Below are 54,012 nucleotides of genomic sequence, written 5' to 3' on the forward strand. Positions count from 1 at the left end.
ACGGCGCCGTCTTCGCCGGCTGCCACCACGCGACCTGCGGCGGAGGAGCGCAGCGCTGGCCGGAACTCCGGGGGATGTACGAGCCAAAACGGACCCCGAAGCGGGAGAAAAAAGAACAAGAGGAGAAGCCAACCCCTCCCCCGATCCCTGACGAGTACCGCGAGCGTGCCCTTGAGATCCTCCGGACCGGCGACCCCCTCGCCTTCCTGCTCGATACGTTCAACAGGAGCCATGTTGGGGACCGCACCGTCGCGGAGTGCCTCGTGATGTCCCTTGCCTCCCAGTCGGTCGAGAACACGAACGGCCTCCATGTCTCCATCTCCGGCAACTCCGGGAAGGGGAAGAGCCACGCCTGCACGACGATGCTCCGGCAGATCCCGGAAGAGTACCGCCTCGCCGGCACGGTCTCCGACAAGGCCCTCTATTATAACGACGGCATTCAGCCGGGCACCGCCTTCCTCTTTGATGACGTCTCGCTCTCCGACGACCTTCAGGAGGTCCTCAAATCCGCGACCGCGAACTTCCGCGAGCAGATTGAGCACCAGACAGTCACCCCGGACCGCAAACTCCAGATCTGCCGCATTCCGGAACGGTGTGTCTGGTGGCTCGCGAAGGTCGAGGATGCCGGCGACGACCAGGTGATGAACCGGATGCTGACGGTCTGGATCGACGACTCGGCGGAGCAGGACGCACGGGTGCTTCGACACATAAAGGAGGTGGAAGCCCGAGAGGGCGCCGGCGATGAGCAGGAGAACAACGACCTCCTCACCGCCAGGGCGATCTGGACGATCCTTAAGGAGGAGATGCTCCATGTCTCGGTCCCCTACGCGAGAAGCATCCAGTTCTCAAACGCCGGCAACCGCCGCAACCCGGGCATCCTCTTTGACCTGATCAAGTGCCACGCCCTCCTCTTCCGGTTCCAGCGGGAGAAATCCGCAAGCGGGATCCGGGCAAACCGGGATGATTTTTTTGCGGCGGCCCGGGTCTATGCGGCCATCAACGGTGAGGCCGGCGGCCAGGAGACGAAGCTGACGAAGAACGAGGCCGCAGCGCTCTCGACGGTGGCCATGATGGGTTGGGAGCAGTTCACAGCCCGGATGCTCCAGGAGGCGCTCGGGCTATCGTACCAGCAGACCTACCGGATCCTCCACGGCTATGTGAGCCGTGGGACAACCTACTCGGGCCTCCTCGCGAAGTGCCCGGCGATCAGCTACGTTGATGCGCTGTTCACCGAGGATAATTGCGGCTATACCGTGCGGCGGCGAGAGAACCTCTTCTCGTTCGATCTTGAGGTCTACCGGCAGTGGGCACGCGGGGCAGAGGTATGGCTCGATGATGGCGGGGACCAGGATGGTGATCCCGGCCCCGATGACTCTTTCAGCATTACAGCAGGTTTACAGCAGAATTTCAGCAGATGCTGTAAGGATCACTCTCCTCAAAACGGTGCTGAATCAGGGAATACTGGTACAGAGAGAGACGCATCTCTCTCTACTGATCATAATATACAGCAAAAGAGGAACCCACATAGTTCGATCGATCTTCGGGTCTCTGAGGGTGTGCATGTGTGTGAACCCCGGAATGCTGTAACCACAGCCCCGATAACGCCGGATACATCCACAAATGGGAATTCCCTGCGTTTTATCCGGCCGTTCGATTTCAGCACACTCCGTAAACCGCTGAAAACTACTGAAAGTGGAGGGGGATTGCTGAAAGCAAGTGCGGGGGGAACCGTGCCCCTGCCCGGGGTGCTGGTCCCCCCGATGTTTGAACGGACAAAGGTGGAACTCGGCCGGTGCGATGTCTGCGGGGAGAGGAAGGCGGTCTACCGCTCGCAGGAGGCGCGGACAACGATCTGTGAGGGGTGCTACTCGCGGCTGGTCCGGGAGTGGAACAGAGGGGAGGGGGTGCGGTGATCCCCGGCACCCCCTCCTCCCGAAACCTCCAGAACCCGCTCCACCTCCCCGAACCTAAAACCGGCGCCTTTAAGGCAACCAGCAGGGATAACAACCTCTATCGAGAGGCGGTTAGATGGTCAGGTTCCTGCACACAGCCGATTGGCAGATCGGCATGAAAGCGGCCCATGCCGGGGAAAAAGCGAAAGTTGTCAGGCAAAAGAGGTTTGATGCGGCCAGCCGTATCGTTGAACTCGCAGAAGAGAAGGACGTCGACTTCGTGCTCCTCGCCGGCGATACATTTGAGCATCACAACGTGGATAACGCCGCCGTGAAGCGGACGGTCGACACCCTCAACCGGCTCGGCCCAACACCCGTCTATCTCCTGCCAGGCAACCACGACCCCCTGGTGCCGGGGGGCGTCTGGGATAGGGATGCCTGGGAACGGATCGGCTCCCACGTCACCCTGCTTCGCGAGCCACAGGAGTACTGTTTCGACGACGACGTCGCCCTCTACGCATGCCCGCTCGCCCAGAAGCAGAGCAGCCTTGACCCGACCGCCTGGATCCCACGCCGCGAGGACGGAGACGACCGGATCCGCATCGGTGTCGCGCACGGGTCCCTCAACATCCTGCCGGGTACCATGAACTTCCCTATAGCCGGCGATCGCCCGGAGCAGAGCGGGCTTGACTACCTTGCGCTCGGGGACTGGCATAGCCATCTGACTTCCGGGCGAGCGGTATACCCGGGCACGATGGAGCCCACCGGTTTCAGCGAAAAGGACTCCGGTAACGTGCTCATCGTCGAGATCGAAGAAGCACATGCGGAACCACAGATCGAGGCCTGTCCTGTCAACTCCCTGACATGGGTCAATACCGCCCCGGAGATTAGCACGGTAGACGATGTCGAGATGCTCGATAGAACCATACGAGGTCTGGGGCCGCTGACGTCGCTCCTCCTCAAAGTCTCCCCGGACCTCAGCGGGTGTACCGACGGCAAAGCCCTGGAACGCCTGGAGACGCTGCGGGAAGAACTCAGGGAGAGCGTCTTCTTCTTGGAGTGGACCGACCCCATTCGCCTGCCCATCATTGGCGAAGGATCGGACCAGATCCCGGATGGGATACTCAGCCAGGTGGACGAGACCCTTGCCACCATCCTTGACGGCCGCATCCCAGGAGGATCCGGGCACCAGTTCGCAGACCGCGACCCGGGGGTCGTCCTGGCTGCGCGGATGCTCCTGCATCGCATTGCCGGGGGGCGATCGGCATGATCGTCGAAGAGATCACTATCCGGAACTGGCGCAGTTACCGCGAGCCGCACACGTTCCGGTTTGATGAGGGGTTCAACCTCCTCGTCGGCCGCAACGAGGCCGGGAAATCGACCCTGTTTGAGGCATTCACCCGGGTCCTCTTCGACCGGCACACCTCTGCAGCCGAGAAGATCCGGCAGATCCAGCCGCTGGAAAGCTCGCTTGCCCCCGAGGCAACGATCATCTTCCGGGTGAACGGCGATCGATACAGAGTCCGGAAACGGTTCCTGCAAGATCCTGCTGCTGAATTTTCCGTCTGCCGGGGTAACCGTTGGGAGCTCAAGCATGAGGGAGACGCAGCGGACGGTGCAGTGCGGGAGATCTTACGGGGAGAGATCCCCGGGCGGGCGTCACAACCAGAGCACCGGGGACTCTGCCAGGCGCTCTGGTACCTCCAGGGCGACGCCCCTCTCCCGGAAAAGGCATGGGCAGAAGGCGTGAAAGAGGGACTGTCGGGATTCGTCTCCCTGGTTGCGAGATCCCCGGAGGAAGACCGGATTCTTCAGCGGATTGAAGAGGGGTATAAGATATCCTATACGCCGACCGGCAAGGTAAAGTCGGGAAGCCTGCCTGATCTCTTCCAGAAGAAGATCCCGGAACTTGAGAGAGAACTGCAGGCACTCCATGGGCGCGCCCGGGGCGTGGAAGATCTTCGATTAGAACTGGAAGACCTTGCCGAACAGCAGCGGTTGAAGGCCGAAGCGCTAAAAGCCGCCCGCACCGAAGTCGCTGCTCTTCAACACAAACTCGAAGAGGGGGCCGCTCTCGAGGAGGAGAAGAGGCAGAAGGAAGAGATTGTGCGGCAGGCCGAAGCGAACAAAAAGAAAGTCGCAAGCGATCGTGGCGCGATAGACAACCGTATAAGAAAGATCGAAGAGGGCAACAAGACTCTCGCAGAGAAACAGCGTGAGGCAGATGATCTCCAGGCTGAAGTCCGCATGGAGCAGCGAGCGGCTGAGAAACATCACGAAACCTGGAAGGAGACCCATGAGCCCGTGCTGCGGCAGGTGGAGACGGAACTTGCCACCCTCCAGGCGATAGAGCGGACCCGGCGGCTCGAAGAGCAGGCGAAGAGTGTTCGGGAACAGATCGAGAGTATTCAGGCCGCTGAGACAGAACTCCAGCATCAGGAGCATGAACTCTCTGCAACGCCCCTGCCGACGAAGAAGGATCTCGAAACGTACCGGGAGCAGAAACTGCAACTTGCCACCCTCCGCGGCCAGATTGAGCAGGCGGCCATCCGTATCGGGTTTGATCTGCAGGTAGAGAACGCATCGATCACCGCAGACCCGGAGGCCGAACATCTCACTGAGGATGGTGAGTATCTCGTTCTTGGTCCGACAACGTTCGCTATCGGGGACCTTGGGACGATCCACGTGCGGGGTGGCGGCTCATCGCTCGAAGACCTGCAGGCAAAGGCACAATCTCTTACGGCCGCATTTGCGTCGGTTTTTGAACGGTTCGGCGTGACGGAGGAGCAGGAACTCTATGATCTCCAGCAGCGCCGTCAGGACCTTGAGCGTGAGATCAAACAACTCAAGAAGGCCCTTAGAGACCTCACTCCCGAAGAAGGGCTTGAGCAGCTTAAAGCAGATGTTGTCCGGATCCAGCAGATGATCACAAACGAGAAGAGCAAGAACAACGTGGCGCCTCCAGAATGGCAACACCTATCAGACGATGTTATCCGGGAGATGTCTGAAGGCCGCACAGCGACGAAGAAGGAACTTACAAAAGCCATTGAGCATGAGCAGCAAAAAGAGGCTGAGGCCCGGACTGCCCATGATGAGGCGCTCCAGAAAGCGCAAGTTGCATCCAACCGCCTGGTAGAACTCCGGACACAGGTGAGAGGGCTGGAGCATCAAAATGCCGATGTATTGAAGTCATACGGCACCTACGAGCACCTGCAGGAGACGCTCGCGAACGAGACCGCGGCATTTGAGCAGGCACGTGAGGATCTTGCAGTCATCCTTGCTGAGTATAAGATCCGGGTCGAAGAACCGAGGGCGCAGTATGAGGATGCTCTGGGCATTATCCGGGATCTTGAAGAGCAGATGCAGTCCGTCCGGGAGAAGATCATAGATAGAAAAGCCCGGATCGAGGCAGCGGTTGCCGAGGACTTCTACTCGAGGATTGGAGATCTGGAAGCGTCGCTCATAGTCGCGAAGCGCAGCCTCGACCAGGTCACCCGGCAGGCCGAAGCCGTAAAACTCCTGCGCGATATGGTGCAGGTGTTCAAGAAAGAGCAGACCACGGCACTCTCCGGCCCGGTAGCAGATCAGGTGAACCGCTGGCTTGTGCAGCTTACCGACGGGTCGTACGATTCGGTCAGGATGGATGAGAACATCTTCCCGGTTGGGGTGTCAAACCCGCAGTATAACGACGCATTACCGCTGGATTGCCTGAGTTATGGGACCCGCGAACAGGTTATCGTCCTCCTGCGCCTTGCGATGGGCGCCCTCTTGAGCAAAGACGAGCGGAACCTTGTCGTCATCGACGACCGGCTGGTGAACGCCGATCCCGTCCGGATGCGACGTCTCTGTCAGATCCTTGAGGAGGTGGCGGCGAACCATTGTCAGGTCGTCGTCGCCACCTGTAACGACACGCCGTATGCCGGGGTCCGGGGGAAGGCGATTCCGGTGCCGGGGACGGGAAGGATGGAGTGACGAGGTGTTATGACCGGAGACTATTCTCCACCACAGATGGGACTCTCCGGGACGCCTATCGCCGGGCGAGTGAGGCAGGGCGCCCGGGTTCGCTGGCCAGAGTTGTGGCCGTTCTGCGCCTCAGAGGATGCCCCCAGGATGTAATCAGGCACGATTCAAAATATCTAAGTTAAGCGGCATCAGATCCTACATTTCATGGGATTTCTCGATAAGTTATCAAAGACCCTCGATATCTGGATGTCAGGTGAAGAAGAGGAGGACAAAAATTATCATAAGGGGGTGGATTTCGAGGAATATATCGCCGGCCTCTTCACCCGGCGATCAGACTACTTTGCTATAAATGACTGGACGCGGGACAATTATGATAAGAGCAAGGGCATCTATGTAGAATCCAATACCAATCCGGATCTTGTTATCCGCTATAAGCCGACGAACGAGAAGTTTGCCATCGAATGTAAATACCGTTCAGGATTTTACAGGAGCCAGAAGGTCGCTGGTCCCGTCGTGAAATGGGCGTCCCCCGACCAGATTCGGCGGTATAATGCCTATTCAAAGTCGAATCAGATCCCGGTTTTTGTGGTGATCGGTGTCAGGGGCAGTCCGAAAAACCCGGAGATTATGTTCTGTATCCCACTTGAAGAGGCAAAATATCCGGAGATCTTTCCGAGTATTCTTGATAAATACGAACGAGACCCAAAAAAGACCTTCTTCTGGCGGGACGGGGTGTTGAAGTAACCATCCCTCACCCCCCACCGAGCACCCTCACCAGCACCGCCACCACCCCGCCCACGACCCCCGGCCCCGGCGCTCACCATTGAAACTCCCCACCAGCCCCTTAGTCCCTGGCTTATATCCCCTGCCGGGCCAGAACCCTGACCACCCCCGGCAAAGCCCTCCAGCCCCGAACCCGGCTGCAGGTCCCCCGCCGGCCATGGCTGGATGCGGGGTTCAGGGCGGGCTGCTCCAGCGGGAGGGGAGTCGGCGGCGGAGGCCCCGCACGAGCGAGAGGTACTCGTCGGGATGATCGACGCGACCGACCGGCAGATCGATCGGCTGATCTACGACCTCTATGGGCTCACGGCGGAGGAGATCGCGGTTGTGGAGGGGGCGGCCTGATGCGATGAAACCGTTCCGCAGATGGACTGTTACCGGTTCGACGGTGAGCCGCGAAGGGAGTGTGCCGGAAGAAACGTCGTTGTCGGGATGGTGAATACTCGCCGGCACACCCCTGCGGCTGGCAACCCGGGGGAAAAGCGTTATCCTGATCGGCGGGTAACAGGAGTATGATACATGCTTACGGCTGACGGCATCCTCGGTGCGCTGGCGGAACACCGCGAACGGATCAGGAGCCTGGGCGTCCGGCGGATCGGGGTCTTCGGGTCGTTTGCCCGGGGCGAAGAGCGTGAAGAGAGCGATATCGATATCCTCATCGAGTTCAAGGAAGGGGGGCGTTCCTTTGACACGTACATGGACCTCAAGTTCTTCCTCGAAGATCTCTTCGGGAGGAGAGTCGATCTCGTCGACCGCGATGCCATAAAGCCGGCTCTCGCACCGCACATCCTCCGGAGCGTCAGGTATGTCCCGGGAATATAACCTCTATCTCCGTGATATCCTTGAGGCTATCGGGAGAATTAACCGATACACCCGGGGAATGGACTACGAGGAGTTCCTGGCAAACGACCTGGTGCAGGACGGAGTCATCCGCAACCTCATGGTCATCGGTGAGGCCGTCAAACTCATTCCCGAACCGCTGAAATGCGAACATGCCGATATTTCCTGGAGAAAGATTGCAGGAATGCGCGACATCCTCATTCACGCATATTTCGGGATCCATAACGAGATTGTGTGGGACGTTATTAGAAACAAGATCCCGGAACTACAGGCTGCAGTCAGGCAGATGCTTGATGACGAGGCCGCCTGATCACCCTCTGCCGTGGTTTGGTACCCGGAAATGGCTTGCCCCGCCGACGTCACCCGCCACGACCACATGGTCGCTTGCGCATCCTGCCGGGATGGGTTGGAGAAGTAGTGTCAGGTCCGAAAGCCGCCGCGCCTCCCGGCCTCTTCCCCTCACCCGGTGAGTTCGACCTCGCCTGCCGCTGTGGACGTCCCTCATCGCGGAGCCGGTCTTTCCCCTCGACGCCGCTTGACATATCCTCCCTCAACCCTCCATCATCTATATCCCCGTATACCGTCATACACTGGGGTATGCCCCAGACCACCACCATCAAGATCGATACACAGCTCAAACACCGCCTCAATACGCTCAAACGGCATCCCCGCGAGACCTACAGTGATGTAATCCGGCGCCTGACCGAGATGGCCATCGATACGGAGCCGCTCTCTGAAGAGACGCTTGGCCGGATCAAAGAAGCCGTGGCGGATTTCCAGGCGGGACGATATGTAACCGAAGAAGAGATGGATAAAACCCTGGGCCTGTAATGTATGCCCTTATCTACTCTCCCGGTGCGCAAAAAGACTTCGCCGGACTCCCCCGGGACGTGGCGGTGAGAATCCATACATCCCTCAAAAGCATCAAGACGGATCCCTACAACCGCGTTAAGAAACTCGAAGGATCGCTTGCCGTCCCCCTCTACTCGTACAAAGTCGGCCAATACCGCTGCATCCTGACAATCGAAGACAACAAAGTGGTGATATTCGTCATCGAGATCGGGCACCGGAAGAACATCTATCGGAAGTACTGATCCCCTGGTTCGGAGCCTTCCAGTACCGACGACCCGGTGAAGGCCCCTCACCCCCACGCCTGAGCACCCTCACAATCACCGCCACCACCCCGCCGGCCCCGGCGCTCACTGTCGAAACCCGCCGCTCCGCCCGCCGCCGCTCCGCCCGCCACCCCTCCAGCACCCGGAACCGGGCCTCAAACGCCTCGCCCTGCGCCTCCATTCTCTGGAGCGCCCGGCAAATCCGCTTCACGTCCCGGTTCGTCTCGTACATGAGTTCCCGGGCGGTCTTCTCGCCCGTCATCCAGGTAACCTTCCTCGAGGATGATAGAACGGGGAAGGAAAAAAGCCTGACCGGAAGGGCTATTCCGGGGCATTCCGGGCGCAAAAAAAGCTTACCAGCCGCCCATCAGTCCCGTGAGCCGCCGTCTCTCCAGGAACGGGCCTCCCCGGCACTCTCCGCGCCGGCGAGTGCGGAGCGTCACGATCTCCTCCCTGAGTGCGGGGATGTCACGGTCCACAAACCCCCAGATCTCATCGGGATCCACGCGGAAGTATGCATAAACCAGGATGTTCCGAAGACCGATCACCTGTTTCCACGGAACGCCGGGAGAAGCGCTTCACAGACCCGGGGGAAGACGTGCGGCTGCCTCACCGATGATCTGGAGGTGGTGGATCATCCAGACCTGCACCAGTTCATCCCGCATGAACGTCTCGCGGCCTCGAACGGCATACCGCTCATCTCCTCGATTGCCTCAAGGATATCGAGGAGCCGATCGTTTCCGTCCCTCAGAGCGGAACCATCTCCTCAAGGATCCTCTGCCGGTACCGCTCCTTGAGCGCTTTTTCCGTCACCACATCCACCCGGCACCCGAGATCCTCTTCCAGGTCCTGGATGAGCGCGATATGGTCGAGGAGACTCCTGCCCTGTTCCATCTCCACCAGAAGGTCAAGATCGCTCTCCGGCCCCTCCTCGCCCCGGGCAACCGACCCGAAGACCCGCAGGTTCGTCGCGCCGTGCCGCCGGGCTATCGCAAGGATCCTGGACCGCTTTTCCCGGATCAACTCCATGGTGACAGGCATACCTCTTCAATACGTTCCATCGGGAGCCGGCGATATAAACCTGCCTCCCGGCGGTCCTTCCGCCGGAGCGGTCGCCTGATAGCCCATGCCGGTCACGCTCGCCCCGCTCAAGGCATACAGGTCCTCTGCTGACCGGGGGAGGGGAGCAGAGGAGGCGCTCGATCTCCGCCCCACCCTCAATCACGGGTGGGTCAACGACCGCCGACGAGATCCGGCCGGCTCTCCCGGCGAACGACACCCTCCGGCGGGAGGGGTTTGCCGGGACCGATGCCGGCCTCGCCCGTGGAGATGAGAACTGCACCCTGCACATCGCAAACGCCCGGCGGGCGGACCACCCGTTCGGATCCCGGCACGGCCCTCTTCATAGGAAGGGGCGCGAGGCCCGAAAAACCCATAGGGGAGGAAAAGCGGACCGGCCCCTCCCCCGCCCGCGGATCGCAAGCCGCGCATACAAGCGCTGGCGTCGCTTCGCCGGCGACGGACCCTGATTCGCGAGGAACAGGATCCGGCGCTTTCAGGAACCACCAGAAAGGAGAAAAGGGCCCCCGGGGGCAACAGAGTGAGAGGTTGTGCCTAATCGTACTCGCGCCACGTCTTCCCGCAGGCGGTGCAGCGGAAGAACCTGACCTCGCTCTCATCTGCCGCCCGCAGCTGCCGCAGCCACCAGTATGCCGTCGTGCACTCGCAGTCGGGGCACTTGACGGCCGCGGTCGGGAGGGTCGCTACCTTATCCTCTTCGTCGACGATGACGATCTCTTTTGTCACACGTTTGTCTGTCTTCTTCAATCGGTCGAGGTCGTTGATATCCCTGATATAACCGCACTTTTTGCACTTCAACTGACCACCGGACGATATCATCAGGCCTTTGCACTGTGGACAGAACATCATTATTACAAGTGGGGCACCGACCAAAATTAATCCTTGGTCGGCCGGGCGGCCGGGACTGCACAGACACCGATGCAACCGGATCGGGCGCACAAATGCTTTATTGCCGGATACGCCGAAAAGTAAAGGATGAAGGATTACCTGGTGCTCGTCTCCTGCATCTGCTTTCTCGTCTTCCTTGTCCCGGGACGGTTCCGGAAGTACTTCGCCATCGGCGGGTGGGCAAGCATCGTCGGATACCTCTTCCTCGAGCTCCCCTACTACTTCTCCATCAACAATTTCATGTACCCGGCGCTCGCCCTCCTCTCGGTCCCCTTCCTCGCCATCACCGTAAAACACCTGCTCCGCGGCGATCCCCGGGTGATGCAGCTCTCGACGATAGCAGCCGTGGCGTTCCTGATCTACGCCCCCTTCGGCTACATACCGGCGCTCGGGGACTGGCTGATTACCGCAGTCGCCGACCAGACCTCCGCCGTCCTCGCGGCGGCCGGGTACCCCGTGAACTTCAGCGCCTGGAACACGATGGAGCGCAACGGTTTCCAGACCGAGATCATCCTCGCCTGCACCGGGATCCAGAGCATCGCGATCATGCTCGGGGTCGCCTGGGGCGTGCCGTCGACGGCGAGACAGAAACTCGCCGGCTTTCTCCTGGTCCTCCCGACGATCTACATCCTGAACATCGTGCGCAACGTCTTCGTCATCACGGCATACACCGAGCAGTGGTTCCCCTACCTCCCCGCGATTGCCGGCAACGGCGAGTTCGGGTACGAGAGTTTCTTCTGGGCGCACAACGTCATGGCCGAACTCGGGGCGCTCGCCTTCCTCGTGATCCTCGCCTACGTCCTCTTTACGATCCTCCCCGAACTCGGCACCCTCGCCGACAGCCTCTACCGGCTCTACCGCGGTGAGGCGGAACGGATCCTCCGGCCGAAGGCCGGAGAATCCGGCCTGCAGCCGTAAGGGCGGGAGCGCGACCGCCGCCACGGCCCGCTCCTGTGCCGGGGGAAGATCCGGGCCCGGCACCACCCCCCCGGGGTCTCAACAACGCCCGATCCTCCGGGACCGATCCCCTCCCCGCGAGCGCGCGAGCCGCCGGGGCGGGGAGGTGTGACGCGGTGCCGCTTCCCGGTTGACGGCGCAGAGTCCGCGTCGAGAGAAGAGACGGGAAGGCAGCCTCCCCTCAGGAGTACTGCCGGTAGAGGTAGACGATCCGCTGGACCGCAGAGAGGTTCGTGCAGACCGCGATCAGGAGGACCGCAACCCAGATGTAGCCGGTCACGCCGCCGAGCACCAGCGCGAGGACCGTCTCCGGCCTGCCGAAGAAACCGACCCCCTCGAGGGGATCCTCGATCTTCCCGGCGATCCTCTCGCTGTAACCGATCTCCGCGTACGTGACCGGTTTGATGAAGGTGTTGATCAGCGACCCGGCAAGCGCGAGGCCGACGACACCGAAGTCGGCGACCGGCGGGACGTTCACGAGGTGGCTGACGATGGGGATACCGGAGAACCCCACGCCGAGGATGACCGCCGCATCGACGTATTTGTCCGCGACCCAGTCGAAGACGGCCCCGAACCTGCTCTCCGTGTGGTTCTTCCGGGCGACGTTCCCGTCCACCAGGTCAAGGATCGCCGAGACGACCAGCAGCAGGCTGCCCGCGAGAAAATACCGCTGGGTAAAGGCGAGTGCGCACGAGAAGCCGAAGAGCACGGAGAGCACCGAAACCTGGTTTGGCGTAACGCCCAGGCGTATGAAAAACGACGCGACCGGCTCTGTATATTTGATGAATTTCGGCCGCAACGAGGTTATATTCATCGCATAATTTATCAGCCCGAGAAGGGTTTAACCTTTGCTCCGCCGGGCGGGGCCGCACCACCGCACCGGGAACGCTGCATTCGGTCCGGAATCACCAGATTCTTAAACGCTCCCGCCAGATAGATCAGGGAGAAGGAGATCCAATGGCAGATCACGACAGGCCGCATGTGCTCATGATGTCAGAGATCACCGTCGACGGGAAGCTCACCCTGCGGCGCGGGGCATCCAGCAAGATCCTCATGAAGTACATGGCGCCCGAGACCGAGATCCTCCTTCACCGGACCCGGGCGGAGTGCGACGCCATCATGGTCGGAGCAAACACCATCAGGATCGACAACTCCTTCCTGACGGTCCGGTTGGTGGAGGGTAAAAGCCCGCTGCGCGTCATCCCGAGCAACCGGGGGGATATCCCGCCGGATGCAAACATCCTCGGGCCGGATGCCCGGACGGTCATCGCCGTCAGCGGGGCGGCACCGGCGGAGAAGGTCGCCCGGCTCCGGGAGAGCGGCGTCGACGTCGTTGTGGCGGGAGAAGACCAGGTCGACCTGCCGGAACTGATGCGGATCCTGAAGGCGGACTACAACGTCTCGCGGATGATGATCGAGGGCGGCCCCACCCTGAACTGGTCCATGCTGAACCACCGCCTCGTGGACGAGATACGCCTGATCCACCTGCCGTTCATCGTCGGCGGCGCCGACACCCCGTCCCTTGTCGGCGGCATGCACATCGAGACCGAGAACGATATGATCCGGCTCTCCCTCAAACGCCACTACATGTGCGGGAGCAACCTCGTCACCGAGTGGGACGTCCTCTACGACGGGCGCTTGCGGGGCTGAGGGACACACTACAGGGCAAATCCTTTTTTCGCGCGCCGGGCCGCCGTCAGACCATCATATAGGGGTCCGCCTTCACCGTCAGATCATCGCGTAGGGGTCCGCCTTCATATACTCCCGGCAGACCGTCGTCGCGTAGTGGCCGGGAGGGAGCGTAAACCGGAGCCGGACGCTCGCGTCCAGGACGTCCGTCTCAACCCCGGCAGAGAGCGCGATCGGCCGTGCGACCCCGGCAAACGCCGTCTCCACGAACCGGGAGGCGCGCGCGAAGTCTCCGGCGCCGATGCCGCGGCTCCGCATCAGCTCCTGCATGATCTCGTCCATCCGGCCATGCGGCGTCACCGGTTCGGACCCCGGGATGAATATGGCGATCCCGCACCGGCCGCGCCGGATATGGAGGAGGGCTGCCTGCCGGTTCCGGGCCGTGACGGTATCCTCCCGGCCGTCATGGAAGAGCAACCGGTCGCCGACCTCGGGTTCAAAGAGCGGGATGCCGGCGTCGATGCGGGAGGAGAGCGCGCAGTTGAAGAGATGCGACTGGAACGCGCTCACGAGAAGCGAGAGGAGCTTTGGGGGGAGCACCCGGAGCGCACCGGCGTAGTCGCCGGGGTTCGCGACGAGGTGGTTTGCCATCGCCCGCTCGTAGGTCATCCGGATAGGGAGACCGGCAAGCGCCGCCCCCGCATCCCGGGTCTCGGCAAAGTGCGACCTCGCCCGCTGCGCCTCTTCCGGCTCCCGCGGGTATGCAAGACCGATGTACGCAACCACGGCGCCTTCGTAATCCCCTTTGAGGATCTTCTCGCCGACGATGTGGGTGACCGGCCGGACGACGCCGAACCGCTGCAGCCCATAGTAGTTCGGCACCCCGGCAGACACAACCTCCGTGACCGCCCGCACCCGTCCGGCAAGGTCCCCGGGCACGCAGTCGCGGACGACGATGTCGAACCGGTTCCCCTCAAGGCCCCCGAGGACGAGCGGGTGCTGCGACAGCCCGACGACCTCGAGCGATATATCCTTGAGGTGCACCCGTCCGGCCTCCTCGGGGGAAACGCCGTAGATCGATATGAACTGGGTGGTCACCGCGTTCTTGTCCTTGGTCCCCGCCCAGGCTATCCGCCGATGGCTGATGCCGAGCCGTTTTGCAATCTCTCTCACCGCCCGCTGGAGTTCCCAGTTCGTCTTGGTGAGCCGGCAGATCAGGTACGGCCCGTCGGGATCGCTGATCGGGAGCGGGAGTTCTTCGACGACGAAATCTTCGGGGCTTGAGCGGAGCCGACCGCCGATACCGGGGGTGACGGACGCGTAATAGCGCATCCCGAGCTCCTCTTCGAGGGGATAGGGTGAGGGCATCATAGCAGGGGGAGATCGCCGGTGATCCGGTCGAGGTCTTCGGCGCGTGCAGGCCCGAGACCGAGCGCCGTCACGGTCCCCGGCGGTATCTCGGTCATCCCGGCGTCCTGGATGATGGACGCGGGGATGCCCGCCCGTTCTGCGATCGTCTTGAGTTCAAAGAGCTGCCGCTCGTTTGCGGCCTTCAGCACGACCTTCTTCTGCCCCTCGTCGAGCCAGGCCTTCCTCGCGAGTTTATCGGCCTTCTCGTAGGCCCCTATGGCCGCGTGGGCGGCCTGCGCACACTTCTTGCCGCAGCTCATCCTGACGTCGGCACGCACGATCAGGCACTGCTTCCATTTGAACTCCCGTATCTCAGGCATCTCCTACTACCTGGGGCATGATCCATCAAATACGCAGCTATGGGGGCGGAGGCCAAAAGAGGTCACTGGCGTTCCTCCCGCCTGTCCTCGCGCCGCACCTGCCGGGGCGGCAGAAGAGCGCGTTGCACCGCCCGTGCGGGAGATCTTCTCTCGGCGCACCTGCCGGGGCAAAAGGCGGAGGAGCGCCAGCCCGCCGGAGATCGTGCCGGGGCGCCCGGATATCCGGGCCCGATCCCCGGACAGTATCGGATTTCGTTTGACGACACCGGCCCATTTTCCTGGGAAAGACTTTTATAGGCCCGCTTTTCCGGGAAACTTATTTATAGGCCGCCGCCCATAACACTCCATCGAACGAGGTGATTTTTATGGTAAACCGCGAACAGTTACTTGCCGAATCCCGGCAGGAGATCTATGACAGCATTCCAAAGATTGCGGTCGGCGTCGCCATCGCATTCCTCATATGGCTCTTTGGCGTGCTCATCTTCCTGCCACTTGCAACGATGCTCGGGAACCCGTTCCTCTTCGGCCTGATCGGTCTTGACAGCCTGATCTCAGGGATAATCCTCGTCGCGCTCGTGATCATCGTCCTCGGTATCTTCGGGGAGGTCCTCGACGTCGCCGAGGCGGTCGCGGGGTATGCTGCCGCGGCATATTCACGAGGCGAGACGCCTGACGAGAAGGTGGAGCGTTACCGGCTGGCATTCCGGGGGATCGCGTACGTGCTCCTCGCCGTCGTCGCGTTCCTGTTCTTCCTGCCGTTCATCGCAGGAATCTTCCCGGTCCTTGCAGGCATAGTCCTGGTCATCCTGGTCCTCTGGGCGATCTTCGTCCTCTTCCGGACCGGCAGGCTCTTTTCCGGGGAGATCGAGCGGTGGGCCGCGGAGTTCGCCCGGAAGGTCGAGTCAGAGCGGCAGGATATGGCCTTAAAGGAGCAGCAGGCACAATACCGCGAAGAGTAGACCCATGAGGAAACTATCGGTCTACCTCATTTTTGTGGCGATATGGGTCCTCGGCGCCGTGGCAGTTGCCGTATATCCCGGCCTCATGGCCCCGGCCGCCGGGGCGCTCATGCTCCCCCTCGATGAAACGGTCGCACTCTTCCTCTCCGCGATGGTCGTGCTGACCATGATCTTTCTCGCCCTCATCGGCCTTGAAACGGGCCGGTTCGTGGCGGAGTATCTCGGGTAGGCGGGGCGACCGACCCCGCCGACCGTGCCCATTTCATTTATACCCGCCGGGTCCTATTATTCGAGGGAAAGGGATCGCCGGCCGGCCGGGATCCCATGTATGCGAGGCATGGTAGTCTGACCTGGGATGTTGTTGTTGTGGGCGCAGGCCCCGCCGGGAGTGCCGCCGCGCGGGCGTGCGCGAAGGAGGGGCTTACGACGCTCTGTATCGAGGAGCACGGCACGATCGGCTACCCGGTGCAGTGCGCGGGACTGCTCTCCGCGTCCGCGTTCGCCGAATGCGGCGTTTCAAGGCGTTCGGTCCAGAACGAGGTGAGCGGGGCCCGGATGGTCTCGGACCTCGGGGGGGAACTCCTCTTTGATGCACGGACCACAAAGGCCTACGTCGTGGACCGGTGCCTTCTCGACCGGGAGATGGCGGAGAATGCCGCCGATGCCGGAGCAGAGTTCCGCTTAAAGATCAGCGCCTCGGGCATCAGGGGGTCCACCCTCCTGACCCGGGGAGTCCGCGGGCGCGAGGAGATCCCCTTCCGCCTTCTCATCGCCGCCGACGGGCCACGGAGTTCCGTCGCCCGGATGCTCGGCCTCCGGCGCCCGGCGACCTACCTCGCCGGGGTGCAGGCGGACGTGCCATGTGCGGTGGACCCGCGCTACGTCGAGCTGCACCCCAACGCCTCGCCCGACTTTTTCGGGTGGGTGATCCCGGTCTCGGCGACCCGGGCACGCATCGGGCTCTGCGCGAGAGAGGGGGCAAAGGACCACTTCGAGCGGTTCATCGCCCGCTACGGGGGGAACTCGCTCCACCTCGCGAGCGGCGTCATCCCGCTCGGGGTTATGCCGCAGACCTACGGCCGCCGTGCGCTCGTTGTCGGCGACGCGGCCGGGTTTGCCAAACCCACGTCGGGAGGCGGCGTCTACACCGGCGTCCGGTCGGCAAAGCACGCGGCCGCGGTCGCGGCGGCCTGCGTGGCGCGCGGAACGTTCGATGACGAGAGCCTCCGGGACTACGAGCGGCGCTGGAAGGAAGACTTCGGGAGAGAACTCGATATCGGCATGAAAGCGCTTCGTATGCGGCAGAAGATGACGCCGCAGGAGATCGACCGTCTCTGCCGGGCCTTAAACGACCCGGACATCATCGAGACGATCGTGGAGCACGGCGATATGGACCGGCCGGGCACCCTGATCCGTAAACTCGCCCTGAAACCCCGATTGGCCAGGGTGATGGGCATACTTTTCGCATCAGGAGTACGTCAGATTCTTACGGGTCAAGAGAACCCTCACTCTGGGTAATACATTTATACCAATACGTATTACAACTCATCAGGGTGTGTCATGCATATACCTGATGCGTTTATACCGATGGGACAGGCCCTGATCTACTGGATCATCGCCCTCATCTTCATCGCTCTCGCCCTGCGGTGGGCGCGGCGGTCAATGGTGGAAGAGAAGGTGCCGCTGGTCGCCGTGCTTGCGGCAGGAATCTTTGCCATCCAGGCGCTGAACATCCCCATCCCCTGGGGAACAAGCGGCCACATGGTCGGGGCGGCGCTCGCGGCGATCGTCCTCGGCTCGCCGTACGCGGGAATCTTCGTCCTGACGCTGGTGCTCCTCGTGCAGGGCGTCATATTCGGCGACGGCGGGATCACCGTCATGGGCGCGAACATCATCAACATGGGCGTCGTCGGCGGGTTTGTCGGCTACTACGGCTACACCGCCGTCATGGGCGTCGCGAAGAACTCGTATGCCGCCGCGTTCATCGCCGGGTGGGCGTCGCTCTTCATATCCGCGATCCTCTGTGCGGTCGAACTCGCGATCGCCGGCACGTTCCCGCTGGATCTCGGCCTCACCTTCATGGGGGGGTACCATGCCGTCATCGGCCTCATCGAAGGCGGGATCACCGCGGTTGCCCTCTACCTGATCGCGTCGGCGCGGCCCGACATCCTTGAGCGTCCAGCGGGGGTGACCGCATAATGGAGAAGAACCAGTTTATCATGATCGGTATCGCGGTCGCCCTCGTGATCGCCGTTGCCGCACCGTTCCTTGCGTCCGGAAATCCCGACGGTCTCGAGAGCGCGTTCTTCAGCATCCACGGTGCAAAAGACTTCCAGGGTGACGAACTCGACGAAGACGCCGCGAGCGCCGCGGAGGAGAAGGTAGTCGCCATTACCGGGAACGACTTCGCGTTTGAGGCGCCCCTGCCCGACTACAGCATCGCCGGTATGGATAAGCCCGGCGAGGTGCTTGCCATCGTCGTCGGCACGCTCCTCATGCTGGTCCTGGTCTACGGCGTTGCCCGGGTGACTGCACGGCCCGATAATTAGATACCCGACAAACTCCCACTTTTTGCTATCATGCACCTGGTCGAGACCCGGAATCTCACCCATATCTACCGCGGCAACCTTCCCGCCCTCGACGGCGTGAACTTCATCGCAGAGAGGAAATCCCGCATCGCCGTCATCGGGCCGAACGGGGCCGGTAAAAGCACGCTTTTTAAGCACTTCAACGGCATCCTCCATCCCACGTCCGGCGAGGTCCTGGTCCGGGGCGAGCCGATCACGAAGGAGAACGTCCGCGAGGTGCGCAAGCTCGTGGGGATCGTCTTCCAGAACCCCGACGACCAGATCTTCTCCCCCACCGTGGAGCAGGACGTCGCGTTCGGCCCGACCAACCTCGGGCTCGACGAGGCGACGGTCGCCCACCGTGTCGGGGAGGCGCTCGCCCTCCTCGGGATCGAGGACCTGCGCGAGCGCGTGCCGCACCACCTCTCGGGCGGCGAGAAGAAACGGGTCGCCATCGCGGGCATCCTCGCAATGGAGCCGCAGGTGCTGGTGCTCGACGAGCCGACCGCCGGGCTCGACCCCCAGGGCGTCGCCGACCTTGTTGCGTTCGTCAACCGGCTGCCCGAGGAATACGGCATGACGGTGATCTTCTCGACCCACCAGGTCGACCTCGTCGCGGAGGTGGCGGACTATATCTACGTGATGGACCATGGCAGGATTGCGGCCACCGGGACAGTCGAGGAGATCTTCACCCGGCCGGAGCTGCTCGCGAGGACCAGGCTCGACGTACCGGTCATACCGAAACTGATCCGGTCGCTGCAGGAGAACGGTGTCGCCATCGATATGGCCTACACCTACGACGGCGCGAAGAAGTCGTTCCTCGATGCCTACGCGAGAAGAGCATGATCGACGACCTCTACTCCATCGAGAAGTCGGCCTACCGCGACAGCGTCATCCACCGGCTGGATGCAAGGGTCAAGCTCCTTGTCGCCCTCGCCGGGATCGTCGCGATCGTGGCGATGCCGTACTCGACGAAGATCTACGAACTTGGCGCCGTGCTCTTTGCCTTCTTCCTCGTCCTCTGGGCCTGTTCGCGTCTCTCACCGGCGGTCTACCTCCGGCGGCTCGCGCTCATCCTGCCGTTTGGCATCTTCCTCATCGGGTTCCAGGTCTTCGTGAAGAACCCCTACTACGAGGTCTTCCACCCGGTTACCACCCTGCCGTTCGGGATCGAGATCTACGCGGAGTCGGTGGAGTTCGCCTCGATCCTCCTGGTGAAGTTCATCGTCAGCATATCGTTCATCATCCTGCTCTCGTCGACGACGAAGATGCAGGATCTCCTGGAGGCGTCGGGGAGGCTCGGCCTGCCGCGGGAGTTCACCCTCCCGCTCGGCATGATGATCCGCTACATCTTCGTCTTTGCCGATATGTTCAGCAAGATCCGGTCCGCGATGGCGACCCGGTGCTTTGATCCCCTCGACCGTACCCTCCCCTACCGCTACCGGCTCTGCCAGCTCGGCTACACGGTCGGCATGATCTTCATCCGGTCCTACGAGCAGGGCGAGCGCACCTACACGAGCATGCTCTGCCGGGGCTACGGGGCGAACGCCTGCCTGCACATCGGGAAAAAACCCCTCAGCGCCGGAGAGGTCTCCTTCTTTGCCGGTGCGCTCACCCTCATCGCGCTTTCTGCGGTCCTGATCTACCTGCACCCGTAATACGTGCGATCTCGTTTCGGAACACTGCTGCCGGGAAGGGAGATCCCGGCAACACCTGCTGCACCGATTCCGGATCATCGGACGTTGGTCGATCCCCGTCCCCCACTCCCGGTGGGGGGCACCCGCATAAATCGCTCTCCGGCATCCTCCACCCCGCCCGCGTCGGGCGTGCGCTCCTCCCTGCCCTCCCCTATCTCCAACTCCCAGAATTCCGTATTTCTCATCGACCTCACCCCACCCGCGCCTTCGGCGCTCCTCCCCCGCCCCTGGGGGCGGGGGCAGTGCGTGGCGATACCAGGTGGAAAGCCGTGGTCCGGGAAGCGGCGTTGACGGCGGTTTCCCGGGGAACAGGGGAGAGCAAGCCCGGGCCTGGTTCTTCCCCGGCCCTATCCCCGGACACTGGGCCGTGGTGGATATCGCCATGGGGGGAAGGGGCGGTGGACAGCCGTATTCGGGAGCGGCGTTGACGGCGGTTCCCCGGAGGGAGGCCGGGGAAGGGATAGCCCGGAGCCGGTTCTTTCCCGAGCCGGCGCAACAGCCGGGGTAGGGGGTTCTGGCCGGAAAGTTACCCGTCGCCCCGGAACAGCCTCTGCTTCTGGTCGGCCACTTCCTCATCGGTGAGGATACCTTCATCCCGCAGCCGGGCAAGCCGTTCGAGGAGATCGACGACCTCCTCCGGCGACCGGGGGCGATCGGCGTCCCCGCCGCTCCTCTGGATCTCGGCGAGGAAGGCCGAGGAGAGGACGCCGGCCGGGAGGGCGAAGATCCCGATGCCGAGGAGCGCGATAATCCCGCCGAGTGCCTTGCCAAGGGGGGTAACCGGGAAGACGTCCCCGTAGCCCACGGTTGAGAGTGTGGCGACGGCCCACCACATGGCGATGGGAATGTTTGCGAAGTCGTCAGGCTGCACCTCATGCTCGGCAAAGAACATCAGGCTCGACGTGATGACGATCAGGAGCACGAGGATGAATACGAGGACCCCGATGACGTGCATCTGCGCCTTCAGAACCCGGCCGAGCATCTTCACGGCGTATGAGTATCTGCCGATCTTCAGGACCCGGAAGACCCGGAGCAACCGGAGCGCCCTCATCGACCGCATGTCGAGCGGGATGAACATCGGCAGGAAGAACGGCAGTATCGCCAGGAGGTCGATGATCGCAAGAGGTGTCGCGGCATACCTGAGCCGGCCGAGAACGGGATGCGCGTAGTGCGGGTTTACGGTGCAGGTCCAGAGGCGGAGGAGGTATTCGACGGTGAAGACTGCGACGGAGAAGAGATCGAATGCCCAAAAGAGGGTTGCGTAAGGGACAAACAACCCCTCGACCGATTCGAGGATCACGACGATGACGTTTGCCACGATCAGCGCCATAATGCAGGCGTCGACAATTCGGCCCGCCCCGGGCTTTTCCGGGTCCGCCTCGATGAGATGATAGATCTTTTCCTTGATCCGGCGGTGCATGATACCATCTGAATGCAAAATGCTCTCTAAAAATGGGCAGCAATGCTATTAAAATTCAGGGGACGGCGGGTGGAGCGGGGGAACGGGTCCGCACTCCTTCGGGATGCCTGCCGCCGGCGGATGGGCGCGTAAAAACGGATCGTTCATATCGCCCGGCGGTGCATAGGGTAGGTATGCCCGCACAGAGCCAGTTCGGCAGAGGGTTTGTCGTCAACCTGACGCTGCTCTCACGGCACTTCGGCCTGCCCCCCGAGAAAGCCTTCTTTGGCGTTGCGGATCACCTCAACGACCTCATCGTCCCGGAGCAGTTCCGGGGAACCGAGATCGAGGAACTGGTTGAACGCCTCCGCAAGATGGTGATCTGGCACCAGCCGGGCGTCCTGGACAAGGAGGACGCGGCAGAGATCAAGCGGCTCCTCAACCGGATCGCGATCGCGGTCGATACGCGTCTCGGCATAGCCGGCCCCGATGCAGGGAAGTACGACTGACGGGAGCGCCCACCCTCTTCTGCAGGGGCGGCATGCCCCGTCCCGGAACCGGCCGGGAGGGATCCCCCGTCCTCACCGGTCCGGTTCGCCCGGAGACTGCACCGTCTCCGGATCGGCCGAAATGAAGAGATTCTCCAAAGCCATACACTATAAGTGGTTATACAACCAATATATACTGTGAGTTTTGCTGCGATTCAGGACGCCGCTCGTTCAGCGGAGGTCATAAATGACTGATACCTACGATGCTTCCCACATCACGGTACTTGAGGGCTTACGGCCCGTGCGGGAACGCCCCGCCATGTACATCGGCAGCACGGAGGCCCGGGGATTACACCACCTGGTCTACGAGGTTGTGGACAACGCCGTAGACGAGGCTCTTGCCGGGTTCTGCGACCTGATACAGGTCGTCATCAACCGTGACGGCTCGGTCACGGTCGAAGATAACGGGCGTGGTATCCCCGTCGATATGATGCCCCAGTACGGCAAGAGCGCACTTGAGATCGTCCTCACCGTTCTTCACGCCGGCGGAAAATTCGACAAAAACACCTACCAGGTCTCCGGCGGCCTGCACGGCGTCGGCGTCTCGGTCGTCAACGCCCTTGCAAGCTGGCTCGACGCGACGGTCTTTCGGGACGGCAACGTCTATACGATGCAGTTCCGGCAGGGCCAGGTAGCAAAGCCGCTCACGAGCCGCCCGGAGACCGAGCACGAGATGAAGGCCCGGTACGAGGAGCGGTACGGCACCCGGCCGGGGCAGCCGCTCGACCCCGGGCGCCTCCAGGGAACCCGGATAACGTTCCAGCCCGACCGGTCGATCTTTGAGACCGTCGAGTTCGACTACGACGTGCTGGACCACCGGCTCCGCGAACTCGCATACCTCAACAGCGGCCTTACGATCGCCCTCCGGGACGACCGCACCGGCGATGCGGTCACCTACTGCTTTGAGGGCGGCATCAGGGAGTTTGTCGCCCATATCGGCGAAGGGAAGGAGAGACTGCACGACGACGTGATCTACTTCCAGAAGCGCGACGCCGAGAGCATGGTCGAGGTCGAGGTGGCCCTGCAGTACAACGACTCATACGCAGAGACGGTCTACACCTACGTCAACAGCGTGAACACCCGGGAGGGCGGCACCCACCTTGAGGGGTTCCGGAGCGCCATCACGCGGGCGATCAACAACGCCGCCCGGAGAAACAACCTCTTAAAGAGCAACGACGCCCAGGTCCGGGGAGAAGATGTCAGGGAGGGGCTCGCGTCCGTCATCAGCACCCGGGTCGCCGAACCGCAGTTTGAAGGGCAGACGAAGATGCGCCTTGGGAACAGCAACGTCCGGGGGATCGTGGACTCACTCGTCTACTCGTCGCTCACCGAGTACTTCGAGGAGCACCCAAAGACCCTCCAGGTGATCGTGGATAAGGCGATGACGGCTGCCCGGGCGCGGGAGGCCGCCCGGAACGCACGCGAGCTCGCCCGGCGGAAAAGCACGCTCGAGACGACCGGGCTCCCCGGAAAACTCGCCGATTGCCAGGAACGGGACCCGGCAAAGAGCGAACTCTATATCGTGGAAGGGGACTCGGCAGGCGGGTCCGCAAAACAGGGGCGGGACCGGAAGTTCCAGGCGATCCTCCCCCTCCGGGGGAAGATCTTAAACGTCGAGAAGGCCTCGGAGCACAGGATCCTGAAGAACGCCGAGATCCAGGCGCTGATCTCCGCCATCGGGACCGGGGTCGGCGACAGTTTCGACGCGGAACGGGCCCGGTACCACCGGGTCATCCTGATGACCGATGCCGATGTCGACGGTGCACACATCCGGACGCTCCTCCTCACGTTCTTCTACCGCTACATGACGGAACTCGTCGAAAACGGCTACATCTACATCGCCCAGCCGCCCCTCTACCGGGTGGCGAGGGGCAAACAGGAGCGCTACGCCTACCGCGAGGAGGAGATGCGGACCATCACCGCCGAGATGGGCGAGAAGGGTGCCACGATCCAGCGCTACAAGGGTCTTGGTGAGATGAACGCCGGGCAGCTCTGGAGCACCACAATGGACCCGGAAAACCGGGTGCTCAAGCAGGTGCGGATCGAGGACGCCGCCTACGCAAACGACATATTCGAGAAACTGATGGGAGAGAACGTTGATGCCCGGAGAGACTTCATCCGCCGGCATGCAAAGGAGGTGAACAACCTTGATATCTGATCGGGTCGGGGTCGTCCCGGTCAACATCGAGGAGGAGATGAAGTCATGCTACATCGACTACGCGATGAGCGTGATCATCGGCCGCGCCATCCCCGACGCAAGAGACGGGTTAAAACCGGTCCATCGCCGCACCCTGTATGCCATGTGGGAGATGGGCAACACGAGCGACAAGCCCTACAAGAAGAGCGCCCGTGTTGTCGGAGACGTGATGGGTAAGTACCACCCTCACGGCGATTCGGCCATCTACGATACGCTGGTGAAGATGGCGCAGCCCTTCTCCTACCGCTATACCCTGGTGGACGGCCAGGGGAACTTCGGGTCGATCGACGGGGATTCCGCTGCCGCCATGCGGTACACGGAGGCCCGGCTCACGAAGGTTTCAGAGGAGCTCCTGACGGATATCGACAAGGAGACCGTCGACTTCGTCCCGAACTTCGACGAGTCGCTCAAGGAGCCCGACGTCCTCCCGGCACGGGTTCCTAACCTCCTCGTGAACGGGTCGAGCGGGATTGCGGTCGGCATGGCGACGAACATGCCGCCCCACAACCTCCGCGAGGTCTGCGAGGCGACATGCCGCGTCATCGATGATGCGGGTGTATCCACCGAAGAGTTGATGCGGATCATGCCCGGCCCGGACTTCCCGACGGGCGGGATCATCATGGGCACCGAAGGGGTCCGGGATGCCTACCTCACCGGGCGCGGGAAGTGCGTGGTCAGGGGGATCGCGGAGATCGAGGAGGAAGGCCGGACACCGCAGATCATCATCACCGAGATCCCCTTCCAGGTGAACAAGGCGCGCCTGATCGAGCATATCGCCTCCCTCGTCCGCGACAAAAGGGTCGAGGGGATCAGCGATATCCGCGACGAGTCGGACCGGGACGGCATGCGGGTCGTGATCGACCTCAAGAAGGGCGTCGCGCCCCAGGTGGTGTTGAACTACCTCTACAAGCACACGGCGCTCGAGTCCTCCTTCGGCATCATCAACCTCGCGATCGTCGACCGCCAGCCCCGCACCCTGAACCTCAAGGAGCTCATCCACGAGTTCCTGAAGCACCGGGTGGACGTGGTCCGGCGGAGGAGCGAGTTCGATCTCAGGAAGACCGAAGAGCGGATGCACATCCTCCGCGGCCTCCTCATCGCGCTCGATAACATCGACGCCGTCGTCGCCACCATCCGGGCGTCCGGGACGACGGAGGAGGCACAGACGGCGCTGGTGGCGAAGTTTGCGCTGGACGAGGTGCAGGCGGACGCGATCTTGAAGATGCAGCTCCGGAGGCTTGCGGCGCTCGAACAGCAGAAGATCCTCGACGAGCGCGACGCTCTTGCAAAGGAGATCGAGCGGCTCACCGCGATCCTCGCAAGCGAGGCGAGCATCCTTGCCGAGATCAAGAAGGAGCTCGCCGATATCAGCGCCCGGTACGGCGATGAGCGGAGGACCCGGATCGGGTATGCCGCCGAGGCGTTCGAGAAGGAGGACCTCATCGAGGATAAACCGATGCTGGTCTCGCTCACCTCCTCTAACTACATAAAGAGGATCGACCTTGACACCTACCGGAACCAGCGGCGCGGGGGGCGCGGGGTCATCGGCATGGCGACCAAAGACGACGACGGCGTCGAGAACGTCTTCGTCGCAAACATGCACGACTGCCTCCTCTGCTTCACCGACAAGGGAAGGGTCTACTGGCTGAAGGTCTACGACCTCCCCGAGGGGCAGCGGACCGGCAAGGGCAAGGCCCTCGTCAACCTCCTAAACCTCGACGGCGAGGAGCGCGTGACCGCGGTGATCCCGGTCAGGGAGTTTGATTCCGACCACTTCCTCTTCTTTGCGACGAGAGGCGGGACGGTTGCGAAGATGGCGCTCGATGAGTTCTCGCGGCCCCGGCAGACCGGGATCAACGCCATCAACCTCCGCGACGACGACGAGCTGGTGGACGTGAAGGCAACCGACGGGGACCGGGAGCTGATCCTGACGACGAGGTTCGGGCAGAGCCTCCGGTTCCACGAGGAGGCCGTCCGCCCGGTTCGCCGGAACGCGATGGGCGTGCGGGGGATCCGGCTCCGCCACGGCGACGCCCTGCAGGCGATATCCGTGGTCGAGAACGACCATCTCCTCACCATCACGGAGCAGGGGTTCGGGAAGCGGACGGAGTTTGATGAGTTCCGCGGCCACGGCAGGGGCACGATGGGCGTCCGGAACATCGTCGCCGACGCCCGGGGAGGATTGGTCATCGGGTCGATGGCGGTCTCCGACGACGACGAGATCATCGTGATGAGCGCGTCCGGCATCGTGATCCGGACGAAGGTCTCGGAGATCTCGATCCAGAAGCGGGGCACCCGCGGTGTCCGCGTCATGAAGCTCGACGAGGGCGACCGCGTTATCGGGTTTACGATCCTCGATTCGGGGGAGGACGGGGAAGAGGAGTGAGAACTCCTCTTTCCTGCGCAAAGCCCGCGCCCTTCCCTCAAGTGCAACGATTCTCAATGGCCGGTACCCCCTGCAGGCGGCAACGTCCCGGGCGCCCCTGCCGGCAAGATCATCGCGCTGTTTGCGACGCCTGCGGCCTTCTTCGGGCTGGCGTGGGCCAGGTTCATGCAAAAGGAGATCGGGTGACCAGGGTCCTCTCATGGCCGGGAAGCCGGGCATGGCGCTCATGATGTTGCCGGACTGACGGCGGTCTCGCATTTCAGGTCCTGAGGGCTCCTGACACCCTCCCGGGGACCGCCAGGGCCGCCACCTTCCGCCGGATCGTTCGCAAAGTCGGAGAAGAGACCCGGCAGATCGGGTGCCTCTCAAATGCCCGCCGCGGGAGGAGAGAGCCGCGCGGCCTGCTACCGGCCCATGCATCGAGGGTCCACCGCCTTCATCCGCGGGTGTGAGGGCGGATTGCCAGCCGCTCGCGTTGATGCGAAGACCACAAAGGTGAGCGTAGCAATCAAACGGTCTTCGCGTGAATCGTCGTTTGCGTGTAGTGCCCCGGATGCCGTGGAGCACTCCGGGCTGAGGGGGCGATGCCCGGGAAGGCACCGTCCTCATGCTCCGGTCCTCTGAGATACCCCGTCCCGTGAACCCCTCAGGCGCCGGAGGGGTCAGAACGTCGGTTTCCTGAAAGCCATGCCGAGCGCCGCGGGCCTGATGCCTCAAGTTCCTTGAAGAAATAATCTGCAAAACCGGGGTCGGAGTCGTAGATCGCCTGCTGCATGGTGCGCATCAGCCACCCGCGGACCTCCTGACCGGCATCAAGCGTATTCATCACGACGACGACTGCCTCGTCCACATCCTTCCTGTCATTCCAGCGATAAACCATACCTACTGTCTCCGGGGAGGAAATACCCGCCTCACCTATAAAGCGTTTGCGGGCATCCTGCCCCGGGCAGCCTCTGCGTATGCAGAACCGTCCCCGAGAGGCCGGCTGCAGGCACGGCGGGGTTCCCGGAGGGGCAGAGGAGTGCAGAGGTAGCCCGGATCCTGTTCTTCCCGGCCCTGTCCCCGGACACTGGACCGTGGTGGCTCTTTGCCCACGGGAGGGGAGAACCTCCCCCGCGGGTGGGTGCCCGCGTTCCTCGCCGGCAGCCACCACCCTCCCGAGCCTCCGGCGTTCCTCCCCGCCCCTTCCCGGGGCAGGGCAGTGCGGCGATACTCGATGGAAAGCCATGTCCGGGAGGGAGCAGCGCTGATGCCGGCGTTTCCCCAGGAGCGGGAAGTTTATACGTGCGCGAAGGACAACCACGGAATGTCAACGAGGTGATCACACGATGTTCCGTACAACGATCGAGGTAGAGACGCACGGGGAGGGGGAGATCGTCGACCTCACGCCCCGGGTACAGCAGGCGGTCGGCGAGAGCGGCGTGCGGGAGGGGCTTGCAACCGTCTTCGTCGCAGGCTCGACCGCCGCCGTCACCACCATCGAGTACGAGCCCGGCGTGCTCTCGGACCTTTCCCGGGCGCTCTCGGTCATCGCCCCGGCCGGCATCCCCTACGCGCACGACGCGGCATGGGGGGACGGCAACGGCCGGTCCCACGTCAGGGCGGCGATCGTCGGGTCGTCGCTCTCCGTCCCGGTCATCGGGGGCAGGCTCGCGTGCGGCACCTGGCAGCAGATCGTCCTCCTCGAACTGGACGTGCGCTCGAGCCGTCACCGGACGGTCTACGTCACCGTCCTCGGATGAACGCCGCAAAAAGGAGAGAGTTACGGCCCCGGGCTGCAGGAAGACGCACGGCAGGCAGAGTGATACGGCTGCGTTTGCAACCCAAATAGGAGTATCGCTCTACCCTGGTCCTGCCGGAGTCGTTTCGAGAAGAATGAGCAGTTTAATCGAGGGGCACCGTTTCCAGTTGCGATACCAGTTCCCAGATGCGGGTCCGTGCGTGGACCGGCATGTTCGGGTCGTTGCTGATCTCGTCGATCATCGAGATTGCAGTTGCGGCGCGGAGGCCGATACTCCGGGAATCATCCAGGAGGACCGTTTTCGTCTCATCTGCGACCCGCCGGATATTGCGTGGAATGGTGGAATCCTCGCTGATATTCTGCAACATCTGGATGCAGATTCGTATTGTTTCGTCTGGACTTGCCATTAGAATTACCCCTCTATTATTAATGGCATCCAGACATATATAGGTTGATTAAGGGAGTTCGACAAAATGACGGCAGATAAGGCTGACGAAGTCATGGCCGAGTATCTCCTGAAGGGAGGAAAGATGCTTGCGAAATCCTGTAAGGTCTGCGGGTACCCCCTCTTTGAATACAGGGGAGAGACCCGGTGCGTCATCTGCCCGCTCGCGGAACCGGAAGGTCCTCTTCCCGGGCCTGAGCCGGCCGGACAGGCCGCCCCCGGACCGGTAGCCGCACCGGTAGCCGCACCGGTAGCCGCACCGGTAGCCGCACCGGCAGCGGTCTCCCGGGAGCCGCCGGGCCCGGTCGCCGCGGAGATCGAGCGGACGATCGTCCATCTCTGCGAGCGCGTCAGGGGCGAAGAGAGGGCCAGCGAGTGCCTGACCCTGATGAAGGCGGTGGACCGGGGGGCGAGAGCGCTCGCAAGACTGGATCAGCGGTAAGGCCTGCGGGCAAGTTCCCAGATCCCGCGGGCGGTCTTTTCTCCGACACCGTGCACCGACGCAAGCTCCGCCACGTCGGCATCCAAGACCGCCTTGAGCGACCCGAAGTGCTCAAGGAGGAGCCGTGCACTCCCAAGACCGATGTTCGGGAACGCCGCGAGCGCATACTCCTGCTCTTCGCGGGCCGAGCGGTAGGACTTCTTCGGGTGCACCTTCCGCTCTCCCCGCTCGCCCCCCTCCCGCTGTGCGAGGACGTAGAGCATCCCGGCGGTGTCGTCCGCATCCCGCGTGCGGATCAGCGAGACCCCCATACCGACCGTGACGGCGGCAAGTGTGCCCCGGACGGCGTTTGGGTGAATGTTCCTCACCCCGTAGAGGTCGTCTTCCCCCTCGACGATCAGGACCGGCCGCGGCACCGCGTCGGCCATGGCCCCGATCTGCCCGAAGAGGTCCCGCTCGATGAGGGTGTCCATGAAGTCCTGCACGGTCTTCCTCTCGACAAGGATACGGTCGCCGATGGCATAATCGCCGATCTCGAGGCGCTCGACCGTTATCGACGCCCCGAGCTCGTGCAGGCGTTCGACGACCCGCGACGACATCTCGCGGTCGTCGACGACGATTGCCGGCCCGGAGGGAGCAAACGCGAGGAAGTCCATCTGCCGGGTGGCAGCCGGGAGCGACGGTGCGGGGCGGGGGCGGGGCGGGGACGGACGGCGCTCATACTCCTGATCCCCGTCACCATCGCCCGCTCCCGCGCCTGGCTCACATACCGGAACGTCTCATCAGACGTATCTTTCGTCACCAGGACGACGATCGTGCCGCTGCCGCTCCTCCCGGTCCTTCCCTTCCGCTGGATGCTCCTGATCTCCGAGGGAACGGCCTCGTAAAAGATCACCATATCCGTCGAGGGGACGTCGAGCCCCTCCTCGCCCACCGAGGTCGCGACCAGGCACCTGAACTCACCCTCGCGGAACCGGGCGAGGCTCGCGATCTGCTCTTTCTGCGAGAGCCCCTTCTCCGCGTCCCGCGACGCCTGCCCGACAAACCGCTCGCAGACGATCCCGCTCGCCGAGAGCGCGTCGACGAGCGTCTGGACGGTGTCGCGGTAGGTGGCAAAGACGATGATCCGGCTCTCCGGGTGCGCCGCAAGCTGCGCCCGCACGAGTTCGCAGACGATCGAAACCTTGGGATGGAGCTCCTCCTTCCAGCCGCCGGCGACCTCGACAAGGTGCTGGTAGGCGGGATCGCCGACGAGGCGCTTGCTCGCCTTGCTCCCCGCGCCCGAGGCCCCTTCCGCGCCGAGCCGGGCGAGATACAGTTTGAGCGCCTCGCTTCCTTGAGTCTCTGCAAGCGATATGGCGTGGCGGAGTTTCATGCACTCGGCATGCAGGGACGCCGCGACGAAGGCGGAGGAGTCCCGCGTCCGTATACGCTGCTGGATCTGCGCGTTCAGGGCGTTGAGCGCCCTGATCGAGAGTTTGTCCGGTTTCGGGACCTGGAAACCGAGATCCGCGAGCCGGCCGAGGCGCGCCTCCACGAGCCCCCGGAGGGCGGCGAGCGCCGCCTGCAGTTCTTCGGGGAGGTAGACGTCGACGTACTGAATATCCCGCTCGTGGATGTAGGGCCGGACGTCTTCGTCGGTCTCCACCCTCGTCTCGACCGCCTCGACCCGGAGGTTCGCACAGACCTCCTGCACCTTCAGCCGATCCCCCCCGGGGGAGGCGGTCATCGCGAGCAGCAGGGGTTCACGCGCCGTGGTGCAGTAGTGCCGGGCGAGGAAGACGTAGGCGTAGTTCCCCACCGCCCGGTGGCACTCGTCCACGACCAGCAGCACGACGTCGGCGAGGCTATACCTCCCGGCGAGGCAGTCGTTCTTGATCACCTGCGGGGTGGCAAAACAGATCCGGCACGCCTCCCAGGCTCTCGCCCGCTCGTCCGGGGACGTCTCCCCGGTGAACATGGCAAAATCGGACTCTTCCGGCTCGGAGCCTTCCCGGAAGAGCAGGAACTGCCGAAAGAAACGGAGGTGCTGCTCGACCAGGGGTTTTGTGGGCGCAAGCACGAGCACCTTCCCCGGGTGGGAGTAGAGCCGGGATGCCGCAACAAGGAGCGCGACGGCCGTCTTCCCGAGGCCCGTCGGGAGGACGACCATCGTGTTCGCGTCAAGCGCCCGGAGAGCGATGGCGAGCTGGTATCGCCGTTCCTCGATGCTCTCCGGCCGGATCAGCGGGTGGGAGACGCAGGTCATGCCTTGAGGTCATGGAACGTGGCGGCGCCGGAGATGAGCGCGGAGAGGATCTCCGGCAGCCGTTCGACCGGCACCCTGACCTGCTCCATGCTGTCGCGATCCCTGACGGTCGCGGTGTTGTCCTCGAGCGTATCGTAGTCGACGGTGACGGCAAAAGGCGTCCCGATCTCGTCCTGTCTCCGGTAACGCCTGCCGATAGCGCCGGAGTCGTCGTACTGGGCGAGGATGCGGCACCGGGTGAGCCGGTCCGTGATCGTCTGCGCGATCCCGTCAAGGCCGTCCCGGTTCATCAGCGGGAAGACGGCGACCTGGACCGGCGCCACCGCCGGCGGGAACCGGAGCACCTTTCTCACCTCGCCGTCGACCTCGTCCTCCGCATAGCTGTGCTCGAGGGCGACGTAGATCATCCGGTCGATACCGTATGACGGCTCGATGACGTGGGGCATCACCTCTTCGCCGCGGACCTCGACCTCCTCCTCGCGGACCTGGTAGAGGTCGGCGGGGATGAAGAACTCTTCGCCGTCGACGGTGACGTGCGCGCCGTCCTCTCCGGGGTCCGAGGCGGCAAGAGCGTCCGCTATCGCCTTCGCCTTACCGCGGAACCGGGGGCCGAGCACGCCCATGTCGGCAACGATCCGCCTTTTTGCGACCCTTCTCGGCTCGTCGTAGGGCATGAAGACCGTCATCGAGGTGCCGGAGTGCGCGGCGTGCGATCGCAGGTCGTAGTTGGTGCGGTCGGCGATGCCGACGATCTCCACCCACCCGAACCGGCCGGAGTAGACCTCGGCGTCCCAGCAGTCGGCCGCGTAGTGCGCCCGCTCGTCCGTCAGGTGCTGGCGGAACCGGAGTCGTGCCGGGTCCACACCGATGGCGGTCAGGAGGTCGTACGTGAGCGCGATGTAGTAGGCGACGTACTCGTTTGCGATCACGCCCTCATCCACCGCGGCGCGCATCGTCATTGCGGCCGGCTCCTGGTTCTCGATCTGCCGCGCGATGGTGAGGAGGGGCGCCGTATGGTCCGCGTAGCGGTGGAACGCGGGGTGGTTCTTCTCGCCGGGATGAACGAAGATCTCGGCCTCGGCCTGGGAGAACTCCCGCAGCCGGATCATCCCCTGGCGGGGAGAGATCTCGTTTCTGTACGACTTCCCGATCTGGACGGCGCCGAAGGGGAGCTTGTCCCGGTAGAAGCGCAGGAGGCGGGGAAAATCGGTGAAGATGCCCTGGGCGGTCTCGGGGCGCAGGTAGCCCTTCCGCTGCGATCCGGGGCCGATGGTGGTCTCGAACATCAGGTTGAACGCAAAGACGCCCGCTTCGCCCAGGCGCTCCTTGCACGCAGGGCAGGGGAGTTCGTAGAGCGCTGCCTGGAGCGCCGCGGCCGAGAGCGTCCCGGCGTTCTCGACGCCGTTCTCCGCCGCGATGTGATCGGCGCGGAGGTACTCGCCGCAGTGCGGGCACTGCACCATCTTATCGGCGAACTCTTTCACATGACCGGATGCGACGAAGATTGCTTCATTTCCGACGGTGGGGCATTCGATCTCGTAGTAGCCTTCCTGGAAGACGTAAAACGATCGCCAGAGGTTCTCGATGTTGCGTTTCAGCATTGCTCCAAGCGGGCCGTAATCGATAAAACCGGCGATCGACCCGTATATCTCGGATGAGGGCCAGACAAACCCACGTCTTCTGGCCACATCCATGACTTTTTCGTAAATATCGCTCGTATCGGCCATAGTCCTGCAGTACACTTGAGCGCCGGTGCTATTAAAGAATGGTTCTTCTCTCGCCGGAGATCGAAAACTCTTCGAAAAGGGGCTGTATAAGGCGGCATTTTTTTCACCGCCGGCAATACCTCAAAAGATATTGTTATATCCCGGAAAACGATCTTTCTCTCCCGGCGGATTATATGGCAAGTTTTAAATGGTAGCAGTTGTAATGTAGGGAACGTTACGCCCCCGCCGGGGGATAAACTATATATATCTGGGGTCATCATGGGTGACCTCCAGAGCCAGATGGTGGAATACAGAAGAGAGAGACACGGACATGGCAGAAGATACCCGCAAGCAGCAGCTCCTTGAGCTGTTTACGACCATCACGAACAAAAAGACAATCGTTGAGCCGATGAGGAAGGTTCACGGTACGCTCCGGGATCGCGACGCCGTCGAACGCGAGATAGCCCTGATCATGCGGGAGGTCCTCGATCAGGGGTATTTCAAGACCAAACTCGCCCCGCGACAGCTCGCAAAGCTCGTGGTCGCGTACTATGACGGCAAAAACGATACGGAGATTGCGAGGGCGCTCGGCGATGAGAAGCTGAGCAAGACCGTGGCGCGTGCCCGGGTCCGCCTCAAGCTCTTTCGGGAGCTCGACTTCAAGATGCCGTTCGATCGCGAGACGATGACGGACCTTCTTGATTCGGGGAAGACCATGAAGGAGATCAGCGAGGAACTCGACGTGAGCCCCTCGACGCTTCGTGAGTACCGCCACGTGATCGAACAGGAGAGGGACACCACGCTCGACCCGTACCTGGAACGGATCCGGGACGTGATGGAGGACCGCGATCTCTCCGAACAGATGACGCGCGGTGTCACAAACGACGGCCTCTCCGAGGCTATCGACATCACCGAGGCGATCGATCTGGGGGAGTTCTGAGCTCCCGGCCCACCTCCTGCCTTTCTCCTAACATTTTTTAAGAGATAGACCGATCTCTTCTCCATGAGGTTGACCTGGCTTGGCCACGCGTGTTTCCTGCTCGCCGGATCGAAGACGATCCTTATCGACCCCTTCATCCCGGAGGGTTCGCTCCCCGTGGAGCCCGACATCGTCGCCGTGACGCACGCTCATGCAGACCATCTCGGGATGACGGTGCGGTTGAAGAAGAAGACGGTCGCCATCAACGAGGTGGCGAAGTACCTGGCAGCGAAGGGTATCCCCGCAGAACCGATGAACATCGGGGGCAGCATCACCGTCGACGGCGTCCGGTTCAGGATGACGCCCGCGCTCCACTCCTCATGGATAGAGGATGAGGGGATGGGCTTTTACGGCGGCGTTGCCGCAGGGTTCGTCATCGAGATGGACGGCACCAGCATCTACCACGCCGGCGATACGGCGCTTTTTTCGGATATGCAGCTCATCCGGGACCTCTACCGGCCGGACGTGGCGCTCCTCCCCATCGGCGGGTGCTTCACGATGGGGCCCGACGAGGCGATGATCGCGGCACGGTACATCGGCGCGCCGCTCGTGATCCCGATGCACTACGGCACGTTCCCGGCCATCCGGCAGGACGTGGAGGACTTCAAGCGGGCGGTCGAGCGGACGACGTCGATCCGGGTCGCGATCCTCTCGCCGGGGGAGAGCATCGAGGTCGGCGCGTGACGGGGGCAGGGGCGCCCTCGATCCTCCGGCAGCCTTTGAGGCTGCGTTTCGGGCGCAAGGGCGGTTCCGGGGTGGGGCGGGCCTCCCGGGTGAGCACCATCAGGCACGAAGTGTGAGGATGGGGAGGGGTGGACGGCCGTCGTACGCCGCGCCGGCCGTCCCCGGGAGATGGAGCCTGCCCGGTAGCCGGACGGAAGAGATGCCAGAAGAGGTTGCGGGATACGTGTGGTTTAGAGAGAAGAGGACACACGAAAAGACGACGTCAAGGGGGGAAGTGTCTTGTGTGGATCCAAATCTCTCTGGACTTAGTTGGGCAGTATTAGTATATAACCATTTCTAATTGTAATGACCATAAAATAAAGGTTCTGGGTGGTTGCCCGGGGCCTGCACTGATTACCGTGCAGGAGCCGCCTTTGCTCTGCGTTCCCGTGCTTCAGGTCCTGTTGCGACCGGGTTATCCGGATACGCGGACCATTCGGTGAACGATCCCTCGTAGATCCGGACGTTCGGATAGAGGTAGAACCACTTCAGGAGGACGAACTCGGTTGTGGCCGTCCTGCCGATCCCGCAGGTGCAGATGACGGTTTGGGTCCGGTCGACGCCGTGCTCCTCGAGGATTATGTCGAGTTCGTCGTTGGGCTTGAGCAGCGCCGGGTTCGCGTTGTCCATCAGGCTCCTCCAGGGCAGGCTGACGGCGCCGGGGATGTGCCCGCGCCTCCGCCAGGGGCCGCTCTGCCCCTCGTAAACCTCCGCCGGGCGCGCATCGAGCACGACCACGTCGTCGTTGTCCTTGATCTGCCGGAACTCGTCGTACCCAATAGCGTAGTCGGCGCGGATCTTCGTGGTGAACCCGGACGGTTCGACGGCCGGGAACTCCTGCGAGAGTTCCCGGCCCTCGCCCTTCCACCGGTCGATCCCCCCGTCGAGGATGTATACGGTGTCGTGACCATATTTCGCGAGCGTATAGGCCATCATCGTCTGCGCGAGCCCGTCTCCCCGGCCGGAGAACGCGCCCTTCCCGGTGTAGACGACGACCGGCGAGCCGGCCTCAAGGCCCGCGCGCCGGAATGACTCCTGGATACAGGCGTCCGGGCTATACGACGTCGGAAAGCCGCGGTTGGATACCCGCAGGACCCCTTCGGTCAGGTAGACGGCGCCGGGGATGTGCTCCTGGACGTAGTCGTACACATCCGGCTGGGTATCGATGATCGTCAGGCTGGCATCGTCTATGTGGTCGGCGAGCCATGCCGGAGTGACCAGCCTGACCTTGCTGTCGCCACGAGGGTACGGGGCGTTCTCGCGGTCGCTTCTCGCCTGCAGTCGTTCTCTGCCGCCGGGGGTAAACATCTCCTCTTCCATTACCATCACCTCGTGCGGGGTGTGCTCACTGGAGAGCGGTCTTCAGTGCAGGTTTGAGATCACATATATCTTGTGCAGGGTCCGGCGGGGGGCAGGCAGGAACAGCGAGAGTTATCGCGCCCCGGTGCCCTTCTACGCCCTGACGGCGTTCAATCGCGGCACGCCAGAGGCGATCGCCGGCGTCGCCATCATCCCGCCGGCGGTGGTGGCCGGCCCTGTCCTGGTGCTCCAGCCCGTGAACCCGGCCTCAGTACTTGCTAAAATTCCGAGGAAACTTCTCTAACGCATCGATGCCAAATGAACATACCATATCTGGCCTTCGTCCCTCTCCCCACACGGAGCGCTCCCCTCCGTCCTCCCCACCCCGCCCGCGCTTCACACCGGTGGCATACCCACATGCTTCTCCGGCACCCCCACCCCCGCCCTGCGCTGCCCACCCAGGGCGAGGGCAGTCAGGGCGATACCCGGTGGGAAGCCGCGCCAGGGGGTGGTGCTGACGCCAGTTTCACGGGAGAAGGGGGAGAGAGCCAGAACCCGGTTCCTCCCCCGGATCTCCCCGTGCAGTGGACCGTGGTGGATATCGCCACGGGAGAAGGACCGGGGGGGGCCGTCCCCTCCCGGCAAAATGATGCCAGAACCCGGTTCCTTCCTCTCCGGCACCCCCCTCCCCCCCCGGCCTTACCCGAAAGCCTCCTCCCCACCCGGGGGGCGGGGGCAGTGCGTGGCGATATCCGGTGGGAAGCCGTGCCAGGGAGCAGTGCTGACGTCGGTTTCCCGGAAGAAGGGGGAGTGCGAGCCCGGACCCGGTTCCTCCCCCAGATCTCCCCGTGCAGTGGACCGTGGTGGATATCGCCACGGGGAGGGACCGGGAGGGGCTCGTCCCTCCCGGCAAAATGGGCCCCTTGCGTTCCTCTCCGGCAGCCCCCACCCTCCTGCGCTGCGCTCCTCCCCGCCCCCCACCCGGGGCGGGGGGCAGTGGCGATATCCGGTGGGAAGCCGTGCCAGGGAGCAGTGCTGACGTCGGTTTCCCGAAAGACCGGGAAGAATCGGCCAGGGAGAACCGGCTAGAAACCGGTCCTTCCCTTCCCCGGTCCTTCCCCGGTCCTTCCCCGGTCTTCCCCCTCCCCGGTTCCTCCCCGGTTCCTCCCTCGGTTCCTCCCGGTTCCTCCCTTCGGTTCCTCCCCCCGGTTCCTCCCCGGTTCCTCCCTCGGTTCCTCCCCGGTTCCTCCCCGGTTCCTCCCCGGTTCCTCCCCGGTTCCTCCCCGGTTCCTCCCCGGTTCCTCCCCGTGCAGTGGACCGTGGTGGCTATCGCCCCAGGGGGTGGGGACCGGGGAGAGGGTCTCCCCCTTCTCGCAGGCGGGTACCCGTATGTTCCTCTTCAAAGCCCCCGCCCCCCGGAGGGGGGGCAGTACGTAGGGATACCCGGGAAAAGCCGTCTCCCGGGATGCAAAACCCCCGGATAGTGTGAGAAAAGATCGATACTCTCCTCTGTTGAGAGTGCCGGTAATTGAGAATCGTTGCACTGGCGAAGTACCGGGTTTCGTCTGCGCTCCTGGCGGTCGGGCAGATCGCGGGCGCGCTCGTCGCCGTGACCCCGCAAAAGATCGAACCCCGGGAGACCCTTGATAGGACCGCCATACGACGGTACCTGCGGCGGTCGGTCGCACCGGTCGTGCTTGCTCTTCGCCCTGCTTCCCGGGATATCGTGGACCACGTGGAAGTAAGGCGCCCCCCGCCCCTGCCCCATCACTTCACCTCCACACGCTCGCCCGTGACCATGTAGCAGACCTGCTCGGCGATGTCGCAGGCGTAATCGCCGCAGCGTTCCAGGTATCGCGCGATCATCACGAAATCGATGAACCGGGCGATGTTTTCCGGGTCCTCCATCATACGGGTGACGCTCTCCCGAAAAATGGTGTACCTGAGTTCGTCGACGGCATCATCCCGGCGCGACATCCCCTCGATGAGCGTGGTGTCCTCGGTCCGGTAGGCCTCGAGGGCATCGCTGATCATGGCAAAGACCAGGCCCGCCATATGCAGCAGGCCCGCCAGGTCCGCGGACTCCTGGTCCGCCGGGAGCCCGCCCACGAGTTTCGCGATATCCTTGCCGTACCGGCCGATACGAAAGAGCGCGACGTTCATCCGGAGCGCACAGATGATGGAGCGCAGATCGCGCGCCATGGGCTGGTAGAGCGCGATGAGGCGGAGCGCCGCCTCCTCGATAGCAAGGTTGCGCGCCGCAAGTTCGATTCTCTCTTCGTGCACGCGCCCGGCAAGCCCGGTGTCCCGCTCCTGCAGGGCGACGATCGCATCAGAGAGCATACCGTAGGCGAACGCCCCCTGTGCGAGGACCAGATCCTTGAGGCCCCTCAGTTCCTCACGGAATTTATCCACCATAACCATCCTACCCAAAGCGCCCGGTCACGTAATTGTTGGTCAACTCTTCCCGCGGGTTCTCAAAGATCCGGGCGGTCGGCCCGAACTCGATCAGCCGGCCAAGATACATGAACCCCGTGAAGTCGCTGACCCGGGCCGCCTGCTGCATGTTGTGGGTCACGATGACGACCGTGTAGTGCTCTTTTAAGTCGTTGATGAGGTTTTCGATCTTTGAGGTGGCGATGGGGTCGAGCGCGGAGCAGGGCTCGTCCATGAGGATGACCCCGGGCCCGACCGCAAGCGTCCTTGCGATGCAGAGCCGCTGCTGCTGCCCGCCCGAAAGCCCCATGGCGGAGTCGTGGAGCCGGTCCGCCACCTCGTCCCAGAGGGCCGCCGCTTCCAGGCTCACCCTGACGATCGCATCGAGCGCCCCCCGGTTACGGACCCCGTGAACCCGGGGCCCGTAGGCGACGTTGTCGTAGATGGACGAAGGGAAGGGGTTGGGTTTCTGGAAGACCATCCCGATGCGTTTGCGTAACTCCACGACGTCGCAACCGGGGTCGCGGATATCCCTGCCCTCAAAGAGGATCCGGCCTTCGATCCTGACACCCTCGATGAGGTCGTTGAGCCGGTTGAAACAGCGCAGCAGGGTCGACTTCCCGCACCCGGACGGACCGATCAACGCCGTGACCCGGTTGCGCGGGATGCGGACGGATATGTCGCGGAGGGCCTGGTTGTCGCCGTAGTAGAGGCTCAGGTGTTCCGTTGTAAGGATGCTGTCGTCGTCCTGCATGCTGGGTCACCACCGGGCTGAACTCCGGTACCGGTTCCGGACAAAGATCGCGACCAGGTAGACGGCCGCCACCAGCGCAAGAAGCACCAGCGCCGTCCCGTACTGGTTCTCTCTTGCCCCGGGGACGTTGGTTGCGAGGATGAAGAGGTGGTAGGGGAGCGCCATCACCGGCTCCATCACCGATCCGGGGAGGAGCCGCCGGGAGAAGACGACCGCGGTGAAGAGGATCGGCGCGGTCTCCCCGGCCGCCCGCCCGATGCTGAGGATCGTGCCAGTCAGGATCCCCGGCACCGCCGGCGGGAGCACGACCCGCCATATCGTCTGCCAGTGCGTCGCCCCAAGAGCGAGGCTCCCCTCCCTGACGCCGGCCGGTATGCTCGCGAGCGCCTCTTCGGTCGTCCTGATGATGGTCGGGAGGATCATCAGCCCGAGTGTGACCAGGCCCGCGAGCAGCGATACGCCCAGGTTCAGGTAGAGCACCAGGAACGCGAACCCGAAGAGGCCAAAGACGATGGACGGCGTGCCGTTCAGGAGGTCGGCGCCCGCTCTGATGATCCCGGCGACGCGCCCGCCCCGGGTGTACTCGTGGAGGTAGATGGCGGCGCCGATGCCAATCGGGAGGGCAAAGAGGATGGCGCCCCCGACCAGGTAGATCGTCCCGAGGATAGCCGGGCCGATGCCTCCCGCCCGGCCGAGGTCGCGGGGGGGTGCGGTCAGGAACTCCCAGGAGAGCGCGGGCAGGCCGTTTGAGACGATATCAAAGAGGATCACCCCAAGGAAGAGGAGCACGATGCCGGTGGACGCGTACATGAGCCAAAACGCGATCTTCTGCCTGGTCTTCGGGGAAACCCGGCGCCCGGCGCGTGCCGCCCCGGGGAGGGGCACGGCGGCGGCCGGGATGCCTGTGGCCGCCGCAAGGAGCCCGGGAACGGCGCGGGCAAACGGCTTTGCCGCACCGCTGTGCCCACGCCGGGCACGCCGCGCCGGTCCGCCGAGCCTCAGGAGGACGTACCGCGCGATGAGGTTGACCGCGAGGGTGATCGCGAGGAGGACGACCGCCACACCGAAGAGCGCGTGGTAGTGGGTGCTGCCGGCGGCGGCCTCTCCCATCTCGATACCCAGCGTCCCGGTGAGCGTCCGGACCGGAGAAAGGACGTTCCAGAGGGGTTCAGGGATGACCGCCGCATTGCCGACAACCATGATCACCGCCATCGTCTCGCCGATCGCCCGTCCCACCCCGAGGATGATCGCGGCGGTGATGCCGGAGAGGGCTCCCGGTATCACGACCCCGGCGATCGTCTGCCAGTGTGTCGCACCGAGCGCCAGGGATCCCTCCCGGTATCCCCGGGGCACAGCGGCGATCGCATCCTCCGAGACGCTGACGATCGTCGGGAGCGCCATGATGCCGAGCAGGATGGAGCCGGCAAGCCAGGTCTCGCCGGACGGGATCTCAAAGGAGATGCGGATCCAGTCGGTCAGTATGACGAGGCCGAAGAAACCGTAGACCACCGAGGGAATCCCCGCCAGAAGTTCGACGGCGGGTTTTACGACCCCGCGCAGGCGGGGCGGCGCAAGTTCGGCGATGAAGACGGCGACCGCGATCCCGAGGGGGACGGCGATCGCCATCGCGCCGAGCGTGACAAGGAGCGTGCCGGCGATCAGCGGGAGGATGCCGTATGCCGGGGGCGTCCCCGTCGGGTTCCAGGTGTCGCCGGCAAGGAAGGCCCGGACCCCGACCTCCGCAAAGATCGGATACCCGTTCCTGACCAGGAAGACGAGGATGAAGAAGATGGCGACGACGGCAACGATCGCCGTGCAGAACCAGACTGTCCGGACGGCTCTTTCGCGGATCCGCCGCGTCCTCTTCCAGAGCGAGGAAAGTCTGCCGGGTTGGGGCAAAACTTCCGGCATCCGCACGGCTCCTCTCCGGGTATGGGCGTCCGGGCGACCGGGCCCGGTGCGCTCTTCTCCGCGGGGCGGCATGCTGCTCTCCGGCGCTACGCTATGAAGGTCGTCTTCTCTGTTCATGGTTACGAGGCCGGGACCGGCGCCCGCCCCTTTCTGGTGCGGCCGTGAACCCGGCCATCCCTCCGCCCGTGCCCTCCGGCATCCGGGTGATCCCCGTGTGGGTATACGGGAGTTAGGCATTCCCGAAGAAGGGTATATTAATATATGTATCTCCACGAAAACCGGGCGACGTATATAAATTCAGCGTATGTATATATCCCCCCGGCGCCAACACCAGAGGAGCGATGGAGATCAGAAAAGTTCAGGTCACCGGGGGTTCGTCATACATCGTATCCCTGCCGAAACAGTGGATCCGGTCGACAAAGATCCAGAAGAACGACCCTGTCGGGTTGATCGTACAGCCCGACGGTTCGCTCCTGATCACCCCGAAGATCGGCGGGGAGTCGATCCACCGCGTCAGGGTGTTTGAGGTCGGCGCCTCGACCGACCGCACCTACCTGCTCCGCCTCCTCGTCGGGGCGTACGTCGCCGGGTTCACGGCCATCCACCTCGAAGCGAAGGGCAGGCTGCCGCCGTTCGTCCGGCAGCTGGTCAGGGAGTTCACGCAGATGGCGATCGGGCAGGAGGTGGTCGGCGAGACGGACTCCTCGATCGTGATCAAGGATCTCCTCAACCCCGCCGAGATGCCGTTTGAGAACACCATCAAAAGGATGCACCTCCTCGCACGGGGGATGCAGCAGGACGCGATGGCCGCCATACGGGGGCACGATGCGGCGCTGGCGCGGGACGTCGTCGCCCGGGACACGGAGGTGGACCGGCTGCACTGGCTTGTCGCGCGGCAGGACAACCTCATCGTGATCGATGCCGCGCTCTCGCGCCGGATGGGCATCCCGGTGAACCAGGCGGCATACTATTTCCAGGTCAGCCGGATCGTCGAGCGGATAGCCGACCACGCCACCCGGGTGGCGCATAACGCGACCGCCCTGAGCGACCGTGAGGCCGGGGCGGCGATGCTCGACGTCATGGATGAGGCGAGCGCGCTTGCGCTTGAGATCTTCTCGGAGAGCATGGAGGCGTTCCACGCAGGAGATATCAAGAAGGCGAACGCAACCCTCCAGAAAGTGCGCGATCTTGAGGAGAAGACCCGGGATATCGACACCCGGGCACTCGATCTCGAGGCGGTGGCGGCGATCCCCATGGGGCAGATATCGGACAGCATCCGGCGGATCGGGGAATATTCCGGGGACATCTGCGAGTGCGTCATCAACTACATCGTCGGACAGGAGACCTGAGGGCCCGGATGAGCCCGGGTGATACCCTTTTTTTGGGCCGGCGGCCGACACTCGATCAACGCATCTGCCGGTGGTAACGTGGGCACCCTCATCCCAATCGTCGTTCTTATCGTCGTCTTTCTCCTGATAGCCGCGAGAAAGATCGGGAACGTCAGCTTCGGCATCTGGCAGGTGATGCTCCTTGGAGCGGTCGCGGTCCTCGTGACGGGAGCGATCACGCCGGCGGATGCGCTCGCGTCCATCAACCCCGACGTGATGCTCTTCCTCTTCTTCATGTTCGTGATCGGGGAGGCGCTCGCAGAGAGCGGCTACCTCTACCACCTCTCCTCCCGCCTATTCTCCCGGGCGGAGTCGGTCCGGCACCTGGTCGTTCTCATCCTCATCGGCGGCGGCGTCCTCTCGGCGCTCCTGATGAACGACACGCTCGCGGTCATCGGCACGCCGCTGATGCTCTACTTCGCCCGGCGGCACGGCATCTCCGCAAAACTCCTGCTGCTTTCGCTCGCGTTCGCCGTCACGACGGGAAGCGTCGCAAGCCCCATCGGGAACCCGCAGAACCTGCTTGTCGCGCTCTCGGGCGGCGTCGAAAACCCGTTCATCACGTTCCCCCTCTACCTTGCGATCCCGACGGCGATCTCGCTCCTGCTCGCCTACGTCTTCCTCTGCCGGGCGTTCCCGGGCGAGTTCCATTCGGCCCCGCTGGTCCACCGCGAGGAGGAGATCCTTGACCCCGCCCTCGCGGCGCTCGCCCGCCTCTCGCTCGTCCTGCTCATCCTCCTGATCGCCGTCAAGGTTGCCGCGGCCATGCTCGTCCCGGACTTCGAGCTCCGGTTGACCTGGATCGCGGTCGTTGCGGCCATGCCTGTCCTCGTCGGGAGCAGGCGGCGGTTCGAGCTCGTCCGCCGGATCGACTGGCCGACCCTGGCCTTCTTCGCCGGCCTCTTCATCCTCATGGCGAGCGTCTGGCAGTCGGGGTTCTTCCAACCGCTCATCGAGGAGAGTTCGCTCGATCTTGCGGCCGTCCCGGTCATTACGGTGATAAGCGTCGTCGTCTCCCAGTTCGTCTCGAACGTCCCCTTCGTCGCCCTCTCCCTCCCGGTCCTCGAGCACCTCGGGACGTCCACGACGGGTATGATGGCGCTTGCGGCCGGGAGCACCATCGCCGGGAACATGCTGATCCTCGGCGCGGCAAGCAACGTCATCGTCATCCAGGGCGCGGAGAAGGGCGGCGAGACGCTGACGTTTGGGGAGTTCGCCCGGGTCGGCGTCCCGCTCACCGTCGCCCAGACGGCGGTGTACGTGCTCTTCCTCTCGCTCCTCCCGGCATAGGGCGGGGGGTCAGGGGCGGAAGGACTCCATCGAGCCCGGCTCAGCATCGAGGTCGAGGTAGAGCGAGCCGAACCTGACCGACGCGACGGCGGCGTGGTCGAAGGGCGGCGCGAAGACGCAGAGGACGCTTCCCCGGGGGCGGATCTCCTCGATGATGCCGAGGGCGAGGGTGAAGTTCTCCGGGTCGTTGAGGGAGAGAAGCCTCCCGCCGACCCCGCGGGGGTTTGCTATGTCAGGCACCCGCCCCTGGAGCCCGAGCCCCCGGAGCGGGACTTCCTGCGCCCGGCCGCCGGCAAAATAGGCCGTGAACCGCTCCTCGCGGTAGCGCCGCCGCCCGGTTGCGGTCCGGGCGACGGCCGCCGGCGATACCGGGAGCCGGTGGATAGCGGTTCCCGGGTCCCGGGCGAAGTTCGCGAGCAGCCGTTCCAGTTCCCGTCCGCGCTGGAGGGCGACGATCCGGGTCGGGCGGAGCAGGTCGATCATCTGGAACTGGAACTCGGCGCCGACCCCGCCGGCGACGAGGCCGGGCGAGTCGATGACGGTGGCCCCAGCCGAGAGTTCGGCGGCCTTCTCGACGAGGCGCTTTGCCGCCGTCAACGTTTGGATGAAGTGGCCGCCGGGGGAGGTCGAGCCGACGAACCGGAGGTAGGTCGGGCCGGAGGAGAGGGCTATCCCCTCGGTCGTCGGCGGGCCGACCCGGGACTGTCCGGTGTCGCAGTCGACGTATGCGGTCCGCGTGTGAGCGGCAACCCTGTCGACGAGGTAGCGGCAGAGCGTCGTCTTCCCGCTGTCCGTCGGCCCGACGACGTATACGCGCTCCGGGGTAGTTCCCTGCGCGATGGCCGCGGCGAGGTCCTCCCATCCTTCCCCGATCCTGATCATGTGCCCCTCCAGAGATGGTATTGCGGCTCACAGGTAAGTGCCTGGCGAAACGTCCCCGTGGGTCGCAGGTCCCCCGGGGGAGGATGTATCCGGATCGCTCCCCATCCCCGGGCCATGCATGGAACGGCAGCAACCATCGAGCCGGTGCCCGCGGCCCGCGGCAGGACGTTTCCCACCCTCATGGCTACGTCGATCACCGGCCGGGCCCTCACCCTTCCCGACGACACCGAGGGCGACGCCTCGCTCATCGTCCTTGTCTTCCTCGAGTCAGCCTCGCCCCCGGCGTTCACCGGGAACTCCCGGGTGACGACCTACCTCGTCGCGGTGGTCGGCGACAGCCTCATCGGCAGGTCCCTTGCCGACCGCATCAACCGGGGGCTGCGCGGCAGCGCACCTCAGGCAAAGTACGACCTGGTGCTGACCATGCCGTGGGACATCGAGCGGTGCCGGCGGGCATACGGGATCGACGACCCGTCGCTCGCCCACATCTACCTCCTGGACGGGCGCGGCATCATCCGCTGGATGGAGAGGGGCACCGCCACGCCGGAGGGGCTCGGCACCCTGGTGGAGACGGCCCGCACGATGCTTGATCCGCTTATCGAGTGATACGGCGCCCCGCCGGCATGAGAGCAGCGGCAAAGGCGAGCAGGGGACCGATCACGAGCCCCGCCCAGACAGCGAGGCCGAGAACGCCGAGCACCGCCATGCCAACCCGTTCTCCCGTCCCGATCCGCTCCCGCAGGGCGACCCGGACGGCGAAGATGCCGAGGAGTACGGGGATGAGCGCGAACGCGAGGGTCAGGACGATGGCGGCACCGGGATCCGTCCCCATTGCTGCGATGGCCGTCTGCAAGAGGGTCATCGCCCCGCCTCCGATGAAGAGAAAGCCCGCAGCCGCTCCGGCCAGTGCAAAGAAGGAGAGGTTACAGTGCCGCCGATAGAGCAGCACGGCCCCTACGGCGAGGACGGCGATCATCGGGGCGAAGATCAGGAGGAGGGGCTGTCCCTCGTGAAGGTGGATGCGGACGACGTCGATCGGGACCAATATCCACTCTCCGGCGGTATACGACTCGACAAACCCCAGCGCGAGCGCATAGTTCCCGCCGGGCCCGGGGGTGTAGACCGCGATGGTGTATTCGCCGGCCGCCGGTGCCGCCGTATCGACCCGGGCGAGCGGGTAGAGTTTTGACGGCGTGAACGGCTCGTACTCGGGCTCTTCCGGGAGGCTCCCCGGCATCGCCGTTGCGCCGGTCCCCTCCGGGACCACGACGTACGGCGGGACAGACCCCGAGCCCTCGATGCCCGACCCTGCGAGCACCATGCCGGGGACGAACTCTCCGGCACGCGGGACCTGGAGCGTCGCATAGATCCGCTCCCCTTCCTCCATCCGGAACCGGTAGTAGCGGACGGAGGGGCCTTCGGGCAGCGTGTCGTAGATCACCCAGGAGCGTGTCGGGTCGTCGACGACGATCGCCGACTCCGGTGAGGAGCCATCCTGAGGGAAGAAGGGGACGTGAGCGAGAGCGGGTGCAACAAGGAGCACCGCGAGAAGAGCAACGAGCGCCGGGCGTTGTACCATGGGTATGCCATACCCGCCGGGTCCATAATAGTTCCGGGCGCGCGGTGATCAGGAAAAAACAGGTTATAGGTTCTTGAGCGCAACGATATCGGTCACGCCGGTGAGTTTCCAGATGTTTGAGCGTTCTTCGGAAGCAATGGCCTCAAGCGGTTCTTCGGGCTTGTGGCCGAGCGCGGCAAGGATGTTCTTTGAGAGGTTGTGCGCCCGTATCATGTTCACGAACTTCTCCCGGACGATCTTCTTCTCGATAGCGTCCTCAACCTGCACCAGGTAGCCCTGCATCGTCACGAAGGTGTAACTGGAGAGATCGCTTGAGTACTTCTCGATCTCGACCGAGACGTAGGGGTGCTGCCGGAAAAGGTTGTTCTTTCTGCCGTACTTGGTCGCGAGGAAGTAGAGGAACTTTCCATCGAAGACGTACAGGAACGGGGCGATGTACGGGTACTTGCTTCCCTGGAACGCGATACGGCTGATAAACCCCTCCTCGATGAGTTTGTCATACTCCGCTTTATCCATACTCGGGATCTTCACGATCTCCATCAGGCATCCTCATATTTCCGGTAACGTGTGAGAGTACATATATGTTTCCCCGGTGCGGTTACCTTCGCCCGTTTCGGGCAAAATAACCGTTGGTTGTCGTCCCGGCGCCTGAAAATCCATCCGTTGCCCTCCGGCCGGCAGCGCATCGATTCTCAATGATCATTACCTTCGATGGGGGGTACCGCCCGGATTTCACGGTGATGAACCGGTGCGATTCAGTATTCCGCATCCTTTCGGCTCTTTTACGCGATCTGACGGTTGCGGGTAATGACGCGGCCTCATGCGCCGGGCGCGAAGACCGCGAAGGGGAGTTGCATGTCCACCTACAAAACTTCCGCGCTCTTTTCGCATGCCCCCACCCCGGGAGCACTCCCGGCACGGCTCATCCCCGGGTATCCGCCCGGGCACTGCCCCGCCCCTCCCGGAGGCGGGGAGGAGGAACTTTTTGGGGGTGCCGGAGAGGAACTTTTGGGTGACATTTTGCCCGGGACGGGGTTTCCCCTCCCGGTCCCCACCCCGTGGCGATAGCCACCACGGTCCACTGCACGGGGAGATCCCGGAGAAAACACGGGGTGCCCCACCCAGGTGAAGCGCGAGTGGGTCAAATGGGTTAGCGAAAATCCGGGGCGGACCCCGCTCCTGCCCGGACGGGGCGGGGTGGGGGCGGGCGCGAGGCAGGGCCGATAATCCGGAATCGGCGCAGCGAAACCCCCATTTTCCCGGAGGGCGTGGATCTGCCCGCCCCTCCATGTCGCTCTGCGCGGCCGGGTACCGGCCGGCGCCGGAAAAGGTCTCTTCTCCCGGCCCCTTTTTTCAAACAGATAATATAAAAATATTTATATTTCACAACCGAAAGAAAAATGCGCATGAGCAAGCACCATGCAACCGCTCTGCTTCTCCTCGGAATTGCCGTGTGTGCGGGGTTATTCCTCTCCGTACCGGCCGCCGCCGGCTCCGGCCAGGGACTCGAGGCGCTGGAGTCCGGGAACCTGCTTGTTTCCCCGCTTGGCAACCTGTCGGCGGCAGGAAACCGGTCGGGGCCTGCCGTCACCCCGGAGCCTGCCGTCACCCCGGAGCCTGCCGTCACCCCGGAGCCTGCCGTCACCCCGGAGCCTGCCGTCACCCCGGAGCTTCCCGCCTCCCCGGCACTCCCGGAGGATACGCCTGACGCGCTCCCGGACCCGGGCGACGCAGGGCCGGACAACAGCAGCCGGCCCGCAGAGCCGGTTCCCGTGACCGGGGCCACCCCCGGTGCGACAGACGCATACGACGACGAGCGGCTGGCGAGACTGATCAACACCGCCAGCATCAGCCTGATGCGGCTCTCGATGGAACACGCCCATGCCCTCTACCTGCAGGATGCAGACGCCGCCTCCGCGGCCGCAGACGACCTGCACGCCCTCTCCATCAGGCTGCTTGGCGAGGTGGAGCCGCTCCGGGTCTCGCCGGCCAAGGAGCCCGTCAAGGACGAGTTCATCCGGGTGCTCAAGGAGTACTCCGCGGCGAGCGCGGCGCTTCTCGGCACCACGACCAGCGGCGAGGATGCCGTTCCGGCAGCCCTCGACAACCTCTCCGCGGCATCGATCGACCTTGAGGCGGTCAACCGGCAGGCCCTCGATCTGCGGCCGGCCGTCACCGGAGTACCTGCGGTGAGCGCCGCCGCCACCACCCTGGCTGCAGGGTCGCCCGCTGTTTCGGCCGGCACCGGCCCGGCCCCCGTCGCGCCGCCCGCGGAAGCGCTGCCGCTCGGGGAGCGCTACACCTACGACGACCCCTCCGGCGAGAACATGGTCTCGCTGCTCGCGGAGTCCACCCGGACCGTAACGGCCTACGAAGCGGCCTCCACCAACAAATCGACCACAATAGTTGAGGCGGGCGAAGGGCGAATCTTCCTCCTTGTCGTCGTCAAGGGGACAAACCTCGGGCACAAGGGCGACTCCGAGCTCTACAGCGTCGAGACACCCGGGCGGGATGCGTTCGTCCTTGAATACCAGGGGACAGCGTTTACACCGCTCGACGTCCCGGCCTTCACCCTGCACGGCGAGTCGTTCGATAAGAAGACGCTTGAGCGGTACGAATCGCAGAAAGGATACCTCTACTTCGACGTGCCCGCAACCTTCGATGTCTCCGGGGCGATCCTCCGGGCCGACCTCGGGGATGCCGGCACTCCAGCCTGGGATCTCGGAAGAGAACTCGGCGATGAGAGTGCGGCATAACCCGCACCGTACTTTTTTCCCCGCCCCCTGCCGGGTCAGAGGGGGAGCACCTCCACGTCCCGGGTCGCCGTATCCAGGACGGCGATGGTCGGCCGGCCGGTCAGGTAACCACAGGCCTCCCCGGGGTTGACGACCAGCGTCGCCCCGAGATCCCTGACCTCCGCCCGGTGGGTGTGGCCGTGGATCACGATATCGAAGGCCTTCCGCCCGATAAGCGCCTGCAGGAGCTCACGGTCGTCCCCGTGGAGCAGCCCGATCGCCGTGGCGCCCGCGTCGACGGCGGCAAAAGCCCCCGCAGGCTGAGCCGGGCATGTTCGGCAAACCGTGCCGCGAGGAGGCCGTGGTCGCCATCGTTGTTCCCGAGAACACCGATCATCGGCGACTGCAGGTTCGCGAGCCGGGGAATGACGAACGGCGATACGTAATCGCCGGCGTGGAGGGTCAGGTCCACCTGTTCCCGGTTCAGCCGCCGCACGGCCGCATCCACCATATCGAGGTTGTCGTGGGTGTCAGAGAGGATCCCGATGCGCATATACGTGATCCTGACCGCTCTCACGATATATATGGCTTGCGCATCACCCCGGCCGTGCCGCCCGCCCGGAGCCCCCGGCCTTCCAGTGTGCGCTTTTACGCAGATCAATCGCCGGATTCGCGAGCATCCGCGTAGTCTTTCTCCTCTCCACCAAAACATCTTTATTCGACTATCTTCTGATACTGGAATAGAAGCACGCGCCCGGGGGGTGCGCCGGGCTCTGCCCGCCGCCCCGGGAGCCCGGAAGAAAGGATTCGTGGAGGCACAGTATGTGGGCATATATCAAACGTTCTGACGGCAGAACAGAAGAGCGAGAGTTCCTGCAGGGTCTACATCGAGGTCGGCGATATCCTTGAAGACGGTTCGATCGTCATCGATCTCCCCGCATCCGACGAGATCGACGATGACACCGAGCCCCTGCACTCTACGACGACTGATCCGGGCCACTGTTTTGTTTAACACCCGGCGGGCGGCGGGGGGCTCAGAACCGCCGCGCCGCTCCCGCCGGAACGGGCCCCGCCCGGCGCATCGGCTGGACGTTCGCCCCTTCCATCTCACCGAGGGCAAACGCGAACCTCGCCCGGATGGTCGGCGGAAGGGCGCTCTCGGGTATCGAGACAAACCCGTATGCCGCGTAGAAGTCGACGAGGTTCCGGACCGAGTGCATGTAGAGGGTGTCGTGCTGGCACGCCTCGACGAGTGCATCCATCGCCTTCCGGGCATACCCTTTCCCGGAACCGGACCGGGTGAAGACCCCGTCCACCTCGTAGCCGTCGGGGTGCCGCCGGCACCGGGCAACGGAGACAAGGGTGTCGTCCGCAAAGACCCCGAAGATCCGGTCCATCTCCGGGTCTGCTTTCGGCTGGTGGTAGTCGGTCCAGACCTCCTCGGCGAGCGCGAACTCATCCCGCCGGAGCCCCCGGGCCTCGACGAGGTGGATCGGGACTGCCAGCACCAGCACCGGCGGCTTTACGCACCCGACGACCGCGCTCGTGACGCTTCCGAGCGGGCGCTTCCCGGGCGTCACGCTTTCCGACGCGCGGGATGACGACCGCAGAGGCGCCGATCTCATCTGCCACGGCGCAGATGGTCCGCGCCGGAACCCCGGTTCGGACCAGCGTGCGGACTCCTCGCGTCCTGCGGGCGAGAGGTCCCCGGTGAGGAGGGCGAGCCGGTCGCCTGCCTCCTGCTCCGTCCCGGGACTCCTGGTTCGACGACGACGCAGGAGCACCGCCGTCCCGCCCTCCGCGGGCTCCTCCAGGACCGAGCGGACCTCCGGCGCCAGTGCCGCGAGATCGGTCGGCACCAGCAGCCGGAGAAAGAGCGGCAGTCCGCCTCCTCCCGTCTGCGGGATGATCAGGACGTGTATCCGGGCGTCCCGGAGCACGGCGGCCGCGACGTTCCCGGCAAAGAGGTTCCGGAGCAGGCCCTGGTCCCTGACCCCATCGCGATCAGGTCGGCACCCGTATCGGCGGCGGCCCGGAGGATCCTCTCTGCAACAGGCGTCCCGTCGTCTTCCGCGATCACCACCGAGACCGGGAACCCCTGCTGCTGCAGCGTCTCCGGCACCCGGCGGAGCAGGCCGGCGTCAGGCAGGGGCGCGGCCGACGACCGGGCATGGAAGAGGACGACCTCGTGGACGCCGGGGAATCTCGCCGATCCGCTCCGCCGGGCTCATTGAGGCCCCGGAGAGGTCGGTCGGGATGAGCACCTTTCTGAACATGGTTCCACCTCACACGATCCGGTATCCGCCCGGCGGGATGTGGATCTCGAACCGCGCCCCTCACCGGGTGTCCCGGTCTCCGCGATCGTCATACCGGTGATCGAGAGGATCTCCCACGAAGAAGAGCCCGAGCCCGCCCCGCCATCGGCGCTATACTCGAAGATCCTCTCTTTCTCCGGGTCCGGGATACCGACGCCGTCGTCCTCGACGTAGATCAGGAGCCCGTCGTCCCGGATCTGGTAGGTGATGACGACCTGCGAGACGCTCTTCCCGTGGCGGGCGGCGTTCTCGATCAGGTTCGAGAAGACCCGGTCGAGCATCGGGTCGGTGAAGACCTCAGCCGTTCCACCCAGGGCGGATCGATATCCGGGAGCAGCAGGCACGATGTCACCTCCCGATCATCTTCTGGAGGGTTGCCAGCCCGGCGGCCTGAGGCCGAGGTCCTGGTAGTCGCGGGTGATCTCCGCGCGGCGCTGCACGAGCCGGGCGTCCTCTTCGAGGCTGCCGAGATACCGGCGGACGGCCGGGTCGTCGAACTCCTTAACGCCGCCGGCGATCCGCTTAAGAAGCGTCGATACCGCCGCCATCAGGTCGTTGCGGGTGAGGCGCCCCATCATGTTCAGTTTGGTGTTGGCCTCACGGAGGGCGGCCTCGGCGTTCTTTCGGGCGGTGATGTCGACGAGCGTGAGGACGACACGCCCGTCCGGGAGCCGGCCGGCCGAGAGGACACCTGGACGGCGGCCCCGTCGGTGCGGCGGAGGGCTGTTTCGTATCCGTAGACCGCCTTACCCGACCGGAACCCGCCTGGAACTCGCCCCAGGTGCCGGGGTCAGCGAAGAACCGGTTCATGGGCTCCCCGATCAGGGCGCCGGCCGTGGTGCCGAGGAGGTCGCGCCCACGTAGTTGGCCTCCTCGATCCGGGGCACGGTCTCCGCCAGGGCAATGATGAACGTCCCTGCCTCCGAGTTGTCAAAGACCCCCGGTAACGTTCCTCCTGCTCCCGCAGCCTCAGGGAGAGAAGCGATATGACCGCGCCGATGGCGACGAAGACCACCGCCCGCGAGAGCGCCGAGACGATCAGCCCTGCATCTCCCCGGCAACGGGGAGGGTCATCGCCAGGTACCCGAGGGCGAGGGCGAGCGAGAAGACGGTCCCGCGGCGGGGAACCAGTATGCGGCAAGCACGATCGGCAGGTAGAAGAGGTGCGGGAGGACGATGGTGATGCCGGCAAGAAGCCCGGCGGCGTTTACGGCGAAGGTGACGACGACCGATGCCAGAAGCAGGAGGAGCCGGTCCTCTCTCTTGCCGGCGGGCGCTTCCCGGCGCTCATGCTGCTCGCCCCTGCGGCGGGTAAGGGATGAAAACGGCTCTCCGGAACCCCGGGCGAGGGTGCTGTCCTGCGGTGTGCTCTCTCTCTCATGTTCCCTGTATGGCGCTTTGATCTCCGGCCTTTAAAAGGGATCTGATCGCCATAGCGCCGTGCCCGGTGTCCGCGGCTCCTTTCGCACCCGTGCCCGGGAGAACGGGGCCATGCAAAGGCATATGCTCTCGATCCGGCCATTACTGATCGAAACGATCCGGGAAGAACCATGAAGATCGCACTCCTCCAGGTGAACGCGGTCGCGGGCGATCTGGCCGGCAACGCCGACCGGATAGCGGCGGGCGTCGAGGAGGCGGCCCGTCACCGGCCGGACCTGTCGTGACCCCCGGCTCTCCCTGCCCGGTTGCCCCCCGGGACCTGCTCCTCGGAGAGGGTTCGTGGGCGGAGCCTCGCCATCCTCGACGATCTCGCCGCCGATCTCCGGACGCGCCGCCGGTCCTCGTCGGTTTCGCCGCGCCGAACCTCTCCGGGACGGGCCGGCCGCTCTTCAACGCCGCCGCCCTCCTCCGGGACGGGGGTTGGGAAGATATTCAGAAAGACCCGGCTCTCCCGGGACGTCTTCGATGAAGACCGCTACTTTGAGCCGGGGCCAGGGACCCCCAGGTCCTTTGCCTCGGCGGGAGGACGATCGGGGTCTCTATCGGTGAGGCGGTCTTCTGCGGGGGTGACGGTCTTTCCGGCGCGGAGGTGGTCGTAAACCTCTCCGCGTCGCCGTTTGCCGCCGGGCGGCACCGCCTGCTGGAGACGGCGGTCGCCCGCACCGCAAAGGACCTCAGGACCGCGATCGCCCGGACAAACCTCGTCGGCGGCAACGACGACCTGGTCTTCGACGGCCGGAGTTTCGCCGTCAGCGCCGGCGGGACCCTGATCGCCCGCGGTGCGGCCTTCGAGGAGGACGTCGTGACCGTCGATCTCTTCTCCCTGCCCCGGGGCGCGCCCGGCGACCCGGCGCCGGAGCCCGAGATCTGGGGGGCGCTGGTGCTCGGCACCCGCGACTACGCCCGCAAGTGCGGGTTTACGTCGGTCCTCCTCGGCCTCTCGGGCGGGATCGACTCGTCGCTTGTGGCCGCGGTCGCCGTCGAGGCGCTCGGGCCGGAGAACGTCCTCGGCGTGCTCCTCCCATCCCCCTACACCTCACGGGAGAGCGTCGAGGATGCCCGGGAACTTGCG

61 protein-coding genes (2 of these 61 running past the window's edge) are annotated in these 54,012 nt (G+C 64.0%); 34 read left to right on the forward strand and 27 right to left on the reverse strand.

Annotated elements, in window-relative coordinates; genetic code table 11:
- From QZ408_RS11535 to QZ408_RS11570, 8 genes are all read left to right on the forward strand, one after another.
- Positions 1-1,913, forward strand: the 3' portion of a protein-coding gene (locus tag QZ408_RS11535) for a hypothetical protein (RefSeq protein ID WP_292491688.1). The gene continues 892 nt to the left of window position 1, outside the view; the window shows 1,913 of its 2,805 coding nt (coding positions 893-2,805); the start codon falls outside the window, past its left edge; the stop codon is at positions 1,911-1,913.
- A 115-nt stretch (positions 1,914-2,028) separates the two neighbouring features.
- Positions 2,029-3,162, forward strand: coding sequence for a DNA repair exonuclease (locus QZ408_RS11540; protein WP_292491689.1), 1,134 nt, complete (start codon positions 2,029-2,031; stop codon positions 3,160-3,162).
- Positions 3,159-5,864, forward strand: a complete 2,706-nt coding sequence (locus QZ408_RS11545; protein ID WP_292491691.1) for an AAA family ATPase — start codon at positions 3,159-3,161, stop codon at positions 5,862-5,864. Before QZ408_RS11540 ends, QZ408_RS11545 begins: the two co-directional genes overlap by 4 nt.
- 195 nt (positions 5,865-6,059) lie before the next feature.
- Entirely contained in the window at positions 6,060-6,599 is a 540-nt protein-coding gene (locus tag QZ408_RS11550) for a hypothetical protein (RefSeq protein WP_292491692.1), read from the forward strand.
- 555 nt (positions 6,600-7,154) lie between these two features.
- Positions 7,155-7,457, forward strand: a complete 303-nt coding sequence (locus QZ408_RS11555; RefSeq protein WP_292364110.1) for a nucleotidyltransferase family protein — start codon at positions 7,155-7,157, stop codon at positions 7,455-7,457.
- The gene (locus QZ408_RS11560) at positions 7,441-7,785 is read left to right on the forward strand and encodes a DUF86 domain-containing protein (protein ID WP_292491693.1); all 345 of its coding nucleotides are present in this window, start codon (positions 7,441-7,443) and stop codon (positions 7,783-7,785) included. The genes QZ408_RS11555 and QZ408_RS11560 overlap by 17 nt, the downstream gene beginning before the upstream one ends.
- A gap of 287 nt (positions 7,786-8,072) precedes the next feature.
- Complete coding sequence (locus tag QZ408_RS11565) at positions 8,073-8,306, forward strand: hypothetical protein (RefSeq protein ID WP_292491694.1); 234 nt, start codon at positions 8,073-8,075, stop codon at positions 8,304-8,306.
- Positions 8,307-8,371: 65 nt separating this feature from the next.
- The gene (locus QZ408_RS11570; protein WP_292491695.1) at positions 8,372-8,569 is read left to right on the forward strand and encodes a type II toxin-antitoxin system RelE/ParE family toxin; all 198 of its coding nucleotides are present in this window, start codon (positions 8,372-8,374) and stop codon (positions 8,567-8,569) included.
- Here QZ408_RS11570 and QZ408_RS11575 read toward each other — a convergent pair.
- The 5 genes from QZ408_RS11575 to QZ408_RS11595 form a co-directional block, all read right to left on the reverse strand.
- On the reverse strand, positions 8,526-8,852 hold the full coding sequence (locus tag QZ408_RS11575) for a hypothetical protein (protein WP_292491696.1): 327 nt from the start codon (positions 8,850-8,852) through the stop codon (positions 8,526-8,528). The two genes, QZ408_RS11570 and QZ408_RS11575, sit on opposite strands and share 44 nt — an antisense overlap.
- A gap of 91 nt (positions 8,853-8,943) precedes the next feature.
- On the reverse strand, positions 8,944-9,138 hold the full coding sequence (locus QZ408_RS11580; RefSeq protein ID WP_292491697.1) for a HepT-like ribonuclease domain-containing protein: 195 nt from the start codon (positions 9,136-9,138) through the stop codon (positions 8,944-8,946).
- Between the two features lie 199 nt (positions 9,139-9,337).
- Positions 9,338-9,631, reverse strand: a complete 294-nt coding sequence (locus QZ408_RS11585) for a nucleotidyltransferase family protein (RefSeq protein ID WP_292491698.1) — start codon at positions 9,629-9,631, stop codon at positions 9,338-9,340.
- Positions 9,632-9,822: 191 nt separating this feature from the next.
- The gene (locus QZ408_RS11590; RefSeq protein ID WP_292491699.1) at positions 9,823-9,996 is read right to left on the reverse strand and encodes a hypothetical protein; all 174 of its coding nucleotides are present in this window, start codon (positions 9,994-9,996) and stop codon (positions 9,823-9,825) included.
- A 208-nt stretch (positions 9,997-10,204) separates the two neighbouring features.
- Entirely contained in the window at positions 10,205-10,519 is a 315-nt protein-coding gene (locus QZ408_RS11595) for a transcription factor S (RefSeq protein ID WP_292491701.1), read from the reverse strand.
- A gap of 126 nt (positions 10,520-10,645) precedes the next feature.
- Here QZ408_RS11595 and artA point away from each other — a divergent pair, with 126 nt between their 5' ends.
- Positions 10,646-11,476 carry an archaeosortase A gene (artA, locus tag QZ408_RS11600; protein WP_292491703.1) on the forward strand — a complete coding sequence of 277 codons (831 nt, stop codon included), beginning with the start codon at positions 10,646-10,648 and terminating at the stop codon, positions 11,474-11,476.
- 220 nt (positions 11,477-11,696) lie between these two features.
- Here the strand turns inward: artA and QZ408_RS11605 are convergent, their stop codons facing one another.
- Positions 11,697-12,329 (reverse strand): CDP-alcohol phosphatidyltransferase family protein, encoded by a 633-nt coding sequence (locus QZ408_RS11605; protein ID WP_292491705.1) that lies wholly within the window; start codon positions 12,327-12,329, stop codon positions 11,697-11,699.
- 143 nt (positions 12,330-12,472) lie between these two features.
- Between QZ408_RS11605 and QZ408_RS11610 the strand changes: the two genes are divergently transcribed.
- Positions 12,473-13,165, forward strand: a complete 693-nt coding sequence (locus QZ408_RS11610; RefSeq protein ID WP_292491706.1) for a dihydrofolate reductase family protein — start codon at positions 12,473-12,475, stop codon at positions 13,163-13,165.
- Positions 13,166-13,243: 78 nt separating this feature from the next.
- Here QZ408_RS11610 and truD read toward each other — a convergent pair whose 3' ends face one another.
- Both truD and pth2 read right to left on the reverse strand, forming a co-directional pair.
- A complete protein-coding gene (gene truD, locus QZ408_RS11615) occupies positions 13,244-14,515 on the reverse strand; it encodes a tRNA pseudouridine(13) synthase TruD (RefSeq protein WP_292491708.1) in 1,272 nt (423 codons plus the stop codon).
- Positions 14,512-14,874, reverse strand: coding sequence for a peptidyl-tRNA hydrolase Pth2 (gene pth2, locus QZ408_RS11620; protein WP_292491709.1), 363 nt, complete (start codon positions 14,872-14,874; stop codon positions 14,512-14,514). Before pth2 ends, truD begins: the two co-directional genes overlap by 4 nt.
- A gap of 365 nt (positions 14,875-15,239) precedes the next feature.
- On the opposite strand from pth2, the gene QZ408_RS11625 reads away from it, so the two are divergent.
- The 7 genes from QZ408_RS11625 to cbiQ all read left to right on the forward strand — a co-directional run bounded on the left by QZ408_RS11625 (position 15,240) and on the right by cbiQ (position 20,058).
- A complete protein-coding gene (locus QZ408_RS11625) occupies positions 15,240-15,833 on the forward strand; it encodes a hypothetical protein (RefSeq protein WP_292491710.1) in 594 nt (197 codons plus the stop codon).
- Between the two features lie 4 nt (positions 15,834-15,837).
- The gene (locus tag QZ408_RS11630; RefSeq protein ID WP_292491711.1) at positions 15,838-16,062 is read left to right on the forward strand and encodes a hypothetical protein; all 225 of its coding nucleotides are present in this window, start codon (positions 15,838-15,840) and stop codon (positions 16,060-16,062) included.
- A gap of 95 nt (positions 16,063-16,157) precedes the next feature.
- Positions 16,158-17,351, forward strand: coding sequence for an NAD(P)/FAD-dependent oxidoreductase (locus QZ408_RS11635; RefSeq protein WP_292491712.1), 1,194 nt, complete (start codon positions 16,158-16,160; stop codon positions 17,349-17,351).
- Between the two features lie 42 nt (positions 17,352-17,393).
- Positions 17,394-18,032, forward strand: coding sequence for a cobalt transporter CbiM (gene cbiM / locus QZ408_RS11640; RefSeq protein WP_292491714.1), 639 nt, complete (start codon positions 17,394-17,396; stop codon positions 18,030-18,032).
- Positions 18,032-18,382: a PDGLE domain-containing protein gene (locus QZ408_RS11645; protein ID WP_292491715.1), complete on the forward strand. Its 351-nt coding sequence runs from the start codon at positions 18,032-18,034 to the stop codon at positions 18,380-18,382. Before cbiM ends, QZ408_RS11645 begins: the two co-directional genes overlap by 1 nt.
- A 30-nt stretch (positions 18,383-18,412) precedes the next feature.
- Positions 18,413-19,246: an ATP-binding cassette domain-containing protein gene (locus QZ408_RS11650; protein WP_292491716.1), complete on the forward strand. Its 834-nt coding sequence runs from the start codon at positions 18,413-18,415 to the stop codon at positions 19,244-19,246.
- A complete protein-coding gene (gene cbiQ / locus QZ408_RS11655; RefSeq protein ID WP_292491718.1) occupies positions 19,243-20,058 on the forward strand; it encodes a cobalt ECF transporter T component CbiQ in 816 nt (271 codons plus the stop codon). The genes QZ408_RS11650 and cbiQ overlap by 4 nt, the downstream gene beginning before the upstream one ends.
- A gap of 565 nt (positions 20,059-20,623) precedes the next feature.
- On the opposite strand, the gene QZ408_RS11660 is transcribed toward cbiQ, so the two are convergent.
- Positions 20,624-21,535 (reverse strand): ion transporter, encoded by a 912-nt coding sequence (locus QZ408_RS11660; protein ID WP_292491719.1) that lies wholly within the window; start codon positions 21,533-21,535, stop codon positions 20,624-20,626.
- Positions 21,536-21,690: 155 nt separating this feature from the next.
- On the opposite strand from QZ408_RS11660, the gene QZ408_RS11665 reads away from it, so the two are divergent.
- From QZ408_RS11665 to gyrA, 3 genes are all read left to right on the forward strand, one after another.
- Complete coding sequence (locus QZ408_RS11665; protein WP_292491721.1) at positions 21,691-22,005, forward strand: hypothetical protein; 315 nt, start codon at positions 21,691-21,693, stop codon at positions 22,003-22,005.
- Between the two features lie 226 nt (positions 22,006-22,231).
- Entirely contained in the window at positions 22,232-24,202 is a 1,971-nt protein-coding gene (gene gyrB, locus QZ408_RS11670) for a DNA topoisomerase (ATP-hydrolyzing) subunit B (protein WP_292491722.1), read from the forward strand.
- Positions 24,192-26,627, forward strand: a complete 2,436-nt coding sequence (gyrA, locus tag QZ408_RS11675) for a DNA gyrase subunit A (protein WP_292491723.1) — start codon at positions 24,192-24,194, stop codon at positions 26,625-26,627. Before gyrB ends, gyrA begins: the two co-directional genes overlap by 11 nt.
- 646 nt (positions 26,628-27,273) lie before the next feature.
- On the opposite strand, the gene QZ408_RS11680 is transcribed toward gyrA, so the two are convergent.
- The gene (locus QZ408_RS11680) at positions 27,274-27,507 is read right to left on the reverse strand and encodes a hypothetical protein (RefSeq protein WP_292491724.1); all 234 of its coding nucleotides are present in this window, start codon (positions 27,505-27,507) and stop codon (positions 27,274-27,276) included.
- A gap of 448 nt (positions 27,508-27,955) precedes the next feature.
- On the opposite strand from QZ408_RS11680, the gene QZ408_RS11685 reads away from it, so the two are divergent.
- Positions 27,956-28,369, forward strand: coding sequence for a secondary thiamine-phosphate synthase enzyme YjbQ (locus tag QZ408_RS11685; protein WP_292491725.1), 414 nt, complete (start codon positions 27,956-27,958; stop codon positions 28,367-28,369).
- A gap of 142 nt (positions 28,370-28,511) precedes the next feature.
- Here QZ408_RS11685 and QZ408_RS11690 read toward each other — a convergent pair whose 3' ends face one another.
- A complete protein-coding gene (locus QZ408_RS11690) occupies positions 28,512-28,775 on the reverse strand; it encodes a UPF0147 family protein (RefSeq protein WP_292491726.1) in 264 nt (87 codons plus the stop codon).
- A gap of 66 nt (positions 28,776-28,841) precedes the next feature.
- Here QZ408_RS11690 and QZ408_RS11695 point away from each other — a divergent pair, with 66 nt between their 5' ends.
- A complete protein-coding gene (locus QZ408_RS11695; RefSeq protein WP_292491727.1) occupies positions 28,842-29,255 on the forward strand; it encodes an autoantigen p27 domain-containing protein in 414 nt (137 codons plus the stop codon).
- On the opposite strand, the gene QZ408_RS11700 is transcribed toward QZ408_RS11695, so the two are convergent.
- Genes QZ408_RS11700 through glyS form a run of 3 tightly spaced genes read right to left on the reverse strand, consistent with a single transcriptional unit; the run spans position 29,246 to position 33,230 of the window.
- Positions 29,246-29,911 (reverse strand): ERCC4 domain-containing protein, encoded by a 666-nt coding sequence (locus QZ408_RS11700; protein ID WP_292491729.1) that lies wholly within the window; start codon positions 29,909-29,911, stop codon positions 29,246-29,248. The genes QZ408_RS11695 and QZ408_RS11700 overlap by 10 nt on opposite strands.
- Complete coding sequence (locus QZ408_RS11705) at positions 29,806-31,503, reverse strand: DEAD/DEAH box helicase (RefSeq protein WP_292491730.1); 1,698 nt, start codon at positions 31,501-31,503, stop codon at positions 29,806-29,808. The genes QZ408_RS11700 and QZ408_RS11705 overlap by 106 nt, the downstream gene beginning before the upstream one ends.
- Positions 31,500-33,230: a glycine--tRNA ligase gene (gene glyS, locus QZ408_RS11710; RefSeq protein WP_292491732.1), complete on the reverse strand. Its 1,731-nt coding sequence runs from the start codon at positions 33,228-33,230 to the stop codon at positions 31,500-31,502. The genes QZ408_RS11705 and glyS overlap by 4 nt, the downstream gene beginning before the upstream one ends.
- A gap of 310 nt (positions 33,231-33,540) precedes the next feature.
- Between glyS and QZ408_RS11715 the strand changes: the two genes are divergently transcribed.
- Together QZ408_RS11715 and QZ408_RS11720 are read left to right on the forward strand one after the other, a co-directional pair.
- Positions 33,541-34,149 carry a response regulator receiver protein gene (locus QZ408_RS11715; RefSeq protein WP_292491733.1) on the forward strand — a complete coding sequence of 203 codons (609 nt, stop codon included), beginning with the start codon at positions 33,541-33,543 and terminating at the stop codon, positions 34,147-34,149.
- 63 nt (positions 34,150-34,212) lie between these two features.
- On the forward strand, positions 34,213-34,872 hold the full coding sequence (locus QZ408_RS11720) for a metal-dependent hydrolase (protein WP_292491734.1): 660 nt from the start codon (positions 34,213-34,215) through the stop codon (positions 34,870-34,872).
- 393 nt (positions 34,873-35,265) lie between these two features.
- Here QZ408_RS11720 and QZ408_RS11725 read toward each other — a convergent pair whose 3' ends face one another.
- Positions 35,266-36,231, reverse strand: a complete 966-nt coding sequence (locus QZ408_RS11725) for a sulfurtransferase (RefSeq protein ID WP_292491736.1) — start codon at positions 36,229-36,231, stop codon at positions 35,266-35,268.
- A gap of 70 nt (positions 36,232-36,301) precedes the next feature.
- Here QZ408_RS11725 and QZ408_RS11730 point away from each other — a divergent pair, with 70 nt between their 5' ends.
- Together QZ408_RS11730 and QZ408_RS11735 are read left to right on the forward strand one after the other, a co-directional pair.
- Positions 36,302-36,514 carry a hypothetical protein gene (locus QZ408_RS11730; RefSeq protein ID WP_292491737.1) on the forward strand — a complete coding sequence of 71 codons (213 nt, stop codon included), beginning with the start codon at positions 36,302-36,304 and terminating at the stop codon, positions 36,512-36,514.
- A 1,224-nt stretch (positions 36,515-37,738) separates the two neighbouring features.
- Positions 37,739-38,014, forward strand: coding sequence for a hypothetical protein (locus QZ408_RS11735; RefSeq protein ID WP_292491738.1), 276 nt, complete (start codon positions 37,739-37,741; stop codon positions 38,012-38,014).
- Here the strand turns inward: QZ408_RS11735 and phoU are convergent.
- The 3 genes from phoU to pstA are packed head-to-tail and all read right to left on the reverse strand — an operon-like array spanning position 37,978 to position 41,311.
- Positions 37,978-38,628, reverse strand: coding sequence for a phosphate signaling complex protein PhoU (phoU, locus tag QZ408_RS11740; protein WP_292491739.1), 651 nt, complete (start codon positions 38,626-38,628; stop codon positions 37,978-37,980). The two genes, QZ408_RS11735 and phoU, sit on opposite strands and share 37 nt — an antisense overlap.
- 7 nt (positions 38,629-38,635) lie before the next feature.
- Positions 38,636-39,400, reverse strand: a complete 765-nt coding sequence (gene pstB / locus QZ408_RS11745; RefSeq protein ID WP_292491740.1) for a phosphate ABC transporter ATP-binding protein PstB — start codon at positions 39,398-39,400, stop codon at positions 38,636-38,638.
- A gap of 6 nt (positions 39,401-39,406) precedes the next feature.
- On the reverse strand, positions 39,407-41,311 hold the full coding sequence (gene pstA, locus QZ408_RS11750; RefSeq protein ID WP_292491742.1) for a phosphate ABC transporter permease PstA: 1,905 nt from the start codon (positions 41,309-41,311) through the stop codon (positions 39,407-39,409).
- Positions 41,312-41,332: 21 nt separating this feature from the next.
- On the opposite strand from pstA, the gene QZ408_RS11755 reads away from it, so the two are divergent.
- The 3 genes from QZ408_RS11755 to QZ408_RS11765 all read left to right on the forward strand — a co-directional run bounded on the left by QZ408_RS11755 (position 41,333) and on the right by QZ408_RS11765 (position 43,989).
- Positions 41,333-41,476: a hypothetical protein gene (locus tag QZ408_RS11755; RefSeq protein ID WP_292491744.1), complete on the forward strand. Its 144-nt coding sequence runs from the start codon at positions 41,333-41,335 to the stop codon at positions 41,474-41,476.
- A 176-nt stretch (positions 41,477-41,652) separates the two neighbouring features.
- Positions 41,653-42,660: a phosphate uptake regulator PhoU gene (locus QZ408_RS11760; RefSeq protein ID WP_292491746.1), complete on the forward strand. Its 1,008-nt coding sequence runs from the start codon at positions 41,653-41,655 to the stop codon at positions 42,658-42,660.
- A gap of 78 nt (positions 42,661-42,738) precedes the next feature.
- Positions 42,739-43,989 carry an SLC13 family permease gene (locus tag QZ408_RS11765; protein ID WP_292491748.1) on the forward strand — a complete coding sequence of 417 codons (1,251 nt, stop codon included), beginning with the start codon at positions 42,739-42,741 and terminating at the stop codon, positions 43,987-43,989.
- Between the two features lie 9 nt (positions 43,990-43,998).
- Here QZ408_RS11765 and QZ408_RS11770 read toward each other — a convergent pair whose 3' ends face one another.
- Entirely contained in the window at positions 43,999-44,871 is an 873-nt protein-coding gene (locus QZ408_RS11770) for a polynucleotide 5'-hydroxyl-kinase (RefSeq protein WP_292491749.1), read from the reverse strand.
- A gap of 114 nt (positions 44,872-44,985) precedes the next feature.
- Between QZ408_RS11770 and QZ408_RS11775 the strand changes: the two genes are divergently transcribed.
- On the forward strand, positions 44,986-45,477 hold the full coding sequence (locus tag QZ408_RS11775) for a hypothetical protein (protein WP_292491750.1): 492 nt from the start codon (positions 44,986-44,988) through the stop codon (positions 45,475-45,477).
- Here QZ408_RS11775 and QZ408_RS11780 read toward each other — a convergent pair.
- Together QZ408_RS11780 and QZ408_RS11785 are read right to left on the reverse strand one after the other, a co-directional pair.
- Entirely contained in the window at positions 45,467-46,450 is a 984-nt protein-coding gene (locus QZ408_RS11780) for a hypothetical protein (RefSeq protein ID WP_292491752.1), read from the reverse strand. The two genes, QZ408_RS11775 and QZ408_RS11780, sit on opposite strands and share 11 nt — an antisense overlap.
- 63 nt (positions 46,451-46,513) lie before the next feature.
- On the reverse strand, positions 46,514-46,990 hold the full coding sequence (locus QZ408_RS11785) for a pyridoxamine 5'-phosphate oxidase family protein (RefSeq protein ID WP_292491754.1): 477 nt from the start codon (positions 46,988-46,990) through the stop codon (positions 46,514-46,516).
- An 866-nt stretch (positions 46,991-47,856) separates the two neighbouring features.
- On the opposite strand from QZ408_RS11785, the gene QZ408_RS11790 reads away from it, so the two are divergent.
- A complete protein-coding gene (locus QZ408_RS11790) occupies positions 47,857-49,206 on the forward strand; it encodes a hypothetical protein (RefSeq protein ID WP_292491756.1) in 1,350 nt (449 codons plus the stop codon).
- 35 nt (positions 49,207-49,241) lie between these two features.
- Here QZ408_RS11790 and QZ408_RS11795 read toward each other — a convergent pair whose 3' ends face one another.
- From QZ408_RS11795 to QZ408_RS11810, 4 genes are all read right to left on the reverse strand, one after another.
- Positions 49,242-49,463 (reverse strand): metallophosphoesterase family protein, encoded by a 222-nt coding sequence (locus QZ408_RS11795; protein ID WP_365996088.1) that lies wholly within the window; start codon positions 49,461-49,463, stop codon positions 49,242-49,244.
- Positions 49,391-49,738, reverse strand: a complete 348-nt coding sequence (locus tag QZ408_RS11800) for a metallophosphoesterase family protein (protein WP_292491757.1) — start codon at positions 49,736-49,738, stop codon at positions 49,391-49,393. The genes QZ408_RS11795 and QZ408_RS11800 overlap by 73 nt, the downstream gene beginning before the upstream one ends.
- A gap of 282 nt (positions 49,739-50,020) precedes the next feature.
- Entirely contained in the window at positions 50,021-50,185 is a 165-nt protein-coding gene (locus tag QZ408_RS11805) for a hypothetical protein (protein ID WP_292491759.1), read from the reverse strand.
- A 34-nt stretch (positions 50,186-50,219) separates the two neighbouring features.
- Entirely contained in the window at positions 50,220-51,125 is a 906-nt protein-coding gene (locus QZ408_RS11810) for a GNAT family N-acetyltransferase (RefSeq protein ID WP_292491761.1), read from the reverse strand.
- On the opposite strand from QZ408_RS11810, the gene QZ408_RS11815 reads away from it, so the two are divergent.
- On the forward strand, positions 51,102-51,419 hold the full coding sequence (locus QZ408_RS11815; protein ID WP_292491763.1) for a hypothetical protein: 318 nt from the start codon (positions 51,102-51,104) through the stop codon (positions 51,417-51,419). The two genes, QZ408_RS11810 and QZ408_RS11815, sit on opposite strands and share 24 nt — an antisense overlap.
- Here the strand turns inward: QZ408_RS11815 and QZ408_RS11820 are convergent.
- Positions 51,413-51,844 carry a sensor histidine kinase gene (locus tag QZ408_RS11820; protein ID WP_292491765.1) on the reverse strand — a complete coding sequence of 144 codons (432 nt, stop codon included), beginning with the start codon at positions 51,842-51,844 and terminating at the stop codon, positions 51,413-51,415. The genes QZ408_RS11815 and QZ408_RS11820 overlap by 7 nt on opposite strands.
- Before the next feature lie 15 nt (positions 51,845-51,859).
- Positions 51,860-52,078, reverse strand: a complete 219-nt coding sequence (locus QZ408_RS11825; RefSeq protein WP_292491767.1) for a hypothetical protein — start codon at positions 52,076-52,078, stop codon at positions 51,860-51,862.
- A 408-nt stretch (positions 52,079-52,486) separates the two neighbouring features.
- On the opposite strand from QZ408_RS11825, the gene QZ408_RS11830 reads away from it, so the two are divergent.
- Complete coding sequence (locus QZ408_RS11830) at positions 52,487-52,822, forward strand: hypothetical protein (RefSeq protein ID WP_292491769.1); 336 nt, start codon at positions 52,487-52,489, stop codon at positions 52,820-52,822.
- Positions 52,823-53,529: 707 nt separating this feature from the next.
- On the forward strand, positions 53,530-54,012 hold the 5' portion of the coding sequence (gene nadE, locus QZ408_RS11835; RefSeq protein WP_292491771.1) for an NAD(+) synthase. It continues 255 nt past the right edge of the window; only the first 483 of its 738 coding nucleotides appear in the window; it begins with the start codon at positions 53,530-53,532; the stop codon falls past the right edge of the window.

Source organism: Methanoculleus sp. 10, assembly GCF_913757945.1.
Lineage (GTDB): Archaea > Halobacteriota > Methanomicrobia > Methanomicrobiales > Methanoculleaceae > Methanoculleus.

What these genes read in the sequence shown, in the direction of transcription:
- QZ408_RS11540 (WP_292491689.1), top strand. Translation starts at nt 2,029, where the DNA reads ATGGTCAGGTTCCTGCACACAGCCGATTGGCAGATCGGCATGAAAGCG.
- QZ408_RS11545 (WP_292491691.1), top strand. Translation starts at nt 3,159, where the DNA reads ATGATCGTCGAAGAGATCACTATCCGGAACTGGCGCAGTTACCGCGAG.
- QZ408_RS11550 (WP_292491692.1), top strand. Translation starts at nt 6,060, where the DNA reads ATGGGATTTCTCGATAAGTTATCAAAGACCCTCGATATCTGGATGTCA.
- QZ408_RS11555 (WP_292364110.1), top strand. Translation starts at nt 7,155, where the DNA reads ATGCTTACGGCTGACGGCATCCTCGGTGCGCTGGCGGAACACCGCGAA.
- QZ408_RS11560 (WP_292491693.1), top strand. Translation starts at nt 7,441, where the DNA reads ATGTCCCGGGAATATAACCTCTATCTCCGTGATATCCTTGAGGCTATC.
- QZ408_RS11565 (WP_292491694.1), top strand. Translation starts at nt 8,073, where the DNA reads ATGCCCCAGACCACCACCATCAAGATCGATACACAGCTCAAACACCGC.
- QZ408_RS11575 (WP_292491696.1), bottom strand. Translation starts at nt 8,852, where the DNA reads ATGACGGGCGAGAAGACCGCCCGGGAACTCATGTACGAGACGAACCGG.
- QZ408_RS11585 (WP_292491698.1), bottom strand. Translation starts at nt 9,631, where the DNA reads ATGCCTGTCACCATGGAGTTGATCCGGGAAAAGCGGTCCAGGATCCTT.
- QZ408_RS11590 (WP_292491699.1), bottom strand. Translation starts at nt 9,996, where the DNA reads ATGAAGAGGGCCGTGCCGGGATCCGAACGGGTGGTCCGCCCGCCGGGC.
- QZ408_RS11595 (WP_292491701.1), bottom strand. Translation starts at nt 10,519, where the DNA reads ATGATGTTCTGTCCACAGTGCAAAGGCCTGATGATATCGTCCGGTGGT.
- artA (WP_292491703.1), top strand. Translation starts at nt 10,646, where the DNA reads ATGAAGGATTACCTGGTGCTCGTCTCCTGCATCTGCTTTCTCGTCTTC.
- QZ408_RS11605 (WP_292491705.1), bottom strand. Translation starts at nt 12,329, where the DNA reads ATGAATATAACCTCGTTGCGGCCGAAATTCATCAAATATACAGAGCCG.
- QZ408_RS11610 (WP_292491706.1), top strand. Translation starts at nt 12,473, where the DNA reads ATGGCAGATCACGACAGGCCGCATGTGCTCATGATGTCAGAGATCACC.
- truD (WP_292491708.1), bottom strand. Translation starts at nt 14,515, where the DNA reads ATGATGCCCTCACCCTATCCCCTCGAAGAGGAGCTCGGGATGCGCTAT.
- pth2 (WP_292491709.1), bottom strand. Translation starts at nt 14,874, where the DNA reads ATGCCTGAGATACGGGAGTTCAAATGGAAGCAGTGCCTGATCGTGCGT.
- QZ408_RS11625 (WP_292491710.1), top strand. Translation starts at nt 15,240, where the DNA reads ATGGTAAACCGCGAACAGTTACTTGCCGAATCCCGGCAGGAGATCTAT.
- QZ408_RS11630 (WP_292491711.1), top strand. Translation starts at nt 15,838, where the DNA reads ATGAGGAAACTATCGGTCTACCTCATTTTTGTGGCGATATGGGTCCTC.
- QZ408_RS11635 (WP_292491712.1), top strand. Translation starts at nt 16,158, where the DNA reads ATGTATGCGAGGCATGGTAGTCTGACCTGGGATGTTGTTGTTGTGGGC.
- cbiM (WP_292491714.1), top strand. Translation starts at nt 17,394, where the DNA reads ATGCATATACCTGATGCGTTTATACCGATGGGACAGGCCCTGATCTAC.
- QZ408_RS11645 (WP_292491715.1), top strand. Translation starts at nt 18,032, where the DNA reads ATGGAGAAGAACCAGTTTATCATGATCGGTATCGCGGTCGCCCTCGTG.
- QZ408_RS11650 (WP_292491716.1), top strand. Translation starts at nt 18,413, where the DNA reads ATGCACCTGGTCGAGACCCGGAATCTCACCCATATCTACCGCGGCAAC.
- cbiQ (WP_292491718.1), top strand. Translation starts at nt 19,243, where the DNA reads ATGATCGACGACCTCTACTCCATCGAGAAGTCGGCCTACCGCGACAGC.
- QZ408_RS11665 (WP_292491721.1), top strand. Translation starts at nt 21,691, where the DNA reads ATGCCCGCACAGAGCCAGTTCGGCAGAGGGTTTGTCGTCAACCTGACG.
- gyrB (WP_292491722.1), top strand. Translation starts at nt 22,232, where the DNA reads ATGACTGATACCTACGATGCTTCCCACATCACGGTACTTGAGGGCTTA.
- QZ408_RS11680 (WP_292491724.1), bottom strand. Translation starts at nt 27,507, where the DNA reads ATGGTTTATCGCTGGAATGACAGGAAGGATGTGGACGAGGCAGTCGTC.
- QZ408_RS11685 (WP_292491725.1), top strand. Translation starts at nt 27,956, where the DNA reads ATGTTCCGTACAACGATCGAGGTAGAGACGCACGGGGAGGGGGAGATC.
- QZ408_RS11690 (WP_292491726.1), bottom strand. Translation starts at nt 28,775, where the DNA reads ATGGCAAGTCCAGACGAAACAATACGAATCTGCATCCAGATGTTGCAG.
- QZ408_RS11695 (WP_292491727.1), top strand. Translation starts at nt 28,842, where the DNA reads ATGACGGCAGATAAGGCTGACGAAGTCATGGCCGAGTATCTCCTGAAG.
- QZ408_RS11700 (WP_292491729.1), bottom strand. Translation starts at nt 29,911, where the DNA reads ATGGACTTCCTCGCGTTTGCTCCCTCCGGGCCGGCAATCGTCGTCGAC.
- QZ408_RS11705 (WP_292491730.1), bottom strand. Translation starts at nt 31,503, where the DNA reads ATGACCTGCGTCTCCCACCCGCTGATCCGGCCGGAGAGCATCGAGGAA.
- glyS (WP_292491732.1), bottom strand. Translation starts at nt 33,230, where the DNA reads ATGGCCGATACGAGCGATATTTACGAAAAAGTCATGGATGTGGCCAGA.
- QZ408_RS11715 (WP_292491733.1), top strand. Translation starts at nt 33,541, where the DNA reads ATGGCAGAAGATACCCGCAAGCAGCAGCTCCTTGAGCTGTTTACGACC.
- QZ408_RS11720 (WP_292491734.1), top strand. Translation starts at nt 34,213, where the DNA reads ATGAGGTTGACCTGGCTTGGCCACGCGTGTTTCCTGCTCGCCGGATCG.
- QZ408_RS11725 (WP_292491736.1), bottom strand. Translation starts at nt 36,231, where the DNA reads ATGGAAGAGGAGATGTTTACCCCCGGCGGCAGAGAACGACTGCAGGCG.
- phoU (WP_292491739.1), bottom strand. Translation starts at nt 38,628, where the DNA reads ATGGTGGATAAATTCCGTGAGGAACTGAGGGGCCTCAAGGATCTGGTC.
- pstB (WP_292491740.1), bottom strand. Translation starts at nt 39,400, where the DNA reads ATGCAGGACGACGACAGCATCCTTACAACGGAACACCTGAGCCTCTAC.
- pstA (WP_292491742.1), bottom strand. Translation starts at nt 41,311, where the DNA reads ATGCCGGAAGTTTTGCCCCAACCCGGCAGACTTTCCTCGCTCTGGAAG.
- QZ408_RS11755 (WP_292491744.1), top strand. Translation starts at nt 41,333, where the DNA reads ATGGGCGTCCGGGCGACCGGGCCCGGTGCGCTCTTCTCCGCGGGGCGG.
- QZ408_RS11760 (WP_292491746.1), top strand. Translation starts at nt 41,653, where the DNA reads ATGGAGATCAGAAAAGTTCAGGTCACCGGGGGTTCGTCATACATCGTA.
- QZ408_RS11770 (WP_292491749.1), bottom strand. Translation starts at nt 44,871, where the DNA reads ATGATCAGGATCGGGGAAGGATGGGAGGACCTCGCCGCGGCCATCGCG.
- QZ408_RS11775 (WP_292491750.1), top strand. Translation starts at nt 44,986, where the DNA reads ATGCATGGAACGGCAGCAACCATCGAGCCGGTGCCCGCGGCCCGCGGC.
- QZ408_RS11780 (WP_292491752.1), bottom strand. Translation starts at nt 46,450, where the DNA reads ATGGTACAACGCCCGGCGCTCGTTGCTCTTCTCGCGGTGCTCCTTGTT.
- QZ408_RS11785 (WP_292491754.1), bottom strand. Translation starts at nt 46,990, where the DNA reads ATGGAGATCGTGAAGATCCCGAGTATGGATAAAGCGGAGTATGACAAA.
- QZ408_RS11790 (WP_292491756.1), top strand. Translation starts at nt 47,857, where the DNA reads ATGAGCAAGCACCATGCAACCGCTCTGCTTCTCCTCGGAATTGCCGTG.
- QZ408_RS11800 (WP_292491757.1), bottom strand. Translation starts at nt 49,738, where the DNA reads ATGCGCATCGGGATCCTCTCTGACACCCACGACAACCTCGATATGGTG.
- QZ408_RS11825 (WP_292491767.1), bottom strand. Translation starts at nt 52,078, where the DNA reads ATGATGGGGCGCCTCACCCGCAACGACCTGATGGCGGCGGTATCGACG.
- QZ408_RS11830 (WP_292491769.1), top strand. Translation starts at nt 52,487, where the DNA reads ATGACCGCGCCGATGGCGACGAAGACCACCGCCCGCGAGAGCGCCGAG.